50 protein-coding genes (1 of these 50 running past the window's edge) are annotated in these 57,671 nt (G+C 62.9%); 23 read left to right on the top strand and 27 right to left on the bottom strand.

Annotation, left to right across the window (positions count from 1 at the left end; genetic code table 11):
• Positions 1-356 carry the 5' portion of an LLM class flavin-dependent oxidoreductase gene (locus U5760_RS26080; protein ID WP_322015210.1) on the bottom strand. Its footprint begins 976 nt before the window's first position, so only the first 356 of its 1,332 coding nucleotides appear in the window; the start codon lies at positions 354-356; the stop codon falls past the left edge of the window.
• A gap of 268 nt (positions 357-624) precedes the next feature.
• On the opposite strand from U5760_RS26080, the gene U5760_RS26075 reads away from it, so the two are divergent.
• Positions 625-1,458, top strand: a complete 834-nt coding sequence (locus U5760_RS26075; RefSeq protein ID WP_322015209.1) for a MetQ/NlpA family ABC transporter substrate-binding protein — start codon at positions 625-627, stop codon at positions 1,456-1,458.
• 234 nt (positions 1,459-1,692) lie between these two features.
• Complete coding sequence (locus U5760_RS26070) at positions 1,693-2,028, top strand: DUF4148 domain-containing protein (protein ID WP_322015208.1); 336 nt, start codon at positions 1,693-1,695, stop codon at positions 2,026-2,028.
• 27 nt (positions 2,029-2,055) lie between these two features.
• On the opposite strand, the gene U5760_RS26065 is transcribed toward U5760_RS26070, so the two are convergent.
• Positions 2,056-2,943 carry a LysR family transcriptional regulator gene (locus U5760_RS26065; RefSeq protein ID WP_322015207.1) on the bottom strand — a complete coding sequence of 296 codons (888 nt, stop codon included), beginning with the start codon at positions 2,941-2,943 and terminating at the stop codon, positions 2,056-2,058.
• A 214-nt stretch (positions 2,944-3,157) separates the two neighbouring features.
• Here U5760_RS26065 and U5760_RS26060 point away from each other — a divergent pair, with 214 nt between their 5' ends.
• From U5760_RS26060 to U5760_RS26010, 11 genes are all read left to right on the top strand, one after another.
• The gene (locus tag U5760_RS26060; RefSeq protein ID WP_322015206.1) at positions 3,158-3,904 is read left to right on the top strand and encodes a glucose 1-dehydrogenase; all 747 of its coding nucleotides are present in this window, start codon (positions 3,158-3,160) and stop codon (positions 3,902-3,904) included.
• Between the two features lie 75 nt (positions 3,905-3,979).
• The gene (locus tag U5760_RS26055; RefSeq protein ID WP_322015205.1) at positions 3,980-5,080 is read left to right on the top strand and encodes an alkene reductase; all 1,101 of its coding nucleotides are present in this window, start codon (positions 3,980-3,982) and stop codon (positions 5,078-5,080) included.
• A 240-nt stretch (positions 5,081-5,320) separates the two neighbouring features.
• A complete protein-coding gene (locus U5760_RS26050; RefSeq protein ID WP_322015204.1) occupies positions 5,321-6,067 on the top strand; it encodes an SDR family NAD(P)-dependent oxidoreductase in 747 nt (248 codons plus the stop codon).
• A gap of 56 nt (positions 6,068-6,123) precedes the next feature.
• The gene (locus U5760_RS26045) at positions 6,124-7,251 is read left to right on the top strand and encodes an alkene reductase (protein ID WP_322015203.1); all 1,128 of its coding nucleotides are present in this window, start codon (positions 6,124-6,126) and stop codon (positions 7,249-7,251) included.
• A gap of 50 nt (positions 7,252-7,301) precedes the next feature.
• Entirely contained in the window at positions 7,302-7,691 is a 390-nt protein-coding gene (locus U5760_RS26040) for a DUF427 domain-containing protein (RefSeq protein WP_322015202.1), read from the top strand.
• 47 nt (positions 7,692-7,738) lie between these two features.
• Complete coding sequence (locus U5760_RS26035; RefSeq protein WP_322015201.1) at positions 7,739-8,488, top strand: glucose 1-dehydrogenase; 750 nt, start codon at positions 7,739-7,741, stop codon at positions 8,486-8,488.
• Positions 8,489-8,514: 26 nt separating this feature from the next.
• The gene (locus U5760_RS26030; RefSeq protein ID WP_322015200.1) at positions 8,515-8,835 is read left to right on the top strand and encodes an NIPSNAP family protein; all 321 of its coding nucleotides are present in this window, start codon (positions 8,515-8,517) and stop codon (positions 8,833-8,835) included.
• A 60-nt stretch (positions 8,836-8,895) separates the two neighbouring features.
• Positions 8,896-9,390, top strand: a complete 495-nt coding sequence (locus tag U5760_RS26025; RefSeq protein ID WP_322015199.1) for a DUF3237 domain-containing protein — start codon at positions 8,896-8,898, stop codon at positions 9,388-9,390.
• A 131-nt stretch (positions 9,391-9,521) separates the two neighbouring features.
• A complete protein-coding gene (locus U5760_RS26020; protein WP_322015198.1) occupies positions 9,522-9,971 on the top strand; it encodes a MarR family winged helix-turn-helix transcriptional regulator in 450 nt (149 codons plus the stop codon).
• Entirely contained in the window at positions 9,968-11,494 is a 1,527-nt protein-coding gene (locus tag U5760_RS26015; protein ID WP_322015197.1) for an MDR family MFS transporter, read from the top strand. The genes U5760_RS26020 and U5760_RS26015 overlap by 4 nt, the downstream gene beginning before the upstream one ends.
• A 183-nt stretch (positions 11,495-11,677) precedes the next feature.
• On the top strand, positions 11,678-13,153 hold the full coding sequence (locus U5760_RS26010; protein WP_415914183.1) for a diguanylate cyclase domain-containing protein: 1,476 nt from the start codon (positions 11,678-11,680) through the stop codon (positions 13,151-13,153).
• A 270-nt stretch (positions 13,154-13,423) separates the two neighbouring features.
• On the opposite strand, the gene U5760_RS26005 is transcribed toward U5760_RS26010, so the two are convergent.
• The 6 genes from U5760_RS26005 to U5760_RS25980 form a co-directional block, all read right to left on the bottom strand.
• Positions 13,424-13,699, bottom strand: a complete 276-nt coding sequence (locus tag U5760_RS26005) for an HU family DNA-binding protein (protein ID WP_322015196.1) — start codon at positions 13,697-13,699, stop codon at positions 13,424-13,426.
• A gap of 260 nt (positions 13,700-13,959) precedes the next feature.
• Positions 13,960-15,306 carry a glutamine synthetase family protein gene (locus tag U5760_RS26000; protein WP_322015195.1) on the bottom strand — a complete coding sequence of 449 codons (1,347 nt, stop codon included), beginning with the start codon at positions 15,304-15,306 and terminating at the stop codon, positions 13,960-13,962.
• A 121-nt stretch (positions 15,307-15,427) separates the two neighbouring features.
• Positions 15,428-15,985, bottom strand: coding sequence for an XRE family transcriptional regulator (locus tag U5760_RS25995; protein WP_322015194.1), 558 nt, complete (start codon positions 15,983-15,985; stop codon positions 15,428-15,430).
• A gap of 12 nt (positions 15,986-15,997) precedes the next feature.
• Entirely contained in the window at positions 15,998-17,287 is a 1,290-nt protein-coding gene (locus U5760_RS25990) for an FAD-binding oxidoreductase (RefSeq protein WP_322015271.1), read from the bottom strand.
• A gap of 154 nt (positions 17,288-17,441) precedes the next feature.
• Complete coding sequence (locus U5760_RS25985; RefSeq protein ID WP_415914182.1) at positions 17,442-18,164, bottom strand: pyridoxamine 5'-phosphate oxidase family protein; 723 nt, start codon at positions 18,162-18,164, stop codon at positions 17,442-17,444.
• Between the two features lie 111 nt (positions 18,165-18,275).
• The gene (locus tag U5760_RS25980) at positions 18,276-19,307 is read right to left on the bottom strand and encodes a DNA-binding protein (protein WP_322015192.1); all 1,032 of its coding nucleotides are present in this window, start codon (positions 19,305-19,307) and stop codon (positions 18,276-18,278) included.
• 248 nt (positions 19,308-19,555) lie between these two features.
• Between U5760_RS25980 and U5760_RS25975 the strand changes: the two genes are divergently transcribed.
• The gene (locus U5760_RS25975; RefSeq protein WP_322015191.1) at positions 19,556-19,837 is read left to right on the top strand and encodes a hypothetical protein; all 282 of its coding nucleotides are present in this window, start codon (positions 19,556-19,558) and stop codon (positions 19,835-19,837) included.
• 261 nt (positions 19,838-20,098) lie between these two features.
• Here the strand turns inward: U5760_RS25975 and tssH are convergent, their stop codons facing one another.
• Positions 20,099-22,801 carry a type VI secretion system ATPase TssH gene (gene tssH, locus U5760_RS25970; RefSeq protein ID WP_322015270.1) on the bottom strand — a complete coding sequence of 901 codons (2,703 nt, stop codon included), beginning with the start codon at positions 22,799-22,801 and terminating at the stop codon, positions 20,099-20,101.
• A 241-nt stretch (positions 22,802-23,042) separates the two neighbouring features.
• On the opposite strand from tssH, the gene U5760_RS25965 reads away from it, so the two are divergent.
• From U5760_RS25965 to U5760_RS25930, 8 genes are all read left to right on the top strand, one after another.
• A complete protein-coding gene (locus U5760_RS25965; protein WP_322015190.1) occupies positions 23,043-23,840 on the top strand; it encodes a TagK domain-containing protein in 798 nt (265 codons plus the stop codon).
• Positions 23,824-24,660, top strand: a complete 837-nt coding sequence (locus U5760_RS25960; RefSeq protein ID WP_415914181.1) for a type VI secretion system accessory protein TagJ — start codon at positions 23,824-23,826, stop codon at positions 24,658-24,660. Before U5760_RS25965 ends, U5760_RS25960 begins: the two co-directional genes overlap by 17 nt.
• On the top strand, positions 24,657-25,175 hold the full coding sequence (tssE, locus tag U5760_RS25955; protein ID WP_322015189.1) for a type VI secretion system baseplate subunit TssE: 519 nt from the start codon (positions 24,657-24,659) through the stop codon (positions 25,173-25,175). Before U5760_RS25960 ends, tssE begins: the two co-directional genes overlap by 4 nt.
• 1 nt (position 25,176) lies before the next feature.
• Complete coding sequence (gene tssF / locus U5760_RS25950; RefSeq protein ID WP_322015188.1) at positions 25,177-27,057, top strand: type VI secretion system baseplate subunit TssF; 1,881 nt, start codon at positions 25,177-25,179, stop codon at positions 27,055-27,057.
• Between the two features lie 2 nt (positions 27,058-27,059).
• Entirely contained in the window at positions 27,060-28,106 is a 1,047-nt protein-coding gene (gene tssG, locus U5760_RS25945) for a type VI secretion system baseplate subunit TssG (RefSeq protein ID WP_322015187.1), read from the top strand.
• A 17-nt stretch (positions 28,107-28,123) separates the two neighbouring features.
• Positions 28,124-29,209, top strand: a complete 1,086-nt coding sequence (locus U5760_RS25940; protein ID WP_322015186.1) for an ImpA family type VI secretion system protein — start codon at positions 28,124-28,126, stop codon at positions 29,207-29,209.
• A gap of 126 nt (positions 29,210-29,335) precedes the next feature.
• Complete coding sequence (locus tag U5760_RS25935) at positions 29,336-30,304, top strand: fimbrial protein (RefSeq protein ID WP_322015185.1); 969 nt, start codon at positions 29,336-29,338, stop codon at positions 30,302-30,304.
• Between the two features lie 53 nt (positions 30,305-30,357).
• Entirely contained in the window at positions 30,358-31,761 is a 1,404-nt protein-coding gene (locus tag U5760_RS25930) for a GlcNAc-transferase family protein (protein ID WP_322015184.1), read from the top strand.
• Here U5760_RS25930 and U5760_RS25925 read toward each other — a convergent pair.
• The 17 genes from U5760_RS25925 to U5760_RS25845 all read right to left on the bottom strand — a co-directional run bounded on the left by U5760_RS25925 (position 31,666) and on the right by U5760_RS25845 (position 56,028).
• Positions 31,666-35,091, bottom strand: coding sequence for an RHS repeat-associated core domain-containing protein (locus U5760_RS25925; protein WP_322015183.1), 3,426 nt, complete (start codon positions 35,089-35,091; stop codon positions 31,666-31,668). The genes U5760_RS25930 and U5760_RS25925 overlap by 96 nt on opposite strands.
• 16 nt (positions 35,092-35,107) lie before the next feature.
• On the bottom strand, positions 35,108-35,374 hold the full coding sequence (locus U5760_RS25920) for a PAAR domain-containing protein (protein ID WP_322015182.1): 267 nt from the start codon (positions 35,372-35,374) through the stop codon (positions 35,108-35,110).
• Between the two features lie 90 nt (positions 35,375-35,464).
• On the bottom strand, positions 35,465-37,876 hold the full coding sequence (locus U5760_RS25915) for a type VI secretion system Vgr family protein (protein ID WP_322015181.1): 2,412 nt from the start codon (positions 37,874-37,876) through the stop codon (positions 35,465-35,467).
• A 69-nt stretch (positions 37,877-37,945) separates the two neighbouring features.
• Positions 37,946-41,911 carry a type VI secretion system membrane subunit TssM gene (gene tssM / locus U5760_RS25910; RefSeq protein ID WP_322015180.1) on the bottom strand — a complete coding sequence of 1,322 codons (3,966 nt, stop codon included), beginning with the start codon at positions 41,909-41,911 and terminating at the stop codon, positions 37,946-37,948.
• Between the two features lie 13 nt (positions 41,912-41,924).
• Positions 41,925-43,259 carry a type VI secretion system protein TssL, long form gene (gene tssL / locus U5760_RS25905; RefSeq protein WP_322015179.1) on the bottom strand — a complete coding sequence of 445 codons (1,335 nt, stop codon included), beginning with the start codon at positions 43,257-43,259 and terminating at the stop codon, positions 41,925-41,927.
• Positions 43,256-44,605, bottom strand: coding sequence for a type VI secretion system baseplate subunit TssK (gene tssK, locus U5760_RS25900; RefSeq protein WP_322015178.1), 1,350 nt, complete (start codon positions 44,603-44,605; stop codon positions 43,256-43,258). The genes tssL and tssK overlap by 4 nt, the downstream gene beginning before the upstream one ends.
• Positions 44,606-44,609: 4 nt before the next feature.
• Positions 44,610-45,155 carry a type VI secretion system lipoprotein TssJ gene (tssJ, locus tag U5760_RS25895; protein ID WP_415914180.1) on the bottom strand — a complete coding sequence of 182 codons (546 nt, stop codon included), beginning with the start codon at positions 45,153-45,155 and terminating at the stop codon, positions 44,610-44,612.
• Positions 45,156-45,295: 140 nt separating this feature from the next.
• Positions 45,296-45,778: a type VI secretion system tube protein Hcp gene (locus U5760_RS25890; RefSeq protein ID WP_322015176.1), complete on the bottom strand. Its 483-nt coding sequence runs from the start codon at positions 45,776-45,778 to the stop codon at positions 45,296-45,298.
• A 110-nt stretch (positions 45,779-45,888) separates the two neighbouring features.
• Positions 45,889-47,391, bottom strand: coding sequence for a type VI secretion system contractile sheath large subunit (gene tssC / locus U5760_RS25885; protein ID WP_322015175.1), 1,503 nt, complete (start codon positions 47,389-47,391; stop codon positions 45,889-45,891).
• Positions 47,392-47,438: 47 nt separating this feature from the next.
• Positions 47,439-47,972 carry a type VI secretion system contractile sheath small subunit gene (gene tssB / locus U5760_RS25880; RefSeq protein ID WP_322015174.1) on the bottom strand — a complete coding sequence of 178 codons (534 nt, stop codon included), beginning with the start codon at positions 47,970-47,972 and terminating at the stop codon, positions 47,439-47,441.
• A 139-nt stretch (positions 47,973-48,111) separates the two neighbouring features.
• On the bottom strand, positions 48,112-49,824 hold the full coding sequence (locus tag U5760_RS25875; protein WP_322015173.1) for an OmpA family protein: 1,713 nt from the start codon (positions 49,822-49,824) through the stop codon (positions 48,112-48,114).
• The gene (locus tag U5760_RS25870; protein WP_322015172.1) at positions 49,821-50,282 is read right to left on the bottom strand and encodes a DotU family type IV/VI secretion system protein; all 462 of its coding nucleotides are present in this window, start codon (positions 50,280-50,282) and stop codon (positions 49,821-49,823) included. Before U5760_RS25870 ends, U5760_RS25875 begins: the two co-directional genes overlap by 4 nt.
• Positions 50,279-50,839, bottom strand: coding sequence for a fimbrial protein (locus U5760_RS25865; RefSeq protein WP_322015171.1), 561 nt, complete (start codon positions 50,837-50,839; stop codon positions 50,279-50,281). The genes U5760_RS25870 and U5760_RS25865 overlap by 4 nt, the downstream gene beginning before the upstream one ends.
• 26 nt (positions 50,840-50,865) lie before the next feature.
• Positions 50,866-53,658 carry a fimbria/pilus outer membrane usher protein gene (locus U5760_RS25860; protein ID WP_322015170.1) on the bottom strand — a complete coding sequence of 931 codons (2,793 nt, stop codon included), beginning with the start codon at positions 53,656-53,658 and terminating at the stop codon, positions 50,866-50,868.
• 25 nt (positions 53,659-53,683) lie between these two features.
• Positions 53,684-54,448, bottom strand: coding sequence for a molecular chaperone (locus U5760_RS25855; protein WP_322015169.1), 765 nt, complete (start codon positions 54,446-54,448; stop codon positions 53,684-53,686).
• A gap of 109 nt (positions 54,449-54,557) precedes the next feature.
• Positions 54,558-55,097: a fimbrial protein gene (locus U5760_RS25850; protein WP_322015168.1), complete on the bottom strand. Its 540-nt coding sequence runs from the start codon at positions 55,095-55,097 to the stop codon at positions 54,558-54,560.
• 280 nt (positions 55,098-55,377) lie between these two features.
• Positions 55,378-56,028, bottom strand: coding sequence for a response regulator transcription factor (locus U5760_RS25845; protein ID WP_322015167.1), 651 nt, complete (start codon positions 56,026-56,028; stop codon positions 55,378-55,380).
• An 817-nt stretch (positions 56,029-56,845) separates the two neighbouring features.
• Here U5760_RS25845 and U5760_RS25840 point away from each other — a divergent pair.
• Positions 56,846-57,328: a hypothetical protein gene (locus U5760_RS25840; RefSeq protein WP_322015166.1), complete on the top strand. Its 483-nt coding sequence runs from the start codon at positions 56,846-56,848 to the stop codon at positions 57,326-57,328.
• Positions 57,329-57,454: 126 nt separating this feature from the next.
• On the opposite strand, the gene U5760_RS25835 is transcribed toward U5760_RS25840, so the two are convergent.
• Positions 57,455-57,671 (bottom strand): DUF2827 family protein (locus U5760_RS25835; RefSeq protein ID WP_322015165.1); only part of this gene is annotated, 217 nt, incomplete at its 5' end.

Genomic DNA, 57,671 nt, shown 5'->3' with positions numbered 1-57,671 from the left:
TCGAGCGATGCGAAGCGGCGCGCGACGTGATACGGCGCGTCGAAGGTGGTCGAAGCGGTGGCGACGAGGCCGATCTTCTCCGTCACGGCCGCGAGCGCCGAAAGCAGCGTGAAGGGCTCGAACGACGTGGCCGTCTGACTGCGGCGCAGTGCCTGCACCGGCATGTTCAGCACCGCCAGATGGTCGGCCATGAAGAAGGCGTCGAAGCGGGCGGCTTCGAGCGTCTGCGCGAGACGCTTGATGTGCGCGAAGTTGAAGTTCGCGTCGGGCCACGCGCCGGGAAAGCGCCAGGCGCCGGTGTGAAGGCTGACGGGGCGCATGAACGCGCCAAGATGCAACTGACGGGTGCGGGTCATGATTCGGGCAGTGGAAAAACGAAGCCCTTACCATACGCCGGTTCTTCGATTGGCGCAGAATCCCCACTCGTCGTGTGCCTATGCACAGTTTCTGCGCTTTTCATCCCTGGGAATAAGCATTTCACCGGGAGAGGCTCGCGCTCTTTCATTCACAAAGGCAGTGCATATGAGCGTGCTGCGCATAACCATAGCGCGCGAAATTGGTTGTCGCGACGCGGGGGCACTCCCTAGCATCGGCACATCTTCAACCCGTGGAATGGTGTATCGAATGAATCACAACAAAAGAAAATGGCTCGCAACGCTGCTGGCTTCGGGGGTAGTCGCCGTGGGGTTCAGCGCTGCGCAACGCGCAGTGGCGGCGGAGCAGACGGTGCGCGTGGGCATCATGTCGGGCGAAGACGAGGACGTGTGGCGCGTGGTGGCCGCCAATGCCGCGAAGCACGGCCTCACCGTGAAGGTGACGACGTTCTCCGACTACACGCAGCCCAACGAAGCGCTCTCCGAACACGATCTCGACGCCAATTCGTTCCAGCACAAGCCGTATCTGGATGCCCAGGTCAAGGCGCGCAACTACGCGATCGTGCCGGTGGGCTACACCTATGTCCAGCCGATCGGGCTCTATTCGGTCAAGGTGAAATCGGTGGCCGACCTGCCGCATGGCGCGGTCATCGGCGTGCCTAACGATCCGAGCAACGAAGGCCGCGCGCTCCTGCTGCTGCAGGCACAGGGCCTCATCACCCTGCGCAGCGACGTGGGACTGCTGCCCACCGCGCGCGACATCGCGCAGAATCCGAAAGACATCAAGATCAAGGAACTCGATGCGGGCATCGTCGGGCGTGCGATCGGCGACCTCGACGCTGCCGTGGTCAACACCGACTGGGCTATCAAGGCAGGCATCCGCATTCCGGATCAGCGCATCGCGCAGGAGGCCGTGGGCGGCAATCCGTACCGCAATTTCATCGCGGTCAACACGAAGGACGAGAAGGCCCCGTGGGTGAAGGCGCTGGTGGAAAGCTATCAGCAGCCCAACGTAGCCGCGGAAATCCTCACTGTCTATCACGGCGCTACGCTGCCGGCCTGGCAAGGCGCGCGACAGCAATAGACAGCAATAAACACGACGGGGGCGTTTTCACTCGCCGCGAATTGATCTGCTTAATCAACAGATCAATTCGCGGCGATGGTGTGTCGATTGCACGTCGATGGCGCGTCGATTGTCAGTTTCATCCGAATACTGATGTCGAAGCGCCCATCTTTATCGAGCACACTCCACTTTCTAGACTTGGCTCACGTTGCGAACAAAACCGTTCGCTCCTTTACCGAAACACGTGAGTCCGTCATGAAATCGATCATCAAGCTTGCTCTGGCCACGGCCGCCGCCGTCACGCTGGCCGCGCCGCTCGCCGCCGGCGCGCAGGAAAACCAGCCGCTCACGCGCGCCCAGGTGCGCGCGCAGCTCATCGAACTCGAACAGGCCGGCTATCGGCCTTCGCTCGGCTTCGACCCTTACTACCCCGACGACATTCAAGCCGCCGAACGCAAGGTCGCGGCACAACACGCTGCGCAGGCCCAGCAAGCGGGTTTCGGCGGCGATGTGAACGGCACCTCGCAGGCCGGCGCGCGCGGCGAGACGGCGGTGAGCTCGTATTCGCCGCCCATCAGCGTGGCTCGATAAAGACGAGTGGACCAGGGCGTCTGCCACTCAGGCGGCGGGCTGGGTCACTTCTTCGAGCCGCGAAAGAAAGAGCTGCAACGTGGGCGAGGTGTTCGCGCGGTTATATCCGACCACGAGGTCGATCGTCGGTGCCTCGCCTTCCAGCGGGCGGCTCACGACCGACCACGGCAGCAGGTTGTTTGCATACTCCGGCATGAGGGCCAGGCCGCGCGTGGAAGCGACGAGCGACATGGCCATGGCGAGGTTGTCCACGCCATGCTCGGGCGTCACGGCCACGTCGTTGGCTTCCAGGTAGGCGGCGATCACGTCGTGCAGCACGCGCGCCTTGTTCGAGGCCATGACGAACGGCTCGCCGGCAAAGTCCCCGGGGCCGATGGCGGCACGTGCGGTGAGACGGTGGTCGCTCGGCATCAGGACCAGCAGCTTCTCGCGGTACACCACACGGTATTCGAGGTCGTAGCCGGGCTCCGCGCGCAGGAAACCCAGATCGAGCTTGCCGCGGGCAAGCGCGTCGGCCACGTCGGGCGAGTAGTAGCTCGACACCGTGACGTCGATCTTCGGCAGTTCATCGCGCAGAACCTGCATCGCACGCGGAAGCCATGTCATTTCCTGCCCCGTGAGAAAACCGAGCGCGAACACCTTGCGTTCGGGCAGCGCCGCGCGGCGCGCCGCCTCGGCGGCCGCGTCGACCTGCGCAAGCGCGAGGCGGGCGTGGTCGAGGAAGGCCTTGCCGGCGGCGGTCAGTTCGACCCCGCGCGCGCTGCGGCTGAAAAGCTCCACGCCCACCTGATCCTCCAGATCGCGAATCTGGCGGCTCAAGGAAGGCTGCGACGTATAGAGCCGCTGTTCCGCCGCGACGGTCAGGCTGCCCGTTTCCGCCACCGCCACGAAATACCGCAAATGCCGCAACTCCATCGCGCCCTCCTTGTAGCCCATGCCTCGCAGGTATGCCGGCAAGCCTACAAAGTCTTTTTCGTCTGCGCAAGCGGCAACTAGAGTACGGCACATGGCAGCACGCACGGCAGGACAGGCAGAAACGCCGTCCCGTGCGAGCGCACCCGGTCATGCCGCGCAGCGATGGCTCGCAGGCATGACCGGTCCCTCCCACCGGTTCATCAGGAGATTCGTCATGTCCCAGCTCACCGGCAAGACCGCACTCGTTACGGGCGCTTCGCGCGGCATCGGCCGCGCCATCGCGCTCTCGCTCGCCCGTGCCGGCGCCCAGGTGCTCGTGCACTACGGCAGTGCCGAAGACGCGGCCGACGCCGTCGTCGCCGAAATTCGCGCCGCCGGCGGCAAGGCCCAGAAGGTCGCCGCCAATCTGCGCGAGGCCGACGGCCCGCACCAGCTGGCGAAGCGCGTGCGGGCGATCGTCGGCGACCGGCTGGACATCCTCGTGGCCAACGCGGGCGTTTCGAAGTCGGCGCCGATCGAGGCGACGACCGTGGAGGACTTCGACCAGCTCTTCGCCGTGAACGTGCGGGCGCCGTATTTCCTCGTGCAACAACTCCTGCCCACCATGTGCAAGGGCAGCAGCATCGTGCTGCTTTCCTCGCTCGCCGTGCGCACGGCCGTGGGCGCGATTTCGGCGTATGCCGCCAGCAAGGGCGCCGTGGACACGCTCGTCAAGCATTTCGCCGCGGCGCTCGGCCCGCGCGGCATCCGCGTGAACGCCGTGGCCCCGGGCGTGGTGGCCACCGATATGTCGAGCTTCACGAAGACCGAAGCAGGCCGCGAAACGGCGCTCGGCATGCAGGCCTTCAAGCGCATCGCCCAGCCCGACGACATTGCCGAAGCGGTTGCGTTCCTCGCCTCCGATGCGGCCCGCTGGGTGACCGGCGACACGCTGCGCATCGACGGCGGTTCCCGTCTCTGATTCCTGACTTCACGCGTTTTTGCGCTGAATCTCTTCATTTATTTCGTATTGCGAATTGAATTAAGGAGCATTGCCATGACCACCCTCTTCACCCCCGTCAAGATCGGCGCCTATACGCTTTCGCACCGCGTCGCGCTCGCACCGCTCACCCGCATGCGCTCGGAAACGGGCGACATCCCCGGCGACCTGATGGTCGAGTACTACGCCCAGCGTGCGAGCGAAGGCGGCCTGCTCATTGCCGAAGCGACACCTGTTTCGGTGCGCGGCAACGGCTACCAGGGCGCCCCCGGCATCTATGCCGACGAACAGATCGCGGGCTGGAAGCGCGTCGTCGATGCCGTCCATGCAAAGGGCGCGCGCATCTTCCTGCAACTCTTCCATGCGGGCCGGCAGTCGCATCGCGACCTGCAGCCCGGCGGCGCGGCGCCGCTCGCGCCCTCCGCCATCCCGTTCGAAGGCATGGCCCACACGAAAGACGGCTGGCAAAGCGCCACGCCCCCGCGCGAGATGACGCTCGAAGACATCGCAACCGCGATCGGGGAATTCCGTGCAGGCGCAGTACGGGCGAAGGCCGCGGGCTTCGACGGTGTCGAGATCCACGGTGCCAACGGCTACCTCGTGGACCAGTTCCTCCAGGACGGCTCGAACCATCGCACCGATGCCTACGGCGGCCCGGTGGAGAACCGCGTGCGCTTTCTCGTGGACGTGACGTCCGCCGCCGTATCCGTCTTCGGAGCCGACCGCGTGGGCGTGCGTCTCGCGCCGAGCGGCACATTCGGCGGCATGTCGGACAGCGACCCGGCTCGCACCTTCGCCCATGCGGCGCGCGAGTTGAACGCATTCGGGCTTGCCTGGTTGCACGTGATCGAACCGCGCGTGGCGGGCAGTCAGGAAGTGACCGAAGGAGCCCATGCGGTCGCGGCCCGCGATCTGCGTGCGTACTTCCACGGCCCGATCGTCGCCGCCGGCGGCTTCTCGCCCGAATCGGCCGCGGCCATCGTCGAAGCGGGCGAAGCGGACCTCGTGGCATTCGGGCGCCATTTCATCGCCAACCCCGACCTGCCGCAGCGCATCCGCCAAGGCCTGCCGCTCAACGCGTATGACCGCAGCACGTTCTATGGCGGCGATCACCGCGGCTACACCGACTATCCGGCCGTGAGCGCCGTTGCCGCCTGAGCCCGGCCTCGTCCCGCGCGCCCAGCCAGGGCCGCCATGCCCACCGGGGATGGCGGCCCTGGCGCGTCTGGCGCACAAGGGCTGATGCAGCAGCAGGAATCCGGTTCAGGCCATGCCTTGCAAGCATGCCCACCCACCTACAAAGTCTTTTTCCTTCGCTCTCGCGGCCACTAAATTAGTTTCCAGCAGCAGACATTCACCGGCCCCTACGCCGGACCCCAACCCCTCAGGAGAAACATCATGTCGAAGCTCAACGGAAAGACTGCCCTCGTCACCGGCGCCTCGCGCGGCATCGGCCGTGCAAGCGCTCTCGCGCTCGCCCGTGCCGGCGCGCACGTGCTGGTTCACTACAACAGCGGCGCAGCGGCCGCGGATGAAGTCGTCGAAGCCATCCGCGCAGCCGGCGGCCGCGCCGACAAGGTGCAGGCCGACATGGGCGCCGCCGACGGCCCCCATATCCTCGCCGCCCGCGTGCGCGAAATCGTGGGCGAACGGCTCGACGTGGTCGTGGCCAACGCCGGCATCGCGAAGGAAATGAGCATTCAGGACACCACCATTGCCGACTTCGACGAGCTCTTCGCCGTCAACGTCCGCGCGCCTTACTTCCTCGTTCAGCAGTTGCTGCCGGTGCTGGGTGCGGGCAGCAGCGTCGTGCTGCTCTCGTCGCTGGCCTCGCATGCGTCGGTCGGACAACTGAGCGCCTACGCGGCGACCAAGGGCGCCATCGACACCCTCGTGCTCCACTTCGCCGCCGCGCTGGGCGAACGCGGCATTCGCGTGAACGCCGTAGCGCCGGGCGTGGTGGCCACCGACATGTCGGCCTTTGCGCGCACCGACGAAGGCCGCGACTTCACGCTCGGCCTCCAGGCGCTCAAGCGCGTGGCCAACGCGGACGACATTGCCGACGCGGTCGCCTTCCTCGCCTCCGACGACGCCCGCTGGATCACCGGCGACACGGTGCGCGTGGACGGCGGCTCGAAGCTCTAAAGCCATACTCGTCGAATTCGAAACCGGAAGCTCTCACAAACGATAAGGTATCCAAAATGACCGCCAACGAACTCAAGCTGTTTTCACCCGTGAACGTAGGCCCGCTGTCACTCTCGCACCGCGTGGTGCTCGCGCCGATGACGCGCCTGCGCTCCGAAGCCGACGACAGCCCGAGCGCGATGATGGTGGAGTACTACCGCCAGCGCGCTTCGGAAGGCGGTCTGCTGATCACGGAAAGCGCCCACCCGTCCTACGACAGCCGCGGCTACATCGGCGCGCCGGGCATCTATACCGACGCACACGTTAAAGCCTGGAAGAAGATTACCGACGCCGTGCACGCCCGGGGCGGCCGCATCTTCATGCAGATCGCTCACGACGGCCGCCAGTCGCACGTGGACCTGAGCTGGGGCAACGCGCCCGTCGCGCCCTCCGTGGTCCCCTACGAAACCACGGTGCTCACGCAGGACGGCTGGGTGCCGAACTCGCCGCACCGCGCGCTGGAACTGCACGAGATTCCCGCGATCATCGAGTCGTTCCGCCACGCCGCCGTGCGGGCGAAGGAAGCCGGTTTCGACGGCGTGGAACTGCACAACGCCAACGGCTACCTTGCCGACACCTTTCTCCAGGACGGCACCAACAAGCGCACCGACGCCTACGGCGGCACAGTCGAAAAGCGCACCCGCTTCTCGCTGGAAGTGGTCGATGCCTTCGCTTCGGTGTGGGGCGCGGACCGCGTGGGCGTGCGCGTCTCGCCGAGCGGCCGCTGGGGCGCCATCTCCGACAGCAATCCGCAAGCGACTTTTGGCTACTTTGCCGACCGTCTCGACACTTATGGGCTAGCTTATCTGCATGTGATCGAGCCGCGCGTGATGGGCACCGAAACGCTGGAGGAAAGCGCCGAGCCCGTGGCCTCGTCGTTCCTGCGCCAGCACTTCTCCGGCCCGATCATCGCCGCAGGCGGCTTCACGCGCGAAGGCGCCGAGGGCATCCTGCAGCGCGGCGACGCCGACCTGGTGGCATTCGGCCGGTGGTTCTCCTCGAACCCCGACCTGCCCGAGCGCCTGCGCCACGGCCATCCGCTCACGCCGTACCGGCGCGATGCGTTCTGGGGCGGCAACGAAAGCGATTACATCGACTTCAAGACGTACGACGAAGAACTGCAGACGCAAGCCATTGCTGAGTAATGCACGAGTCATAAACGCATCACCTCAACCTTTCGACAAGGAGCACTGCCATGACCACCCCGAGCGCAAAGACCGTGAAGATCCCCGGCCCCGACCATACGATCACGATCGAGCCCACCGGCTCGCGCGTGGTGGTCAAGGCAGGCGGCCGCGTGATCGCCGATACGCACCGCGCGCTGACGCTGCGCGAAGCGAGCTACCCCGCCGTGATTTACGTGCCGCGTGAAGACGCCGACATGACACTGCTCGCCCGCACCGATCACGCAACGTACTGCCCCTACAAGGGCGACTGCGCGTACTACTCGATCGTGCCCGCCGGCGAGCGCGCCGTGAACGCGGTATGGACCTACGAAGCGCCGCACGCCGCGGTAGCCGAAATCAAGGACCATCTCGCGTTTTATCCCGACCGCGTCGATTCGATCGAAGTCCTGAACACCTGATTGACCTGAATCGCCCCGAACGAATCCAATCTTACTGGAGCAGAACCATGAGCACCGCACCCGTTGTTTTGATCACCGGCGCACTCACCGGCATCGGCCGCGCCACCGCCCTCGCGTACGCTCGCGACAAGGCCAGCGTCGTCGTCTCGGGTCGCCGCGACGAAGCCGGCCGCGCGCTGGCCGAGGAAATCCGCGCCTTCGGCGCGCAAGCCGAATACATTCGCGCCGACGTCAGCAAGGAAGACGACGTGCGCGCACTCGTCGAGCGCACGGTCGAGCGTTTCGGCCGTCTCGACATCGCCGTCAATGCGGCCGGTGCCGAGGGCGAACCCGGTCCCGTCACGGAGCAGACGCCAGAACGCTACACCGCCGTGTTCGACGCGAACGTGCTGGGCACGCTGCTCGCCATGAAGCACGAATTGCGTGCGATGACGGCGCAGGGCAACGGCAGCATCGTCAATGTTTCCTCGACGATGGGCTCGCGCGGCGCCCCGAACGTCTCGTTGTATGTGGCCAGCAAACACGCCGTGGAAGGTCTCACGAGGTCGGCCGCGCTCGAAGCGGCGCCCTTCGGCGTGCGGGTGAACGCCGTGGCGCCGGGCCCCGTGGAAACCGCAATGCTCGACCGCTTCACGCTGAATCCCGATCGCAAGGCAGCCCTGCTCGCGAACGTACCGCTCAAGCGCGCGGGTACTCCCGAGGAAATCGCAGATGCGATTCGCTTCGTCGGCTCCGATGCAGCCAGCTTCATGACGGGAGAAGTCCTGCGCGTGAACGGCGGCCGCACCGCGGCCTGATTGACGAGCCCCGGCTGGAGCCCACCGTGATCTACGAAATCCGCACCTATACGTTCAAGCCGCTGCGCGCGGCGGACTGGCTCGCGCTCTATCGCGAGGAAGGCCTGCCGCTGCAGCAGGAATTGCTGGGCAAGCTGGTGGGCTTCTTCACGACCGAGATTGGCGATCTGAGCCAGATCGTGCATATCTGGGCCTACGAGAGCCTCGACGACCGCCTTGCACGCCGCGACCGCATGGCTGCCGACCGCCGCTGGCAGGCTTTCGGCGCCAAGGTGAAAGCGCTCGATGCCCTCGTCGCGATGGAATCGCGCCTCATGCGTCCCACCGACTTTTCGCCGCTGCAGTAGCAGCCTCTGCAATCGACCGCGCGGTGCGTTGTGCCGCGCCCTTACGAAAAGGCCATCATCATGTCCGCCCTACCATTCGACGAACTGCCCAGCGCTCTCAAAGGCGTCCAGGTCCGCCCCCTCTTCGTCCTGCACCTGGACGTCAAGCCGATCGAGATCGTCGGCCAGACGCCGGGCGTGTTCCGGCGTGTCGGCATCGTGCCGTCCGGCACGTTTGCAGGCGAGCGTCTGGCCGGTGTCGTGCTCGACGGCAGCAGTGACTGGCAGACCGTGCGCAGCGACGGCAGCACCCTGCTCGACGTCCGGCTCCTCCTGCGCACCGACGACGGCACGAACATCCTCATGTCGTACCGCGGCATCCGCTACGGCGAGGCCGACGTGCTACGGCGCCTCGACAAGGGCGAACCGGTCGATCCCGCCAGCTACTACTTCCGCATCAACCCGGTGTTCGAGGCGCCCTCGGGCAAGTACGAGTGGCTCAACCGCGTGATCGCCGTGGGAACCGGCCACCGCTTTCCGGACGGCCCGATCTACAGCGTTTTTGAAGTGCTCTGAGCTGCTTTCGTTGTTGTTTCTTTCTGCCGCCTGAACAAGCGCTGCCCTGCCGCAAGCGGCGACAAACCCTGGGTGACGTCCCCAGGTCGATCGATTAACATAGGTAGCCTATCGATCCAGTTTGCTGCCTCATGAACCAGCCCAACCCGCCTGGCGATCTCGCCGCCGCGCTCGAAATTGCCGAGGCGCTGCGCCCCGTGCTGCACCGCCTGCTGCGCGAGTTGCGCCGCGAAAGCCAGCACCCCGAGGTCTCGCCCTTGCAGGCACTGCTGCTGGCTTCGATCATCAAGCACCCTGGTATCGGCGTGACCGAACTCGCCGCGCTGGAGAACGTGCGCGGGCCGACCATCAGCGGCCATATCCGGTCGATGGAGCAACTGGGGCTGGTCGAGCGCGAGGCGAACGATCCCGAGGACCGCCGGCGCATCGGCCTCGTCGCCACGAAAAAAGCGCGCGACGTGATCAAGGCGATCAAGCGCAACCGCACCGACTGGCTCGCGCGCCGGCTCGCCGCGCTCTCGCCAGCCGAGCGGCACGCCATCCGGGAGGCCGTCGAGCCGCTCAGCCGGATCGTGGCATGAGCACCGAAATCGACCTTGCGCCGGGCACCGGGGCCGCCCCGGACACATCGATCAATGCCGCGCCCACGCGGCGCGAAATCCGTTCGGTGTTGACCGGGCTGATGATCGTGATGGGGCTCGCCGCGATCGACCAGAGCATCGTCGCCACCGCGCTGCCGCGCATCATCGCCGAGTTCGGCGGCGTCGCGCATCTGTCCTGGGTCGTGACCGCCTATGTGCTGGCCTCGACGGCCACCATGCCGCTCTATGGCAAGCTCAGCGATCAATATGGGCGCAAGCCCGCGCTCTACGCGGCCATTCTGCTTTTCCTGCTGGGGTCGATATTGAGCGGCCTTTCGCAAAGTCTCATGCAGCTCATCGCATTTCGCGCCGTGCAGGGGCTCGGCGCGGGCGGGTTGCTGCCGCTCACGCAGATCATCATGGGCGATCTCGTGCCGCCGGCGCAGCGCGGACGCCGCCAGGGCTCGATCGCAGCGGTCTATGCAGTCTGTAGCGTCGTGGGACCGCTCGCGGGCGGCATCATCACCGACCTGCTCTCGTGGCACTGGATCTTCTACGCGAACCTGCCGATCGGTGCCGTCGCGCTCTACGCGATCGGACGCGCGCTGCACCATACGCCGCCCCTGCGCGCACGGCGTATCGACTACGTTGGCGCCGTGCTGCTCACCTCGTCAACGACGGCATGCCTGCTCGTGCTCGCGCTGGGCGGTTCGGAATGGGCGTGGAACTCGGCCCGGATCGCGGCATGCGGCGCTCTCGCAGCGGCACTCGGCGTCGCCTTCGTGCTGCACGCGCGGCGCACACCCGAACCCGTCCTGCCGCTCGCGCTCTTTCACGACCGCCTCTTCGTCATTGCCTGCGTCGTCCTCGCGTTCACCTTCATGGGACTGCTCGGATCGAGCCTCTTCTTTCCACTCTACTTTCAGACCGTCGAAGGCATCAGCCCCGCGCATTCGGGCTTTCTCACCGGGCCGCTGATGGTGGGCGTAGTCGTCTCGTCGATATTCAACGGCCGCGTGCTGCTGCGCGGCGGGCGCTACAAACCCGCCCAGATCGCCGGGCTCGCGCTCGCGACGCTGGCCTTCGCCGTGCTCGCCGCCTGTGTCGCGAGCGCGCAGCCGCTGGTGATGGTGGAGCCGGCCATCATCGCGGTCGGGCTAGGGCTCGGGCTCATCATGCCTAACATGACGATCGCCGTGCAGAATGCCCTGCCCGCCAGCCATCGCGGCGTGGGCACGGCAACCCTCGCCTTTTTCCGGTCGCTGGGCGGCCTCGTGGGCGTGACCGGCGCGGGTGCGATCCTCGCGTCGAAGCTGCGTCACTCTGCGGTGCCGCAACTCGCCTCCGTCTCCGCGCATTCCGCGGGGATTGCGCACGGTGTCGCCACGGCGATCTATCGCCATGCCATCGCCGGTGTTTTCGCAACGGGAGCCGGCATCATCGCCATCGCGCTCGGGTTCATCCTGTTTCTGCCCGAACTGCCGCTGCGCACGCACCCTCACCCGAACGACACCTCGGCCTGAGCGCGGGGGCGCCCACGCTCAAGTCTTGCAACGGGCCTGCCGTTATCCATTTTGAATCGTTGTCTGTCGCAACGACGGCACCGAAGCTTTCTTTTCGCTCTCACGGAGAGCTCAAGGTGTGCCAGGATGCGCATATCCGTGCGGCGCGCCGGCGCCGCTGTCCGCCCCTTACATCCAACCGACATGCAACAAGGCACTCAAGCCACCGCCGCCAGCTTCGCCACGATGGGCGTCGATCTGCTCGCGTTTTTCGATGTAACGCCAACGTCTCTCTGGCTCGAGGACTATAGCCAGTTGCACGCGCTGTTCGAGCGCTGGCGCGCCGCCGGCGTCACGGATATCCGCCACTATCTGGAAGAGGAACCGCGCCGCGTGGCCGAATGCTCGGCCTGCATCCGTGTGCTCAAGGTCAATCGCCACACGCTGCAGCTGTACGGCGCGCGCGACTACGAAGAACTTGCCCAGCATCTGGGCTCGGTGCTGCGCGACGACATGTTCCAGGCCCACGTGGGCGAACTCGAACAGATGTGGGCCGGCAACGCCACGTTCCAGAGCCAGAGCGTGAACTACACGCTCGATGGCCGCCGCATGGACATCCTGCTGCGCGGTGTGATCCTGCCGGGCCACGAGCACGACTGGAGCCGCGTGCTGGTGGCGATCGAGGACGTCTCCGCGCTTGAAGACGCCCGCCATCGCGCCACGGCGAACCAGCAGTACGCGCTCGGCATCTTCGAGCACGCACCGGTTTCGCTCTGGGTCGAGAATTTTTCGGCCATTCGCCAGTTGCTCGAGGACGTGCGCATGCAGGGCATCGTCGATTTCCGCACGTTCACCGACGTCCACCCCGAATTCGTGGAACGCTGCATGAGCGAAATCCAGGTGCTGGACATCAACCACTACACGCTCGGCATGTTCCGCGCACCCGACAAAGCCACGCTGCTCGCCCGCCTGCCCGAAGTGTTCCGCGACGAAATGCGCCCGCATTTTCGCGAGCAGTTGCTCGACCTGTGGGAGGGGCGGCTCTTCCATCAGCGCGAGGTGGTCAACTACGCGCTCGACGGCAGCGAAGTGAACGTGCATCTGCAGTTTTCGGTGTTTCCAGGCCACGAAGAGCAATGGGATCTCGTGCTGCTCGCGCTCACCGACATCACCGCGCGCAAAAAGGCGGAGGCGTACCTCGAATTCCTCGGCAAGCACGACGTGCTGACGAAGCTGAAGAACCGCTCGTTCTATGTCGACGAATTGAATCGTCTTCAGCGCAAGGGGCCGTTCCCGGTGAGCGCCATCGTGCTCGACATGGACAACCTGAAGCTGGTCAACGACCAGTTGGGACATGCCGCGGGCGACGCGCTGCTGCGCCGCGCGGGCGAAGTGCTCGCCAAGGCGATCCAGAAACCGTATCAGGCCGCGCGCATCGGTGGCGACGAATTCGCGGTGCTGATGCCGGGCGCCGATGAACGCGACGTGGAAATCGTGGCCGAAAGCATCGGCAAGCTCGTCGATCTGAACAACCAGTTCTACGGCGGTCCGCCACTCAGCTTTTCGCTGGGCTGCTCGACCTGCGAGGAAGGCGAAAGTATCGAGGCAATGCTGCGCGAAGCGGATGTCGCGATGTACGAGGCCAAACGGAGCCGCAACGAACTCAAACCCGCCGGTTAGAAGGGAGAGCACGGCGCTGCCACACATGCGGACGATGTGTGAATCTTGCGGGGCTCGGGGGGAAGACTGCGGGACAGGAAGACGGCCTGCGGGTGTCTTCAATTGCTTCGGACGCCGATCTAATCCGGTTGACGCGCCGATACACCGGGATGCCATGCCCGCCTGTGATGAACGGTTCGCGTTCGGCAATGCCCGGCGCTCAGCCGCCCGGCGCCGCGCGCGAGGCTGCCAGCGGCACACCTGGTGGCAGGCGTGCCGGGGCCAAAGGCATCAGGCGTTGACAGCGTCCTTGAAGGCCTTGCCAGCCGTGAACTTCACCGTCTTGGCCGCAGCGATCTGGATTTCCGCACCCGTGGCCGGGTTGCGGCCCACGCGCGCGGCACGCTGGCCGGTCGAGAACGAGCCGAAGCCGACGAGCTGCACGGAATCGCCAGCAGTGACCGTGCGCGTCACGACGTCGAGAATCGCGTCGATAGCGGCGCTGGTGGCTGCCTTGGTCTCGCCCGTGCTTGCGGCGACTGCGTCAATGAGTTCCTGTTTGTTCATCTGCTACCTGTGTTGAGTTGAGAAAACCTGCATACCCTACCTCACGCGGGCGAAACAGGCAAATCGCGTTGCATATCGATACGCGCCTTTCGCCCGTCCGGCACGCGTTTTGCGCGCTGCTAACGGCGCATTTCCCGCGCGCCCCAGAGGAATAACACAAGATCGTGTCAGCGTGTCGGCGAAGTGTCCGATTGCGCTAACCCTCTGGCCAGGAACGATTTATGCGTTAACCGTTATGTCAAGAAGCCGCGATTGCGAACTCACAGGAACCAGCGATATTCCCGGCTGCCGATTTCGTTCATGAAATCCAGATGGTCCTGACGCTTGTTTTCGCAATACACCATCACGAAATCCTCGCCCAGGCCCTCGCGCACCGCCGGATACTCGCGCATGGCGGCGACGGCCCCCAGCATGTCGCCCGGAAACGCAATGCCGCTCGAACGGTCTTCGTTGAGCGGCGCGATCGGTTCGCGGCCCGCGTCCAGCCCGTGTTCGATGCCGGTCAGGATCGCCGCAAGCACGAGGTAAGGATTGGCGTCCGCGCCCGCGAGGCGATGCTCGATACGCAGGTTCGCGTCATCCGATTCGGGAATCCGGATGCACGCATCGCGATCTTCGAAGCCCCAGCTTGCCCGGCTCGCGGCGTTCACCATGGCCCCGTAGCGGCGAAACGCGTTGTGATTGGACGCGAAAATCGGCATGCAGTGCGGCAGCAGCGCAAGACATCCCGCCACCGCGTGACGCAGCGCGCGCTTGCCGTTCGCGGCCAAAACGTTGTTGCCGGCCTTGTCGTAGAGGCTCACATGCACGTGCATGCCGCTACCCGGGGCGTCGAGCCAGGGCTTCGACATGAAACTCGCGCGATAGCCGTGGCTCATCGCCACGCCGCGCGTGCTGCGGCAGAACAGCGCCGACCAGTCGGCTGCACGCAAGCCGTCGTCGCAATGACCGAAGTTGATCTCGAACTGGCCTGGCCCGAGCTCCGCCGTGATGACCGTGGCATCCACGCCCTGCTCGCGCGCCGTTTCGACCATGTCGTGCAGCACGCTCGAGAAACGCGAAAGGCGCTCGATGTGCATGTTCGCCTGGTCGTCCTCGTCGTCGCAGAACGGATCGCGCGCATGCGCCGGCAAACCGTTTTTGAGCTTCGCGTCGAACAGATAGAACTCCAGCTCGAAGGCGACCACGGGGCGCATGCCGCGTTTCGCGAAACGTTCCAGCACCCGCGCGAGCACCTCGCGCGGCTCGAAACCAATCGGCGCGGACGTGCCGTCGGAAGTGATCAGCATCTGGCCCAGCGGCTCCTTCTCCCAACGCACCCGCTTGAGCGTACCCGGCACGAGGCGGCGCGTGGCGTCCGGGTCGCCGTCGTGGAAGCAGTAACGCCCGATCGGATAGACGCCCCCCTGCGTACCGAGCAGCACGCAGTTCTGCGGCAGCTTCAGCAGCGAGCCGGCTGCGACCTTTTCGAGCATCGCGACGGGATAGCGTTTGCCGTAGAAATGCCCCGGAATATCGAGGCAAATCAGATCGACATAGCGTACCTCGGGATGCGCCTCGCGAAATGCACGCACTTCGCTGACGAGATCGACTGCGGAAGATGTCACGATAAAGTCCTCGGTTGCGCAACAGAATGCGATTGATGTTTTTATATATGGACTACTGATCGACTGGGCGATCCTCTCAGGTTTCGCGCTGCACCTCGCAGCGCTCACGGCCTCTACAGCATCAGGTGAATACCCAAAGCACGCGCGCGGGTTTGTCGCCCAGATTCGCGTAACTGAAGCGGCGCCGTGCAGGTAACTGGAAGCTGTCGTTGGGCCGCAGCGTAACGGGCTCGTCCTCGCCGTCCAGCCAGATCGTCAGCTCGCCCTCCAGCACGAAACCGCCCTGCTCGTCGCTATCGTCCACCGGACGGTCGCCGTTCGTCGCGCCCGGCTCCAGCAGGCTCTCCAGCATCGAAAAGCGCGACGACATGCCCGGCGACACCAGCACGTCGGTAATTCCGCCCGCATAGTAGAGAACGCGCCGCTCGCCCGGCCGCGTAACCCACGGCAGAGCGCGCGGCTTGCTCACGCTGTAGAAATAGGTGGTGGGCGTCTGCAGTGCCTCGCCGATGGCGGTCAGGTCCGTCACCGTGGGGCGCGAGAGTCCGCGCTCCACCTGCGAAAGAAAGCCCACCGAACGTCCGATGCGCTTCGCGAGTTCGGCAAGCGTCACCTTCTTGTGCTTGCGCAGATCGCGAATCAGGATCGCCAGGCCCTCTATCTCATCCTCTTTGTCCATTTCGATGCCCCGTCACACGACGTCGCGCAGCCGATACCACAGCTTGCCGAGCGCCTCGATCGGCGCGGCGAACCGTTCGCCGCCCGGAAAGCGCGGATTATGAATGCCCTGGTAAAGCGCGAGCAAGCGGTCGTCGCCGAGAATCGCGTCGGTGACGGCACGCGCAGCCGCCAGCGTCGGCAGCACGCCGTGACCGGAAAAGCCTTGCAGCCAGTAGCGCTGCCGCTGGCGGCCCACGTCGGGCGTGCGCCGGATGCTGATGTCGATGTGGCCGCCCCACGCGTACTCCAGCTCGACGCCGCGCAACTGCGGAAAAGCGCGCTCGAGGTTCGGGCGGATGGAAGCGGCGATGTCCTTCGGGATGCCGCCGAGATACGTGCAGGCCCCGCCGAACAGGAGACGATGGTCCGGGCTCAGGCGGAAGTAGTCGGGAACGAACTGGTTGTCGATCACGCAACTATTGCGCGGCAAGAGCGACTTCGCGAGCGCGGGATCGAGCGGACGCGTCGCGACCTGGTAAGTCCCGACGGGCAGCACGCGCCGGGCGAGATCGCGGTCGAGATGGTCGATATAAGCGTTGCACGCGAGCACGAGGATATCGGCCCGCACGGTGCCTCCGCTCGTGTTCACGACGAAACCGGAATCGGTCTCGCGCCATGCGAGCACGCGGCTCTGCTCGAAGATTCGGCCGCCGGCGCGTTCGATGGCATCGGCGAGACCGAGCGCCAGCTTCAGCGGATTCAGATGTCCCGCCTCGGGGTCGTAGAGCGCCGCGCGATAACGCGGGCTGCCCACCCATTCGGGCATTTCCGCTTCGGGAATGAAGCGCAGCTTGTCGTAACCCCACTTGTGGACGGCTTCGTCGCGCGCCTCCTGCAGCATGGCGACGCGACTGGATTTCACGGCCGTCCACAGGCTGCCGGGCCGGTAATCGACGTCGAAACCGTTCCGCGCCGGCAATTCACGCACTTCGGCGGCGGCCCAGCACATGCTGTCCCAGAGTTCGCGCGTGCGTTCGACGCCCAGCGAGCGTTCGAGCGGACCCATGTCGCACGACCAGCCGAGCAGCGCCTGGCCGCCGTTGCGCCCGGAAGCCGCCCAGGCCACGCGGCTCGCCTCCAGCAACGCGACGCGCTTGCCTGCGAGCGCAAGTCGCAGCGCCGAGTGCAAGCCGCTGAAACCACCGCCGACAATAGCGACATCGACGCTGCAATCGCCCGCAAGCGGCGCGCGCTCGGGCAGCGCGCCCGGCAGGGTGCGCGCGTAATAACTTTCTACGTGTTGGCTCGACTCGACGAACATGGCGACGTCCGTGAAAATTAATCTGGTAAATTTCATGAAAAATTACCATGACAATTTCACGGAAGCAAATCGCCGTGTTGTGCGATGCAGCAGAAAGCATTGCGCGAGCCACTGCGCGCAACGCAGGCGGGGGATGAGGGACGGTCCGGAAAGATCAGTCTGCCGAGGTTGCAGCCTCGTTTGCCGCGGCATCCAGCGACGGCGCCGCTGCGCCGCGCACCCATGCGTTCACATAGTCCGGCGCTGCGATACCGCTTTCGGAACGATCCTGCTCGGGCGGCAAGGGTCGCAGCGCCATCGGCAGAACACCGGCCCAGACCGCGCGGTCCAGATCTTCCTCGTCATCGTTCGGACCGCCCGTGCGCACTTTCGACGCCGCCTCCGCCAGCGCAATGCGCAGGACGGTCGTTGCCGCCAGCTCCTTGCTGTTACCGGGGCGAGCCTCACTACCGCGTCCGGGCGCGAGGCGCTCCATGAAGGCGTCGAGTGCCGCCGCCTTGTGCTCGGCAGGTACGGCCTCGAACGTGCCGTAGATCACGGCCGAACGATAGTTCATCGAATGATTGAACGCCGCACGCGCCAGCACGAGGCCATCGAGATGCGTGATCGTCACGCAGACCTGGGCGCCCGCTTCGGCCAACTTGAGCATGCGGCTGCCGTTCGAGCCATGAATGTAGAGATACTCGCCCTCGCGCCAGCACGCCGTGGGGATGCAGTGGACGCCATGATCGTCGGCGAAGGCGATGTGGCAAATCCAGGCCGCGTCGAGAATCGCGTGGAGCGTCGCTCTATCGTAGAGGCCGCGGTGCGCCTCGCGGCGCACACGGGTACGGGACGAAGGGGGCGTGTTGGCGTCGGCGGCGGTCATGGTCGGCATCCTCGTTAAGTCGTGTGGAAAAGCCGATTACGATAGAGAATTTGTGGCCCCACCGGTAGGTCCAGCATACGGCTTCACGATAGAGCCACCGGTGCGACGACGGACGCGCGGCTACGATCCGGTTTTTGCGGTGGTCTTGCGTGCGGGGCGCAACGGCTTGGCGACATCCGCCGCCGGCCGTGCCGCACGGCGCGGCGCGCGGCGGCCCGCTGTAGTTGCCGGGGTCTCGCCCCCCGGCACGCGACGCAAGGCCGCCAGTTCCTTGGCCTGCGCCGCATGGCTCGTGTGCATGGCCTCCAGACGCCCTTCCAGCATACCCGCCCGGTGACGCAGGTCCCCCAACTGCGCCTGCAACGACTGGATTTCCGCGCGGGCGCTCTCCTCCGCGCGAGCGGCGCGGCGTGCTGCCGTGTCGGTCTCGCGTTGCAAACGTGCGTTGGCCGTGCGCTCGCGCTCGATTTCGAGCAATGCCCGTTTTTCGGCCGCTTGCAGGCGGGTTTCGGCCAGTTCGGTGCTGGCCCGCTGCTTGTCGAGTTCGACGGAGAAATCGGTGCGCGCCTGCGCGAGCGCCGCGTCGCGTGCGCGGCCCTCCTGCTGCAGCCGCACGACTTCGCCTTCGAGCGCGCCGACTGTCGCCCCAGCAGCGGCCTCGGCCTGCTCGAGCTCGTGAATGCGGACCTGTGCGGCGAGCAGCGCGCTGGTGCGTTGCTCCAGCGCGGTTTCCGTGCGTTCGAGATCGACCTGCAAAGCGGCCGCCGCCGCCTGAGCCTCCTGGCGTGCCGCCTCCACCTCATCGCGCAGCGCGGCGAGAGACGCCTGGGCCGCAGCGCTCGCACGGTTCCAGAGTGCGCCGATCAGTTCGCCTGCGACGCCCTGAAGCTCTTCGGGCATATCCGCGTGTTCGATACGCACACGGCTCTTTTCACGCAGTTCGCTCCAGAATTCCGCGAGCACGGCGGTGGGAGTGCCCATGCTGCCCCGATGCACCAGCTGATACAGGCGATTCGCCGTCGGCGTGATGCCGTAGCGGAAGAACATGAGCGCGCAAACCTCGCGGTAGAGCTCGCGTGTCTTGGGGAACTCCCCCTTCAACCGGTCGATTTCGGCGGCAAGGCGGGTTTCGTCCGAAGGGGTGTCGGTCATGGGGGCGGTTGGGAGAGCGATTTCGTCAAATATTACAACGTAAACCGTCAAATATCTAACTATCTATCTCATTAATTCGACATTAACTCTAGAATGTCGAACTCAGTGCTCAGAGGTTCGTCGCAACGCAGGCGCAGGTATGCCACGCGACACGACAGATAGCCTATTGAGATGTCGAGTGCCACCCGACTAGCGACGGGGAGCCACCCTCGCCTCAACAAACATAACCCAGCCCTCGAAACCAGGTCATGTCCGGCATCAAAGTACTGCTGGGCCCTGACGGAAGCCCACAAGGTATTTCAATCGTCGTTGGCTACCGTCCCCCTGGAAGCCTCTTCCCTGAGTTCATCGACAATTTGCCGACGCTGTTTCGGGGAAGCGCGGAGCAGGAGGTTCAATGTAGTCATGAATCGCCGCTCTTCATGCTTGTGCAGATTGACAAACGCGAGGAGTACCTGCGCCGTCGTGTATCGCTCGTTCCTGGACAATTCGATTCCCCCTCTTTCGCCATACGACACGACAATCAGTAAAGTGTGAAGCAAGCTGAAAAATCCGGTGAAACAGATAAAACATAGGCATGGAACAATAATAGCCAATCAGGAGCGCCGGGAAATTGATCGATGTTAGTAATGACGTGACTTTAATCTCCATGCATGAAATTTTTCGTGCTCCGATCTTTCCGGACGACTGCGATAACGTTTAAAACAGGCATGATTCATGCTGAATAAATAATTCGCAGTATGAAATAAATCGATATCGCAGTCCTGGTGCTGCATCGTCGCAACCTGCCCCTAGTCCAACAGAAGCGTCGCTCCAGATTCGACAGTACACGGCCGAGCGGCGCAGGAAGGCCTGAACACGAGTGCAACCGCGGGCGCCGCGGCTCGATCGGCGACATCAATCTCGATATGAGTGAGCCCACTTTTCGACGCGAACGAAGCCAGCCAAAGCCGTGCCAGTTGCGGTAGCACGTACTGCTCGATGAACCCGATCAACAGGCGTGCACCGGTTTCCTGCACAAGGCAACGCCCGACAATGTAATCGACCACATCCGGCAAACAGGTCAGCTCGACCCGGTTGTTTTCCGACATGCGACGGACCACGCGATCCAGATGCAACTGCACGATCCGGGCGAGCGAATCCTGGCCAAGAGGGCGATACGGTACGACCGTCACCCGGCCGAGGAATGCTGCGGGAAAGGACTTCAGCAATTCCGGCGTCAGGGCTGAACGCAAATCATCGGCCTCCGGCACCAGCGCCTCATCGGCGCACAGACTCGCGATGAGTCCGGAGCCCACGTTACTCGTCATCAGAATGGTCGTGTTGCGGAAGTCGATATAGCGCCCGTCGCCGTCTTCCATGTAACCCTTGTCGAGCACCTGATAGAACATTTCGAGAACGTCGCCGTGCGCTTTCTCGATCTCGTCGAGCAGCACGACGGAATACGGACGGCGACGCACCGCCTCGGTCAACACCCCACCCTCGCCGTAACCCACGTATCCCGGCGGCGCACCTTTGAGTCCCGAAACGGTGTGCGCCTCCTGGTACTCGCTCATGTTGATCGTGATGAGGTTTTGCTCGCCGCCATAAAGCGCCTCGGCGAGCGCGAGCGCGGTCTCGGTTTTTCCGACACCGGACGGCCCCGCAATCAGAAACACGCCACGCGGTTTGCGCGGATCCGCGAGCCCCGCGCGCGCGGCCTGCACACGCTCGGCGATCAGTTGTAGCGCGTCGTGCTGGCCGATCACGCGGGCAGCAAGCGTTGCCGGCAGCACCTGAACGGCAGTCACCTCGTCGGTTACCATGCGTCCAACTGGAATGCCCGTCCAGTCCGATACGATTTCCGCGACGATCGCTTCGTTGACCTCCGGGAATACGAACGGGCTACCCGCCTGCAGCTTCGATAAGGTGCGCTCCAGATCGCGCAACGTTCCGATCGACGTCTCCGCTTTGCCGGGCTGGTTCAGGGCGTCCCGTGCGTTCGCGAGCGCGCTCGCCGCCTCGGCCTGCGCCTGCCAGGCGGCTTCGACGGTGCGCTCTTCGGCTTCCAGCCGCACGATGTTCCCATGAGTGTCTGCAAGCGCGGCGTCGCTGCCCAGACCCATGCGCACTTCGTTGCCGAGCAGATCAGCTTCGATGCGCGCGGCCCGCAGTCGCTCGCGGATGCGCTGCAGTTCCCGCGGCGGCGCATGCTGCGACAGGGCGACACGCGCGCACGCCGTGTCGAGCAGGCTGATCGCCTTGTCCGGCAACTGGCGTGACGGTATGTAGCGATGCGATAGCGTAACAGCGGCGCGAATTGCTTCGTCGAGCACCACGACGCCATGATGGCTCGCCAGCATCCGCGCCAGGCCGCGCACCATGTCGATGGCGGACGGCTCCTCAGGCTCCCTTACCTGCAGCACCTGAAAACGGCGCGTGAGCGCCGGATCTTTCTCGATGTGCCGCTTGTACTCCGCCCACGTGGTGGCGCCGATCGCGCGCAAGGCACCGCGTGCGAGAGCCGGCTTGAGCAGGTTCGCCGCGTCACCCGTGCCGGTCTGACCGCCCGCGCCAATCAGCGTATGGATTTCGTCGACGAACAGGACGACCGGAGCCGGCGACTTCATCGCCTCTTCGACCACGGACTTCAGACGCGACTCGAACTCGCCCTTCATGCTGGCGCCCGCCAGCAGTGCGCCGATATCGAGGCTCAGCAAGCGGACGTCGGCGAGTGTCGGCGGCACGTCGCCCGCTGCGATCGCGAGCGCCAGTCCTTCAACGATCGCGGTCTTGCCCACTCCGGCGTCGCCGGTCAGGAGAGGATTGTTCTGGCGGCGGCGCATCAACACATCGATCATCGTTCGAATCTCGAGTTCGCGCCCCACCACGGGATCGATCTCGCCGGCTCTCGCACATGCGGTCAAGTCCGTGCAGAACTGCACGAGCGCCCCACCCGTTGCGGGCGCCGCCATTGCTCCGGACGCAACGCCCGGCAACGCGGCAGAAAAATCGCTCTGATCATACGGTGCGTCGTCCGCTTCCGGCGATCCGTCGATCCACACAGGCAGGCTGTCGTGAAGACCGTCGAGCGCAATCTTGCCGAAAGCAGGAGAGATCGACAGCAACACGCGCCGCAACTCCGGCGTCTCGACGAGTGCAGCGATCAGCCAGGCGCCCCGAATGCGCCGGTCGCCAAACGCGAGCGTCGCCACCACCCATGCGCGCTCGATCGCCAGTTCGACGTGATGCGAAAAATCGTTTAGAGAACTGGCACCGGCCGGTAACGCGGCCAGAGCGGCCTGCATGTCCCTGTCGAGCAGTTCACGGCTGATACCGCTGTGCCTGACGATGCGATGCAGATCGCTGTCGGGTTGCGCCATCAGCTGATGCAGCCAGTGCACCAGTTCGATATACGGATTACCGCGCAGCTTTGTGAACGCGGTTGCGGATTCGATACTCCTGAAGAGCGTCGCGCCGAGTTTGCCGAACAGCGCGTGACGTGAAATGGCCATGAGCGAACTAATGTCGTATACGTGGTGATTGCGTGCTCCGACATTCCGTATGAGAGATAGTCGGATTTGGACGAAACGCCAGGTGAGACACCTGGCTATCGGAGGGATAGAGGAGCGCAGGATAGCCCATCGCCCATTGCTTGTATTTGGGCCGCCGCCCATATTCCCCCTGTGGCTCGCGCCGTACCATCTGCCGCTTCACTCACCGTCCGCACGCCTGCCAAGCCTGGCAGGCCCAATCATGACCGGATACCAGGCCCGCTGGGATAACACGCCCCTCGCTCCAGCCTCGAAAGCCAGCAATCTGCTTGCCGACCGTTCGCCCGTCCAGGCTCCGGATCAGGCACGCGCGCCTTTTGCGAATGCGGACTTTCATGTTATATCCGACCTTTCATTCGAAGACAGGCTTTCCAGCAAGCCTGTCCCTTCCGACTCCACCGCCCCGGCAAGTCCGGCTGACTTCAGCGACCTGATCGCGATGTCTGGGGCACTTGCCGACCGTGACGGCGACCCGCTGCTCTCCTTGCTCGATCGCTCTGCGCCGGCAATGGAGGATCCGGACGACGGGAAGGTTCTGTTTCTGCCTGTCGATACGGACGGACAGGATCCGCTCGCCACGCTCACGCTCGAATACCAACAGGCGCTATTAAGTCAGAAAAGCGGTCACGAGCACGATCTGAAAAGCGCCCACGCAGACGGCAGCGGCCCGATCATCGTCGCGCCGCAAGATCCGTTCGCCGACCTCGCGAATCATCCAGACTCCGAAGCATCGGTTTTCGATCTGCTCACGAAGGGCCGCAATATCGATACGCTACTCGGCAGTCTCGACGCATTCGACGCCGGGCAGATCTTCGAAGCAGAAAAGCATCACGACATCCTCACATTGCTCGCGCCGCGCGGTATCGCCGCACGACGTGGGGCTCACGCTGCCCCGCTCTCGCGCGAAGAGCATCACATGATCAGCATGGACAGCCACATGGCCATGCCTGATGTCATCGAAGAAGACACACCTGGATCTCCCCATGAAAATCACCGCTGACCTGCCGGCAGCGCACGCCTCGACGCTCCATGGCGTGCTGAACACGCAAACCCTCGACGAACTGAAAGAGCAAACGATGGAACATGTGCGCAGACACCCATCGAATGTCCGCGAACGGTGGCTGCTGTTCGAGCTGTTATGCCTCGGCGGTGAATGGGAGCGCGCGTTGCGCCAGTTGCAGACGTGGGCCACGCTGGAACCCGAAGGTACCGCGCGTGCCCAGCTGTATCGTGGGCTGATACAGAGCGAGGTTTTCCGCACCGAAGTATTCGCGGGCCGGCGCATGCCGGACTCGATCGATCCGCTACCAACGTGGGCGAACTCGCTGGTTCGGGCCAACATGAAGCTCGGCGAAGGCGATATCGCCGTCGCCGATGAACTGCGCAACGTCTCCTTCAACGACGCGCCGGCAACACGAGGCGAAAGCACACAAATGGGCGCGTTCGAATGGCTGACCGACAGCGACAGCCGGCTCGGGCCGGTGTGCGAACTGGCTGTGGCGGGCGGCTATCGCTGGGTGCCGTTCGAAGCAATCCGGTCGCTCACGCTTGGCCCCGTTACGGCTCTGACCGACCTCCTCTGGCGCTCAACTGTCGTGGGCCTGCGCAATGCCACCGTTCTGCGCGGCTATATGCCCGTGCGCTATCCGGGCTCGGAAAGCGGCCCGCATGCCATCAAGCTCGCGCGCAAAACCACGTGGCAGGACGTCGGGGAAACGAACGTAATCGCGCTGGGCCAGAAAACCTGGACAACCGACCAGGGCGACTTCGGCCTGCTCGAGATCGGCGAATGCCACTTCAACTACGACGGGCAGACATGAACGCGCCCGATCTCCAGCACCGGCAGGCTTTCATGCCATCGCTCATCGACCGCCTTCTCGATAACGCACCGCAACGCGCGGCCGAGCATCCCGACGCCTATGCACCCGACGGCGAAGGCATGCGCCGCGTCATCCAGCGCGACCTGAGCCTGTTGCTCAACACGACGAGTTTCGAGGACGAACTGGACATGACGCGACACGCAGTGGCCGCCGGATCGGTGATCAACTACGGAATTCCCGCGCTGTCCGGCCACTACCTCAACAACCGCAACTGGGAAACCGTCGAGAAGATGGTGCGCACGGCAATCACCCGTTTCGAGCCGCGCCTGATGTCCGAGTCGTTGCACATCCGTCCGCTCAACCGCGAGGACCCGATCCGCTACAACCGCCTGATACTGGAAATCAGCGGGCTCATGCACTGGTCGCCTTACCCCCTCGAATTCCGCATGCAGAGCGCGTTCGACATCGAAATGAACCAGGTCACCTGCGATACGGACTGCCGCTGGGAGCGCTGACATGGATCCGCAATTTCTCGACTACTACACGCGCGAGCTAACCTACATGCGGGAGATGGCCGGCGAGTTCGCTGCACAGCACCCGAAGATCGCGCGCCGTCTCGGCATGGAAGGGATCGAAGTCGCCGATCCGTACGTGGAGCGCCTCATCGAGGCCTTCTGTTTCATGTCGGCGCGCACGCAGATCAAGCTCGACGCCGAGTTTCCGCGCTTTACGCAGCGTCTGCTCGAAGTCACCTATCCGAATTATGTCGCGCCCACGCCATCGATCGCTGTCGCGCGGTTACTGCCTAATCTGCGCGAGGGCGATTTCACCCAGGGCGTGAAGGTACCGCGCCACAGCCCGTTGCGCTCGGAGATCCCGTCGGGCGAGCAGACGGCCTGCGAATTCCGCAGCAGCCAGGATGTGACGCTGTGGCCAATCGAGATCGCCGAGGCTCGGCTCACGGCCGTGCCGCCGGATATTCCCAACACCGATCGCCATCTGCTGCCTCACCAGCAGTTGCGCGGCGCATTGCGACTGCGACTGCGCACGACGGGCGCGGTGAAGTTCAGTCAGATGGCGCATTTCGACCGCTTGCCGATCTACCTCGGCGGCGACGAACGCATTGCGTCACATCTGTTCGAGCTGATCCACGCGGGCAGCGTCGCTGCCGTCGTGCGCACGCATGGCGCGCCGCGCGGCGAAGGGCATGTGATAGCCAGAGCCCCGGTCGAGTTCGAAGGGTTTCAGCCGGATCAGGGTGTGCTGCCGCTCACATGGAATACATTCCACGGCCACAATCTGCTGCAAGAGTATTTCGCGTGCCGCCAGCGCTTTTATTTCTTTGCGCTGACCCAGCTTGCCCCCGGTCTTGCCTGCGTCGACAGCAAGGAGGCCGAGGTGGTGCTGTTGCTCGATCGACTGCCGGAAGAACTCGCCACGCACGTCGACGCGTCCCGCTTCCTGCTGTTCTGCACGCCGGTCGTCAACCTGTTTCGCAAGAGCACCGATCGCGTCGAAATCAACCGGGCGCACACCGATTTTCATCTGCTCGTCGACCGAACCCGGCCGCTCGACTACGAGATCTTCTCGGTATCGCGCGTTTCCGGCAAGAAGGCCGAAACATCGGTTGCAGTGGACTTCAACCCGCTCTACCGGACGCTGCATAGCGACGTAGGCAATCACGGTCGCTATTTTTCGGTGCGCCGCGAGCAGCGCGCGCTGTCCACCAACGCGCGCAAATACGGTACACGTACGCCGTATGTCGGCACGGAAGTCTACGTGTCGCTCGTCGACCAGACCGACGCGCCGTATGCGGACGACATGCGCTACCTGTCGGTCGACGCGTGGGTTACGAATCGCGATCTGCCGCGCCTCATCCCGCGCAACGGCAAAACCGATCTCACGATGCCCGACTCGGTGCCGGTCGAGGGCGTCGCTCTCGTGCATCCGCCAAGCGCACCACGTGCGCCATATGCGAGCGGAGAAACCGCGTGGCGCCTGATTCGCCAGTTGAGCTTCAACTACATGCCGCTCGCCGACCTCGATCACGGCGACGGCGGTCAGGCGTTGCGCAACATGCTGAGCCTCTTCATCACGCCTCGCGAGCGCGAGCAAGCCCGCCAGATCGAGGCGCTGGTGGGCGCGCGCACCGAACCCGTCGTCCGGCGCCTGCCGGGCCAGGGACTGCTCGTTTATGGACGCGGCGTGCGCTGCGAGCTGACCGTCGATGAGACCGGATTCTCTGGCCTTAGCCCTTACCTGTTCGGTCTCGTGCTCGAACATTATCTTGCGCGTCATGTGTCGATCAACGTGTTCACGGAGACCGAACTCCGCTCGATGCAGCGCGGTCTCGTCACGCGCTGGCAGCCGCGCATGGGCGGCCGCGGAGCCGTGTAAGCATGGACAGTCGCGATACGACCACCGCCGCGTCGGCGCCAGCATCACTCGATCCACGGTCGCTCGACGCCTGGTTCGATCCGGCCACGCCCTGGCAGTCCGGTTTCATGAGCCTGCTGCGCGCGATCGCCGCCCGCGACCCGCACAGCCCGTTGCCCGGCACCGCGAGCCTGCCGCGCGAGGAGCCGTTCCGGATTGGCCAGCAGCCGACGATGATGTTCGCGCCGCGCGAGATCGCGGCGCTCGGCATGCGCGGCGGCCGCCTCGACGTGCGCCTGTTCGGGCTCGGCTTGTGGGGACCACAGGGGCCGCTGCCGCTGCACATGACCGAGCTGGCCTACAGCCGGGTCGAAAGTCATCAGGATCACACGCTCGTTCATCTAGCTGACCTGTTCCATCACCGCGCGCTCTCGCAGTTCTATCGCGCGTGGGCGGCAGCCCAGTCCACCGCGTCGCTCGACCGTCCCGACAACGAAACCTTTTCGTTCTACGTCGCGAGTCTGATCGGCATCGACCCGGCCGAGGCCAGACGCTCGTGTCTCCCGTCGCACGCGCGCTACAGCGCGGCAGCGCATCTGATGCGAGAAGCGCGCAATCCGGACGGGCTCGCATCGATGCTCTCGAACTATTTCGCTTTACCCATGACCGTGGAGGAATTCGTTTCGCACTGGATCCGGCTGCCGGATTCGGAGCATACGAAGCTCGGCACTCCGGGACCGGCAGCCATCATGGGGGAATGCGCTCAGCTCGGCGAGACCCTTCCGGACCGGCAGCACAAGTTTCGCCTGGTGGTAGGTCCGCTGGATCTCGACCAGTACCTGCGCCTCACACCGCACGGCGAGGATCTCGCGACGCTCGTCGAATGGGTGCGGGCCTTCGTCGGCCACGAATACGCATGGGAGGTGAAGCTGCTCGTCAAGCCGCGCGCCGCACCGCCCGCCCGCGCCGACACCTCGCAAAGACTCGGCTATTCCACCTGGCTTGGCGAAGCGATGAACGAACAGCCGGTTGTCGGCATGGTGTTCGACCCCGAGCAATACACCGACTGATTCTGGAGTCTCTCCGCATGAATGCCCATTCTCCCGCCGCTGCGCTACGGTACGCGGACCTGCTCGAACCGGTCTGCGCCGACGCGCCCTGCGGCGCCGAACTCGACTACGACCAGGACTTCGTCATGCTGCTGGCCGCCGCGGCTCCGCGTGTCGAAGCGCAATACGGCAATTTCGTCGGCGTCCCGCAGGCCGCCAACTGGGCCGAGATCGAACGCGATTGCCGGACGCTGCTCCTGCGCGCGAAGGATATCCGCCTTGCGGTCATCCTGCTGCGCTGCCGGATCCGGCTCGACGGCGCGGCCGGGCTGCGCGACGGACTGGCGTTTCTCAAGGCCCTGCTCGACTGCTATGGCGAAGCGCTGCATCCGCAGCCCATCTTCGAGGGTGAGCGCGATCCCGTTATTTACGCGAACGCGCTCGCCGCGCTCGCCGATCCGGATGGCCCACTGGGCGACATGCGCGACATCGTCATGCCGAAAGCCACGGGCGTGCCCATGCAGTTTCGCGACATCGAAAAATCGTTCTCCACGCCGCGCCTGAAGGACGCGCTCGCGCCGGAATCCGTCAGCCGCCTGCTCAAGGAATTGTGGGGACGGCGCGACGCGGTGATAGTGGCGTGCAGGGAAGCCCAGCATCTGACGGCCGACATCGTCGCGTGGTGCGACGCGACTCTCGGCACCGATGCCCCCGATCTCAGTGCGCTGTCGAAAATGCTGCAGCCGTTTTCACAGGCGCAACTGGATGGCGGCGCGCCGTCGGCGATGCCGGCAACGGTGCCGATGGCGGCATCGCCAACGGCCACCACACCGCCCATCGCCGACACGATACCCACCACAGCGCCGGCGGCAACGACCTCCCTGTCGATCACGCAACCCGACCTGCCGCCCGGTTTACCAACGGCCGTCCCGGTGCCGCGGGATCGCTGGAGCGCACTCGCGGCTATTCAGGAAACGCGTATCTGGTTCGAACAGAACGAGCCGAGCAGCCCCGTCATCGTCCTGTTGCGACAGTCGGAACGGATGGTCGGCAAGCGGTTTTCGGAACTCGCGCGGCTCATTCCGGCCGACCTGCTGGCCGCGTGGGACCCGATCGAGGACTGATACGCCTGCGTACGATTGCCCAGCCTCATTTCCCGTCAACCCATACGGTACACCGGTCAACGAGAACCCTTGCCAATGAAAAGACTCGTCCAGTTTCTCATCCTGCTTACCCTCGGGATCTCACGTATGGCATCAGCCACGTGTCTTCAACTGACTGCCAGCGAGATCAGCTACGCCCAGCAGACTTTGGGCTATGCCGCTTATCAGCAGTTGCAGGCCACTGTCCTGTTCCAGGATGCCTCGATGTCGATCGATCCCGGCCTTGCCGTCGGCTCGGTGATAGCGACAGGAACGTCGAGCGCACTGCCCACCGCGACGGCCGTCATGACCTGCACGAACGGCGGCACCACGACTCTGAGCCTCGCCGGGGCCACCCCTTCCAGCCTGTCGGGCGTCTATAACACCAATGTGCCGGGTATCGGCTTCACGCTCAGTTATGTTCGCGCAAACGGCACTCTGCTGACCTTCCCGGCCTCGCAGTCCATTCAATCGGGCACGGGGGGGCCCACGCAGGTGGTCTACGAGACGCTCGGCGCGGGTTCGCGGTTCCAGATCCAGCTGATCAAGACCGGGGACATCGCAAGCAACGTGAACGTCCAGTTCGGCACGGTCGGCACGGAAACGACCGACGGAGACGGCAAGGCAGTCGTGCTGGTCGGCGCCAACGGCCTCAACATCAAGGTGCTGCCGAGTTGCTCGGTCGACAGCAGCAAGCTGAACATCGACTTCGGCACGTTCGGCCCCACCGACGTTTCAACCACCTCGGGGCCCACCCAGCCCATCAACTTCAACGTGCTCTGCACGGGCCCGACGCCACCGGCATCGATCACTGCAGCGCTCTCCGGAACGCCCGATACCAACGCCCCCAGCATGCTGAAGAATACCGGGGCCTCGAATCTGGCTATTCAGCTCAAGGAAGTCTCTACCGGCACGATCCTCCAGCCCAACAATCCGAACAGCACGCTCGTCCACACGCCCAGCGGCGGCATGCAATCGCCTTTCGCACTCCAGGCAACTGTGCTGCGCGTGGTAAGCACAACGCCGACCGCGGGCAAGATCCAGGCTACCGCGACGATCACCATGACCATTCTCTAACCTGCCCATCGACCACGCACGCGATTGCCCTACCTGGACCGGAAGCCATCCGCATGACCGCACTACCCGCCGCGCAACCTGACTCGATCTTCGTGCAGATCGCGAGCTATCGCGATTCGCAACTCATTCCCACTTTGTGCGATCTGATCAACAAGGCAAAGAAGCCGAATCGGCTGCGCATTGTCGTCTGCTGGCAGCACGGCCCCGATGAAACGCTGGCCGGATTCTGGCAGCGGGGCTTCGGCAAATGGCACATGAAGAAAGCCGAAGACTGGACCATTCAGCACCTCAGCTACCGCGGCGCGTTGGTCGAGCTGATCGACGTGCCGCACATGATGTCGCAAGGCGCATGCTGGGCCCGCAATCGCCTTCAGCAGGAATACGGCGGCGAGCGGTACACGCTTCAGCTCGACTCGCATCACCGCTTCGTCGACGGTTGGGACGCACTCTCGATCGACATGCTGGAATCGCTGCGCGACGAAAGTCCGAAGCCCGTGCTCACCGCGTATCTCCCGGGATTCGACCCGCAGAACGATACGGCCCTGCACGGGTCGCCTCAGTTCATGAGCTTCTTCCGATTCGGTGCAGAGGGCGTCGTGATGTTTCAGGGCAAGCCCCTTCCCGCCGAGCCGGTACGCAATCGCCCCGTTCGTGCGCGCTTCTATAGCGGGCATTTCACGTTCGCCGATGGTCATTTTGCGACAGTAGTCCAGCACGATCCCGACTACTTCTTTCTCGGCGAGGAAATTTCGATCACCGTGCGTGCATTCACGCATGGCTACGACCTCTACCATCCGCACTGCCTGATTGCATGGCACGAGTACACGCGTCAGCACCGCGTCAAGATGTGGGACGACCACAACGGCGAGGCCAAAGAGAAGGGTGTCATCAAGGAGCATTGGGCGGAGCGCAATGAACGGGCGTATCTGCGCAATCAGGCGTTGCTCGGTGTCGACGGCAAACCGTCTTCAACGCACGAGTTCGGCAAGTACGGCCTTGGCACCGAGCGCACGCTCGCGGAATACGAGACCTATGCCGGTATCAGCTTCGCCTCTCGCGGCGTGCACGAGACCGTTCTGGGTCACGAGCTGCCGGAGCCTCCCGGCACGCCACGTCCAGACGCGGCAATCTGGCAAGCCTCACTGCGGCGCGCGAACGACGTCCGTGTCTGTGTGCATCAGAACACGTTCGATGAGCACGCGGCGACCCCGGGCGCGCAACCAACGCTCTCAGGCGCGGCCTCCGCTGTCGTCGCTGTTTACGGCCACGACGAAACCGAGCTGCACCGCGAGGCAATCGAAGCCCGCGATCTGCACCAATATCGGCAGAACGACTGGCTCGACTACCACGCTATCTTCTTCTCAGCGCTCGAGCGGATCCCAGCCCGATACGTCGTCGAGCTGCGCGACGACGCCGGCGATCTGCTGAGCCGGGTCGGGCACACCGTCGTTGTCTGATACCTCCATACCGGCGAGGTACGGAAACCGCTCCGGCTTTGCCCGGCCAAGCGGATTGCACCATGTCAGCGGATTCGGCGCGTATCGGTACGGACTGATACCACCGTCGCCAGTGCGGTCAGGACTGATGTAACGCCCGGCCTCCGGGTCATAGAAACGCGTACCGTTGTAGTGCAGCATCGTTTCTTCGTCCACGTATTGTCCGGCGTAGCGCAGCGGCTGCGGGACCGTATCGCTGCGCCCCCACTCCTGGGTGACGGGATCGCCCCACGCGCGATAACGCCCCCGCCACACCAGCTTGCCGGTTTCGTCGGTCAGTGCGAGCGCCGTGCCGACGGCATCGATATGGTAGTGATAGAGTTGCGTGTCGGTGATCTTGCCGTCGTGGTCGAGCACCTGGTCCACACAGGCGAGCGGTGCAAAGGCCATCGACCGGCTCGACTCCGGTTGATAAAGGTAGGTGCGCAATGCGCCGCTGCGCTGCTCCTGGAGGAGCCGGCGTCCCTGCCACAGATAGCGTGTAAGTTCGTCTTGCGCCAGCGTGTACGGTTGCTGCGTCGAACCGGATTCGACGCGTTTCGCGATCCGCCGGCCGAGCGCGTCATACTGGAAGCGCACGGTGCGGCCCTTGCGATGCACGGCAATCACCCGCCCTTCCGCGTCCCAGTCGAGCGACAGCGTATGATCGCGGCCGCTCCTGCGCGCCAGTTGCCCCCAGGCGTCGTACTCGTAGCGATAGCCACGGCATTCCACGATCCGGTGATCGGGATAGACAGCCGGGAACCAGTTTCCACTGGGCGTATCGAGCAGATTGCCCGCGGCATCCCACGTGAAATACTCGATGCCCAGGTGCTCCGACACGCGCCGCAGCAGGCAGCCGCGCCGATCGTAGTCATACCAGGTCTGACCTTCGGCGGGCCCGTCGGTCCTGACCGGCATGCCCGCCGCGCTGTAGTCCACTTCGCGCCACAACTGCCTGTCGCTTTCGGACGGCGCCGCTGGCGCGCCCAGATCATCGCTCGATACCGTGCGCCACCACACCGGCAAACCAAGCGGCGAATAGCCGGTGTGCGTACGCAGACGACCTTGCGTATGCGCGATCACGCGCCGCATCGCGTCGTACCAGAAGCGCGCGACCGGGCGCTCGTCCAGTTCGACGAACGCGATATGGCCGGTCTCAAAGCGGCGAGTACGCACTTCCTGTCCCTGCGGCAGCTGTGTCGCAACGAGACGGCCCACGGCGTTGCAGGTGTAGTGCAATGCGCCGTTCGCACCGCGTTCCGCGACCAGGCGGCCGCTCGCGTCATATTCGAAACGGATTTCATCGGCGCCGATGCCGAGCAACTCTCCTTCTTTCGTCGGTGTGCGGCTAACCAACTCGAGACCGCCTCCGGCAGCATAGCGGTACAGGTAGAGGTTATGCGGCGTCTCGCGCTGGATGAGCCGCCCGCCCTCGTCATAGGCGAACGTCTCGCGGCGCTCCTGCGCGCCCGCTTTCGAGGTGACGCCGCAGATCTCGCCCGCATCCGTATAGTCGAAGCGGCGCGCCACGCCGTCGGCATCGGTGATCGACAGGCAATGACTCGCGCCCCATTCGAGCGTCTGGATCGCACCGTTCGCGCTCTCGATTCGCACGGGTCGGCCATGCGCATCGTACTGCCGCACGATCGCGTGCCCCTCCTCGTCGATCGCGCGCACGACGTTGCCGCGCGGGTCGCGGTGCCAATGCCGGTTCTGGCCGTTCGACCCGACGAACGAAGTCCGTCGGCCGGCTGCATTCCAGACATGGCGCTCCACCTGCCCGTCCGGACGCGTGACGCTCAGTGCGTGACCGAGGCCATCGCGCTCGAAGTGCGTTACCCCGCCAAGCGCGTCGGTCACGCCGGTCAAATAACCGTCGACGTTGTACTCGTAGTGCGTTGCGCTGCCATCGACCTCGGTGCGCCGCGTGACTTGCCCCCATGCGTTGTACTCGTAAGCAGTCGCAACACCCAGGGCGTCGATGGCGCGGACGGCGAAGCCATTCGCATCGTACTCGAAGCGCATGACTTCGCCGGATGGCATCTGGCATTGCAAGGGCTGCAAATGCTCGTTGCGCGACCAGGCCCATCTACGGCCATCGCTCATGGTCACGGAGACAGGCTCGCGCGACGCAAACGCGTATTTCGTCGTGCGGATCCTGCCGAGCGGATCCGTTTCCTCGCCGACGCGCCCGAGCGAATCATATTCGAGGCGAACCTCGCGCTCACCCGGTAGCCAGATCGATGCCGGCGCGCCGGTATCGCGATAGCCGAAGCGATAGCGCCGCCCGTCGAAATCCCTGTGTGACAGCACATAGCCGTGCTCGTCGTATTGCCAGCTCGCATCGTGGCCGAACACATCGCTCACCTGGCTGCCCCGGCTATCGACGTCGTAAGCGAACCGTTCGCGCGCCCCCTCCGAGGTGGCGCGCTCAACCACGCGCGCGACGCCGCCGGTCGTCTGCCACGTGTACCGCGTAATCATGCCGAGGAGGCCAGCCTCCTCGACGATCCTTCCGTTTTGCCAGCTAAAGCGGCGAACGACGGTGCCGGTCCGGTTGCGTACCTCCGTCAGCTCGCCGTTCGAACTGTAAGCGTACTGGACGAGCACACCGGTCGGGCCGCCGTCCACGCATTCGACGGCCGCGAGGCGTGCGCCCTGTCTCGTTTCGTAGTGCATCCGCAGTTCGTGACCGCACGTGCCGCGCATGCGCAACAGACGTCCCTCGCCATCCCAGATGCATCCGATCCGCTGCCGGTGCAGATCCTCGACGTACTTCAGCCGGGCGATTCCGCGGGCGTCGAAGTCGCCGAAGACCCAGTAGCGCGGTGTCAGGTCGGCGACGACCATGCGGCCGTCGGGCAGATGAGCGAAGTGCAATTGGGCCGACGGCGCGATTACCTGTGTTCCACGCTCGGGAAACGGCACCGTAAGCGTGCCGCCGTACTCATCGACGTAGATGAGCTTGTCGCCCGACTTGTGCAGCGTGATTTCCCAGCGGGTACGCCAGCCAACGCCGAGCAGCCCGATCGCGGCGCGTGCGCTCGAATAGTAGCGAGACCATCCAAGCGGCAGACGGCCGCGAAGCGAGAAATCGGTTTCGTCTGCGGGCAGACAGACCTTGCTGCCGGACACCACGTCCACCGAGCGCAACAGGATGCCCGAGAGCGCGCGGCGTATTCGATACCGGTCGACCACCTCGCCAAGCTGCCGGCAGCGGTCTGCCGTCTGCCCTGCACGCGTCAAAGGCAACACAACGCCGGGCAGCCTGATCAGGTCCGCGCCCGGCCCTGCAATTCCAGTCTCCAATGCCTCTTCCCTGTCGTCATGAACCGATGAGTACGTCCGGCGAACCGGATGTGACCACCGAACCACACGAAGTCTTGCCGCCGGCCATCGCGGCCGGGACGTCGTTGATGAATACAGTGGCCGAGCCCGAAACCAGAACTTGCGCGGACGGATGCAGTGGGCAGACGGCCGAACTGATGCCGGCTAGCGCCGCCGGGATTCCATCGATCAGGACGTCTGGCGACCCGGTAATGATCGAGCCACCATGGTCGATCAAGTCTCCTACGCGAGATAGGGGAAACATGGGGGAAATTCTCCTTCTGAACGGACGGCGAGGCATTGAGGGCCGCGCGCGCATGCGCGCCGCGGCCGAACGCAATAGTGGAATGTCGTGTCAGGACGGATCGATAATCAACAGCTCGGAAACCGATGGTGTCGGGGTTAGTGTTGGCGTCGGGGTTGGAGTTGGTGTTGGCGTCGGCGGTGGAAACAACTCGGAAACTGACGGAGTCGGTGTTGGAGTCGGTGTTGGAGTCGGTGTTGGAGTCGGTGTTGGCGTCGGCGTCGGCGTCGGCGTCGGCGTCGGCGTCGGCGTCGGCGTCGGCGTCGGCGTCGGCGTCGGCTGACAGGGAATGATCGGGAGAACTGGCAGCGGGCAGTCCGGAATGCCGGGAGCGAAGCCCAAAACACCGGCCACCACGGGAACAGGCACCACGGCCCCCCCCTTGCCGTCTTCGCAGCCGCATTCGTCATCGCACGGATTGAGTTCGAGCGGCATGCCCTTCACCACGACATTATCCTTACCGCTAATCAGGATTTCCTTGCCGACGAGCTTGATCTTGCCGTCGCTCGTCATCGTCAACGACGACTTGCCGCATACGATGGAAAGCGCGCCGCCAGCAAACAGCGAATACGCACCGCCTACCGTATGCGAAGAGGCCCCGCCGATCGTCACGGCGCGCGCGCCGCCCACAGTCAGCGCCGAAGCGCCGCCAATCGCCGTCGCCTCCGCGCCACCAATCAGCACCGATTGCGCGAGAGCGACCTCATAGCTCGCAATGCCGCCCACGACGCTCGAAAACGCCCCGCCTACGACAACGCTGTGCGCCGCGCCCACGCCGACCGAATAATCGAGGCCCACGACGTGTGACTCGTCCGCTTTCGTCAAACGGGTCATTTGCCGCTCGGCCTGAATCGTGACCTCTTCGGCACCCACCGCGTCGTCAAAGCTCACCGCGTTGAAGTTCTCCACGCCGCCTTCTATCGAGCGGGTCATCATCCCACTCTGCGTCGCGTTGGCGGGCAATGCCCACGGCGTAGGCGTCACGGTGTTGTAGAGCGCGCCCGTAATCAGCGGACGGTCCGGGTCGCCGTTCCAAAAGTCGACAATCACTTCCTGGCCGATACGCGGAATATAGAGTCCGCCAAAACTCTTGCCAGCCCATGCCTGACTCACGCGCACCCAGCAGGAATCCGTTTCGACGTTGCGGCCATAACGATCCCAGAGGAAGCGAATCTTCACGCGACCGAATTCATCGGTCCATAGCTCGTTGCCCGGCGGCCCGACAACAATGGCCGATTGCGGACCGCTCACGGTCGGCTTTGCCGTTTTCTGCGGCAGCCTGAACATTTCGCTCGTCGGCTGCACGTCGAAGCGGTTGCTGAATGTGTATTCGTAGTCGCTGCCCGTTTCTTCGGGGTTGCCCGTTACGTCAAGGGTCGTTCCAATGACGAGGTATTCGCAGTTCGCCGCCAGGTAGTCGTAGTCGGTCAGCTCGAAAGTCTGGCCGCATGCGAGCCCGCGAACGTTGCCCTCGCCGCGCGCGCGCGCGCCTGGCGCGCGCAGCGTTTCCATGCGCGTGCGGGCCAGCAGTTCGCCGTGGCCGCCATCGGTATAGTCGCCGGGCCAGTCGTAGCGCTCAAGCGTATTCCAGCTCGTATCGCGCGGCTGCTGATTGATTTCGCGCATGTCGGCCCGCGAGCGGGTGAAGTCGAAATCGCTCGTGACATAGTGGCCGGTGCACAGTACTTCGGCCGTCGAGAACGTATGGATATAGTCGCCTTCGGTCGTGCCACCCTGAGGCTGGAACGCGAGCGTCTGGTACGCCGGGTTCGGCGACTTGCGGTGTGCGCCAACGTGATCGCACAACACAAGCCGATGCTTGCCATCGACATGCTCGAAGAACCAGTAAATGCCCCATTCCTCCATGAGGCGCTGGATGAAATCGAAGTCTGTCTCACCGTACTGCACCTGGAAAGCCCGCGGCTCGTTGCGCGGACTCTCTCCGCTCACCGTATAGCGGCTCACGTCGAGGCGCTTTTCGACGGGATAGGGATAGTCCTTCAGGACCTCGTCGATGATCTCGATGACGGTCTTGTCCTGAAAGATCTTGAAGTCGGTCGTGAGCGTCGCCAGCCATAGCCACGGCTTCAAGATCACACGATAGACGTTGTAACGGCCTTCGCGGTGCAGGTATTCCGCCTTGACGACAAGCCCGGTGATCTGACGCTGGGCAATGTCCGGGGCCGGCAGCAGATCGCCTGGCGCATCGAGCTCCATCGCAACGGTCATCTCGTTGCCGAGCAGCGCTTTCAGGTCGACGTTGGCGCTGACGGCGAGCGGGATCGCGTAGTCGTCGGGTGTACGGAGCAGCAACTCATACTTGAACAGTTCGCCCAGATACTCGCTGCCGCTCAACGACTTGAACCCGAGCGCAGGTTGCCCCAGCAGTTGCGGCATCGCCGCGCTGGAGACCGTTACCGCGCGCGGTGCGAGATCCAGATTGCCAGAAGAATTATTTGGCATGCAATCCTCTAAATTCCATTCATCGAAAACATTCCGATGCACCAATCCCGATGGGGATTGTCGAAGACACTACCGGGCATCGCCGGCGATGGCACTCGCCGTTGTTTCCAGCCGGCTCCCGCCCATGCCCGTACTACCGGGACAATGAAAACCTCGCAGCAGACCGGTCAACTGCGGTCCCGACTGCCCAGCGGTCGTCAGTTCGAGCACCGCATGACGGTCGTCGAAGTTGAAATCCAGCGCATAGCGGCTCGACGACACGGTCGAAGTCAGGTGACCGTGGTCAATCAGGCGCAATAGCGCCCAGGGCCCGTCGAACAGGAGGGTCGACGTATCGGGCCGGACGCGCGGATTGGCGCTCAGGCCCGCCGTCGAGCCGCCGCGCGGCCCCGGCCACGTCACCGGCCACGTCGTCACCGGGCCATGCACGTAACGCATGCTCTGCCCATCGATATCGATCAGCAGCTCGGTAATCTCCGGATCGAGCGACGCGACCTTGATACCGATGTTCCACGACATCCTGTTCGCGCCCGGATCGCGGAAGAACACCCGGCGAATCTCGGCAGCACGCTCGAACGGTTCGAGACCCGGACCCGATATCGGCGGCATGCCGGGGCTCACCGGCTTGTAGCGCCAGGGCCGCATGCTGGTGTCCACCTCGCTCGCAAGCGTTTTCTGGAAGAAGTCGTCGAGCAGTCCGCCTGCCGCGAACACGCGGTTGAAGTCGTCTATGTCGACCTCCTGTGCGCTTGCCGCAAACGGATATTTGCCTTCGATCGCGCGACGACACTGCGCGCCAACGCCCGATTCCACCTGCAGCGCCAGCAGGGATGCAACGCTGCGATCCACTTTCTGCAGCGACTGCGCGGCAAGGCCAGCCAGCACGGCACGAAACGGTGCCGGCTGTTTCTCCGCTTCGAGCTGCATCGCGGAGCCGAGGTCGTCGACGGTCGGCATATTGTGAGTGGCGAGCACGTTGCCGGCCATCATGAGATGCGTGTACTGCTCGTTGACGAGACCGATGATTCCGTCGAGTTGCAGCGCGCCGCCGCTGCCCGCCGCAGTCTTGTCCATTGCCGGGCCACTGCCCATGTCGGAGCGTCCCGTCACGACTTCGCGCAGCGCGGCGAACCGGTTGTCCACTAGTTCCTTTTCCATCTTCTGCTGTGCGAGCTGGCCGATCGTCGCCGTCGCGGCCACGGCGCTCGCCGCGCTCGAACGACGCTTGACAGCGTTCATCGCCGCATCGCCCAATGATGGATCGTCCGTATCGTCAACCGCGGAGAGCAACGTTTCATGGACCGCCGTGTGCGCGAGCCGTGCAAGCGGCGAGTCGGGTGCGGCCAACGTCCGCAGCACCTGCAGATCCAGCGCCAGCGAGCCGTCGTCGCCCTGCACGGGCCTCACATCGTCGAGAAACTGCTGCCAGTAGTTGCCGTAGTCCATGAGGTACTGCCGACGGATGTCATCCGCCAGCTTGTTCCGTCCGACGCTAAACACCCCACTCCCCGTTTCCGCCAACGACCGGGCCGACGGACTGGAGAGGCCCATGACCCATGCGTCCTGTTTTTGCGCCTGCCCGAGAAATTCGGGCAGGCGCTTATTAAAAACCTCGTGATAGCCCTCATAGGTATACAAGCCGGGTATGCCCCGATCGAGCGTCGATCCTTTGACCAGTGAAAAAACCGAAGTCGCCTGCGGGCCAGCGGCGCGGATCAGCGTGACGTTCTCCGGTGCTTCCGCCGCCATCGAATTCATCGCCCGTTCGTAAAGCCGCCCCGACGCCGGATTCTGGCCGAGAAAATCACGCGCGTGTTTGACGAGCGCCGTGTTCAGCGGGCCGGCTGGCTCCGTGGGCACGCCATTGTCGAACAGTGCGTCGAGATGGCCTGCCATCACGTCGCGCTCGCCCAGCGCCGCAACACTGCCCGCGTGTTCCCAGTCGCCGAGCACCCACGCCTTGATCGCCTTTGCATCGTAGTGCGCGGGGTCGAACAGCATCAGGTAGACCGATAGCGTGCGGTAGACACCGTCCGCGTCCTGCGCATCGATCTGCGCATCGAGCACGGATTCGAGCCGCCCCGTGATCTGCGGCAGCAACATCTGGTTCAGCAAATTGCCGTAGGTATTGCCGGATGCAGCGCGAACGGCAGGCGCCGTATAAAGACCGTAGCGCCAGGCAATCCCCGGGCTGTCCAGGTCCAGGTCACCGAACTGCGGCAGATCGCGCGACGCGCTCAGCAGCAGCCCCGTCGCGCCCGGCTGCGGTGCCTTGCGCTGCGATGTCACGCGTGCGGCGAGCGCGTCGGTATTTTTGCCGATCGCCGCCAGATAAGCACGGTTGCTGCCGAAGCTCACCATCAGCGCGCCGATCAGCCACACTGCCACCGCGATCGACAACAGATGCCCGACGACGCGCATCGCGCGAAAGCGGATTTCCCAGTACGGGTTCGGCCGCACGAGGTGCCCTTCAGCGAGGATGACACGCTGGAACAGGTTGCGCAGGAAATAACCACGATAGGCAGTGGGTGCACCGCTGCCGGAAGACAAGGCCCCCGCCTTCCCATCGCCGCCGAACATGCCCGCGAGTCCGCGGCGCAGCCGCTGTAGCAGCGTCGTTCCGTCGGCCAGCACGACTTCGTGAGTTTGTGCCGCGCTCGTGAAATAGACGCCACGTAGCGTGGTGCTCAGTTGGGCATCGTCGTATTTCGAATCGAGGAACACTTGCGCGATCAACCCGGTCAGATCCGCGCACAGACTACGGAACTCGGTTGGCAGTGCGTACAGTTTCCTGCGCCGGTCGACTTCGTACACCTCCTGCAGCTTCGTGTTGATCCTGTCCTCGAGACTTTGCTCGAGTTCGCGCAATTCCGCTGCACAATTCTCGCGCAACGCGTCGCGACGTTCCTCCGCGCTCCCGTCCCGATACGGCAAGGTGAAGCCGAAAATCTGCGCGCGGCCTTCCGCCGTCAGCGAGTAAAAATACTCGGTGAAGCCCGGCAGCAAATCGATCTTGGAAACGATCACATAGACCGGAAAACGAATACCGAGGTCCTGACGAAGTTCTTCAAGCCGCGCGCGCATCGATGCGGCGAGCACCTTGCGCCCGGACGGCGGGCACGTCAGCAATTCCTCGACGGAAACGACCAGCAACGCACCGTTAATCGGCGCCCGCGGCCGACGTTTGCGCAGCAGCCCAAGGAAGCCACGCCACTCCGCCGCGTTCTTGCTCTTCGGGTTTTCCTGGTCCCCGTCGTCCGTCGCCGTGTCCTGGACCGTGTAGCGACCGGCCGTATCGATCAGGACAGCTTCATTGGCAAACCACCAGTCGCAATTTACCGTCTCGACGCGGCTTTTGATCGACGCTGCGACCATCTGGTCGGCGTCGGGAAAATCGAGGCCGGAATTGAGGATAAGTGTGGTTTTTCCAGCGCCGCCCGAGCCGATCACCATATACCACGGCAGCTCATACAGATAGCGCTGGCTTTCCAGCAGGCGGCGCAGCCCGGCGGGACCGCCCCGCAGACGCCTGAGCTTGCCGATAGCCTTCGTGAGCACCGAGTTGACCGCGCGGATTTCGTCGCGTGCAAGCGGATCCGCACCGGCCTTCTTCGCAAACGGATGCAGAATGCGCTGCAGCAACTCGTCGTTGTTGCGCACCGCCTTCCACAAGCCATAGAGGCCGTAGATCGCATAGCAGGCAAGCAGTACTGCGATCAGCAGCACGCGCGACCACGGCGGCGCGAAAGGATGAGCCTCGCCGAATGCGAGCAGCGGTCCGAAGTACCAGAGCGCAAGGCAAACCAGCACCACCCAGATGGGGCCATGCGACCAGTCGGCCAGCCAGAACAACAGTAGCGCGAGCAGTACGATAATCGTCAGCACGCGTGACAGCACGGTCTCGAGCGGACGATCGTCGCCGAAAGCGACGAGGGGTCCGACAAACCAGACCGCCGCGATGGCCAGAAAAATCGCCACGACCATCAACGTCTGGCGCGAAAAGACAAGCTTCAAGAAGCGATTCAAATAAGACATTCAGGCTTTCCCGTTATTGCGCGACGAAGACTTCCACGCGTCGATTGCGGGACCGCCCTTCCGCCGTGGTGTTGTCCGCGACAGGCTCCGTGTCGCCCTTGCCGGTCGCCTCGATACGGCCGGCCGGGACGCCGTGAGTCATCAGAACGTCGGCGACGGACGCCGCACGCTTTTCCGACAACATCTGGTTGTTTCGGAACTCCGGGGTGTCGATCGGCAGGTTGTCGGTGTAGCCCATCACGGTTACCTTGCCGTTGACGCGCGCCACCTCCTCTGCAACCCGGGTCAATACCGGGTCCAGTTCCGGGCGAATGCCGGCGCGGCCCGGAAGGAACATGGAGTCGCCGCTGAAGACGACTTTGCTGCTGTGATCGTCCTCGTCGACTGTGAGGAGGCCGCGCGAGATCTGGTCCTTCAGCAGGATCGACAGACGTAGCCGCTCGTGAACGACGGTCGGGCCGGCCTTCACTGGCACGCCGATCGCGCGGATCTTCGCCTCGAGCCCATTGCTCTCGACCAGCAACTGGTACTTGTACCAACCAAAAAGCCCAAACACGGATAGTGCAGCGACACCCGCCGTCGCCCAGACCGGCACGCTCTTCAGAAGGCGCATTTCGCCCGGCGCCTCGCCGCGCCAGTGCGGCGACAGTTCGACGCGCATCGTGTCGCGTGCGCCGCTGATGAGCGTCAAGAGCCGCTGCCTGATCTGTTCGAGATGACGGAGACCCTCGACGACAACGCTGTAGCGGCCTTCGAATCCAAGACCGAGAATGCGGTACATCACTTCGAGCACGTCGATGTACTCCTGCGGATCGGTCGCCATACGGCCAATCAGCAGGAAGAACTTCTCGCCCCCGTCCACTTCGCCTTCGAACGTGATCAGCAGTCCGCGCGCGGCCCAGATGCCGCCGCCGCCCCATCGCGTGCGGTTGGCGGCTTCGTCGAGCGCCGTGCACAACGCATAGCGTGCAGCGGCCACGTGCTTCCAGGGCAGATTCGCCTTGTCGCAGACTTTCTGGAATGCGCTGACCTCCCGCACCAGCAGCGAGCGCAGACTCGCGACCGCAGCAAGCGAATCGAGCGAGGACGGCATATCGGCCAGCATGCGCAACAGCGGTTGCGCCGCTTCACCGAGCGGATTCCTCGAAGCCTTGACCCGATCGAGTCGGGCCTGTGAATCTTCCGGCGGATCGAACGCGGCTGGATCGACGGGTGGCTCCGGGTCCCGGGCGCCACCCGTGACAGGCCGTCCCGCCGGAAATGCCGGCGGCAATTCCGTGGCCGATGCGGCCTTGTCGGGCTCCGCCAGGAAGTCGAATGCGTCGTCGCCGTATGCCTCTGTACTCATTTCTGACGCACGCCCCACAGTTCAAGCTTGAGTTCGGGGAAATGCCCGGCGATATGCATGGCGAGACCGCCGTGGCGTCCGATCTGCTCCCAAAACGGGCCCGAGCGCGAGAGCTCGAAGTAGATGAACCCTGAATTGAAAGGAATCTGGCGTGGCGGGACCGGCAACGGCACCATCGTCAACCCGGGCAGATGCGAGCGGATCAGTTCCGGCAGCCGCTGCGGATGGCTGATCTTGGTCTGCGCGAGGAACTGCTGTTGCAGCACTTCCGGCGACATTTGCGCACCGACCGCGAGCACGAGCGTCGAATAGCCCGCCAGTTCGCTGGGCAGTACCGTCGCCGTGCGGACACCGTGGGCCTGCTCGGTAAGCGCAATCGGCTGCGCACCGCGTATGAGCACCTGGTTCAGCAGATAGTGCACCTCGTCGACGAGCGGCCTGATGCTCTGGTACAACTGCGCATGGTCATACCCCGGCGCCGCCGCCGGGCGCCGCGTTTGCGGGCGCACGAACGTCGACAGCTCACCGGCAAAGAGGGCAAGTTCGCGGTACAGGTCCACAGGAGCGGTCTCTTCGAGCTGGCAGAGGTGATCGAGCAACGGCTCATAGCGGTTGAGCACCTGCAGCAGCAAGTAGTCGGCCACCTCCGCGGCGGCGCCCGCGCGACCATCCGTGCCGGATAGACGCGCCGCCAGTGCGTCGGCGCGCAGTTTCGCGAGACCGTGCAGTTGCATCGTCCATTCCCGCAGCAAGGGATTCGCGCCATAGCCGGTGACAGGCGGAATATGGTCGGCACTATGCAGCGACACTGCGCCATCGGCATGCAACGTCTTCACGCGCGTCAGCGCAATGCCGATCCACGACTGGGTGAGCTCTTTCTCGGGCAACAACCGAAGACGCAGATTCGCGAGCTGGACAGGCTTCGGTCCTTGACCGATCGCATTGCTGTCGCGCAGCTCCATGTCGTACGCGAGATAGCGCGCGAGCGACCCGTTCTGCTCTTCGAACGCGGTTTCTTCCGTATTGGGAAGACGCAGCGGAACCGCCAGATAAATCACCTCATCCTGATGCTCCGGCCCGATCGTCAGCGGCGGTGGCGGCGGCGTCAGACCTGGGACATCGAATGGCGTCCCGTCCGGGAACACGCCGGATCCGCTCCTGAACACCAGCTTGCCAAACGATAAGGATTCTTTATCAATTTCATATTGACTAAAACCCCAGAAAAAAGGGCTCAGCGGAGCGCTCCGGCGGTGGGCGAGAGATTCCAGATACCGCTCCTGCTGCTGAAACAACTGCGGGCGCAGGAAGAGTCCTTCGCTCCAAACAACCTTGTTATACCAACTCATGGCCTTAGTCTGACTTTGAAATCGAAACGGTGCGCTGGTCAAGCCGTAGTATCAGCTTTTGCTCCTTGTCGGGTATGACCGCCCTGTACCATGCGGCATCGGGTGCCGCCGGCAACCGGTAGACCGCACGCCAGACGGATTTTCCGAGGTCCCGATAGCCCGCCAACACCCCAATCGCCGTGGTGGCCGTATTCGACTTGCGGGCGATTTCCCGTATGTCGCCAGGACGCAGAATCATTTCGTCGACGGCCAGCACGTCGTCGCCCAGGATTTTCTTGTCGTCGTTTTGCAGCGTGAAAAAATCAGCATTCTCAAATGCTGTCGCGGACTTCAACTCGTAGACCCGCACCAGAATCGGCGCCGCGGTTCCCCACTCGTTTGGGTTGACGTTGTCGGCTGCCACGAGCCGCAGCCGTAGAATCGTCGGCTCCTTGACAACAGGCGCGGGCGTGCTGCTGCATGAAGCCAGCAACAAACTGGCTCCGCCCAGGGTCAGCCAGCCCACGATGCGCGCCCACAAGGCTAAGCAGGAAAATAAGTTCGGAACCATCTGTTGGAATCAAGGACATCGTGCCCGCGGCCCGGAACGAATTGACCAGGATGCCGGCATCGATTCCGGCATCCTGGCCAACCATCGCGGAATCGCTCACCGGAAAATCCGGCGGGGTCACGATTCAGGAAGACTGCAACTTAGGCGCTGTTCTTCTTGACGTCGAACGTTGCCGTTACCGCGCCGCCGCTGCCGCCTTGCGCGTTCTGCACCACATATTCCTGCTTCATCTTGGCGAACGACAGCGTCACCACCTCGCGCGGACGCGACTCGCTGTCGCTCACGCCCGACGGACTCACCGAGGTCACCAGCACATCGCTCATCGTGAACTTGATGTATTCGAGCGGGTTGCCACCGGCCTTGCGCACGACGAGCTTCGCTTCATCGATGTGCTTGCCGGTCAGGCAGTACTGCGTGAGGTTCGGCGTCGCGCGGTCGACATAGTGTTCGAACGTGAGATCGCTAACCGTCGCACGACCTGCGCCTCCGCCGGAGCCAAGATGCATGTTGGACTGCTGCGAAACGGCCCACGACCAGCTCAGGACGTCGACCTCGTCCTTGTGGGTTGAATCGGCCGACTCACCATCGATCCCGTTGATCTTGAGAAAGATGTCTTGCGCCATGAAACGACTCCTTGATACAGGGTTGGTTAGAAAGAAGCTCTATCGAAATTCAGGCATATTTAATGAGCGCCTGTCTGCCGCTCAGTGACCGGAAAGCAGCCGAAGCCAGATCAGGCTGCTTCCTTCACGAGCGGCAGTTTCGCGACGAGACGCAGCGAAACCGTCAGGCCTTCGAGCTGGAAATGCGGGCGCAGGAAGAACTTCGCCTGGTAGTAGCCGGGATTGCCCTCGACGTCTTCGACCACCACCTCGGCAGCGGCCAGCGGCCGGCGCGCCTTGGTTTCCTGGGAAGAATTCGCGGGATCCGCGTCGACGTAGTTCATGACCCATTCGTTGAGCCACTGCTGCATCTCGTCGCGCTCCTTGAACGAGCCGATCTTGTCGCGCACGATGCACTTCAGATAGTGAGCGAAGCGCGAGCAGGCAAACAGATATGGCAGACGCGCCGACAGGTTCGCGTTCGCGGTCGCATCCGGATCGTGGTACTCGACCGGTTTCTGCAGCGATTGCGCGCCGATGAACGCCGCGTAGTCGGTGTTCTTGCGATGAATCAGCGGCATGAAGCCGTTCTTCGACAGTTCCGCCTCGCGGCGATCCGAGATCGCAATTTCCGTGGGGCACTTCATGTCGATGCCGCCGTCATCGGTCGGGAACGTGTGGCACGGCAGGTTTTCGACCACGCCGCCGCTCTCCACGCCGCGAATCAACGTGCACCAGCCATAGTGCTTGAACGAACGGTTGATGTTCACGGCCATCGCGTAAGCAGCATTCGACCACACGTATTTGCGATGATCGGAGCCGTCGGTGGACTCCTCGAAGTCGAATTCGTCGACCGGATTCGTCTTGACGCCATACGGCAGGCGCGCGAGGAAGCGCGGCATGGCGAGGCCGATGTAGCGCGAGTCCTCCGAGTTGCGCAACGAATTCCAGGGCGCGTATTCGAGGTTCTGCGTAAATATCTTCGTCAGGTCACGCGGGTTTGCGAGTTCCTGCCACGAATCCATTTGCAGCACCGAGGGTGCCGCGCCCGTGATGAACGGGGCATGCGATGCGGCGGCCACCTTGGCGATCGACGCGAGCAGATCGACGTCCGGCGGCGTGTGGTCGAAGTAGTAGTCGGCAACGAGGCAGCCATACGGCTCCCCCCCGAGCTGGCCATATTCTTCTTCGTAGATCTGCTTGAAGAACGGGCTCTGGTCCCACGCCATGCCCTTGTAACGCTTCATCGTGCGGCGCAGGTCGTCCTTCGAAACGTCCATGAAGCGGATCTTCAGCTTTTCGTCCGTTTCGGTGTTCGTCACAAGATGATGCAGACCGCACCACGCGCTTTCCAGTTTCTGGAAATCCTCGTGATGCAGGATCAGATTGATTTGCTCCGATAGCTTGCGATCGATTTCACCGATGATCGCCTCGATGTTTTTGTAAGCATCGTCGGAAACGGTCACGGAAGCGAGCAGCGCCTGTTGTGCGAGCGTCTGCACCGCGCTTTCAACGGCTTCGCGCGCGCGCTCGGTTTTCGGCTTGAATTCGCGCGCGAGGAGCGCGTTGAAATTCGGTTCACTGGTCACGCCCGACGCTGCTGCGGCGTGGATATTCGGTTGACGTTCAGCCATCATTTCACCATTTTTCAGGATCTGTCTTCGCTTTGAAAAAGCAAGATTCATTCGTTGACTGCCGACTCGTCGGCCGACGTCACTTCGCGCTTCGGCGCCTTCGCCAGCGCCTCGAGCAAGGCCGGATCCCTCAACACCTTGCTGACGAGACCTTCGGCACCGCTCTTGCCGTCCATGTAGGTTTGCAGGTTGGCGAGCTGCGTGCGCGCTTCGAGCAGTTGCGACAACGCATCGACTTTTCTCGCCACAGCGGCCGGCGAAAAATCACCCATGCTTTCGAATGTGATGTCGACCATCAACTGGCCTTCGTTCGTCAGCGTGTTGGGCACCGCGAATGCGACGCGCGGCTTCATGGCCTTCATCCTCTCGTCGAAGTTGTCGATGTCGATATTGAAGAACTTGCGATCCCCGACTGCGGGCAGCGGCTCGATCGGCTTACCCGACAAATCGGCCAGCACGCCCATCACGAACGGCAACTCGACCTTCTTTTCCGATCCGTAGATTTCCACGTCGTATTCGATCTGAACGCGGGGAGCCCGATTGCGGGCAATGAATTTCTGAGAATTGTTAGGAACCGACATAATGGCCTGACGTTATTCGCCCAAAGAATAGGAAAAGCGGCAGTACAACGCCGCTACAAGCAGAAAACTGGAATCCGGTGATATTAGAGGCCGGCGCGGGTCGCCAACATGGGCGATTGCCCAATCTCGATCGTATCGGTCAACGCGTGCCCGGATCGAGGATGAGGCTGATCTCGACGCGCCGGTTCATCTCGCGTCCCTGCGCATTCGAATTGCTGGCCAACGGGCGCGTGTCGCCATAGCCCTGAATGGCAAAGCGCGTAACCGGTAGCGACCCTCTGCCGACAAACCAGTCGCGAATCGCACGCGCGCGTGCTTCGGAAAGCTTCAGATTGGCCGCGCGCGAACCGACGTCATCCGTGTGGCCCGCGATGACAACCCGCTTGTCGGGATGCGCGCGGATCAGATCGAGAGCCGCCTGAAGCTTGTGCTCGGCGTCTGGCTTGAGCGTGGTCTTTCCGCTATCGAAGAGCGACAAATTGTCGATTGTCATGCCGTCGACCGCCGTGCCGAGCGTAGGCGGACGCCAGGTTGCGATGGTTTGCTTCAATGCAGCCTGCAACGCTTCGCCACGATAAAGTCCCCAGCCCAGTTCGGCTGGCACGCCGCTATGTGCGTAGCGGGTCAGCTCTGCGTATCGTCTTTGCAACACGTCGAGCCGCTCGCGCTTCGCGTCTATCTGATCCTCGGAGGTGTGGCGAAAGGCGTTAATTTCGTCGGCAACATTCACGATCATCCGACTGTTCGCCCATGCCGATACAGCGATCGATATGATAAGTACTACTGATGATGCCATCGCGACGTGTGCCATCGTCCCTTGTGCTCGCCGTCGCCTGGCATCCGGGGCAACGATGGTGGGCCTGGCCGTGGTCGGAGCATGCGAAGAAGTGATCTGCCGGGCGATAACTTCCGGCAGCGGTAACGATTGTACTCGTGGCTTCCCGGGCGGCATCAGCAGGCCTGTTTTAGCGGTAAGCCATCGCATCCACGCACCGGGCCGCATCGGCCAATATCCTATGTCGGCCAGCCACAACCCATGTAACGAAAACGGCGCCGTGTTCGCCACCGACGAGAGGATCGACAGCAGCGCGGAATCTTCGAGCCAGTCGAACACCGCATGTCCAAGTCCCATGCGTGTCATACCGTCCGAATTCGAACTCCCAATCGACGCCTGATCCAGCTGACTTCGAATCGAGCGCACAAGCTGCCACGCATTCTCGATGCCAGGCCGTGTCGCGGATGGATCCATGGCATCGCCAAACCAGACCGGCGTCGCGTCAGGGTCATCGTTCGTGCAAAGACATGCGTAAATCGCGATATGGCAGGGCAATACGCATGCCCAACCCTGTGCACTTTCGCCGAGTGCGCGCCGCCACCCCGAAAATTCACGGCGAATGGCTGCCTCGTCGTCGTTACCATCGGATACCACGGGCATCAGCACGGCATCCGGCAAACGCTGATGCGCCTCACGGATCGCAGCAATCGATCCCGCCAGTTCAGCCCGCGTCCTCACGAGGATCCACATTGCATCGCCACGATGCTGCTGTGTGGACACGCGACCGCCATGCTCAAACAACGCAGTCGCATAGGGGCCAACTACGAGAATAATCGGCAAGTCGCACGATGAATCCCGTTGAGCCGTCTGGATCGGTCTGGTCTTGTCCGTGTTGCGCGTAGACGATATGCCGTATCGAGACAGCACCATCACTCCCATCGCTGTCATCAGAACTACGGCGGGCAAGACGGGCCACCAGGGCTGCCAATCCAACGGCAAGCACAACCAGATCAGGCCAGCCACGAGCAACGCAAGCCAGATCAGCGGAGCGCGATAGTGAGCTGCAAGGGTCTTCATGAATCTGCTTCCGGAATGATGGCAACCTGCTCGGGATGCCTTTCCAGCAGGGCACCATAGAGTTCCAATGCTGCACGGTTGTGGCGTTCGCCCCGCAGGACCTCGTCGATACGCGCCCGGACGTTGACCACACTGTCATGCAGACCGTGAAATCTCGCCTGCAGCGTTTCGCGTAACCACTCGCCCTGCTGCTGGGGTCGCAACGCACGCAACGTCAGTTCGTCGAGCAACACGCATTGCACGAGACTGACTTCGTCGATGTCCGTTGCCGGATACCCCCCGTCTTCCATGTCCTGCCGAAGTGTTTCGACCAGTGTTGCGCAGCGTGCCCGCCATAGGTGGATGGCGGGCAGCTCCGCACCACCACGCAGCAACGCCGCGTGCAGCACGGTCGGGCGTAAGAATGTAACTGTCGAATCGGACATCATTGAAAAGCGCGGTTCGCCGGCGGCGATCAAGGCATCTGGATCACGTAGGTAACGTACGTATTCACCATGCCGGGAGTCGTCCGTCCAGTCGCGTAGTACTTCGCGATGAAGTTGGCTGGTGTCGGACCGGTCGAGGTGACGGGAATGACTTTCATCGTATTCCGGTCACCGACTTTGATTGGTGAACCGTCTCCATTCTCCAGCATGACTTCCACATTGGTGGCCGACGTCGTGCCGCCCACGGCCTGCGGCACCAGATAGCCGGTAGCCGGATCGGTCGTCGAACCGCTTTCGAAATACACGAGCGCACCCGTTACGTCACTGTCACATTGCATGGAGACGGTGAAAACCGTGGCACCCGCCGTCATCCCGGCCGTCGTGAGACTTTGAGTCGATATTGTCGGCAACGTCACCGTCATGTCCGGTGAACTGACCACCGTACAGGTGTCCGCGATATAGGTACCTGTGAAATGGATCGTGACCGTAGGAGACGATTGAGCACTCGCGCCGACCGGCGCAAATAACGCGGCAGCGGCGAAGCAAAACATGACGCACGCAATCCATAAGCATTCCACTTTACTGTTCATTTCCCGACCTCCCCTGTCGGTGCAACTCAGTGAGGCAAACCAGGGGCTTCCGCGTCCGCGGAAGCGTTCGTTGTATCCGTCCTCACCGGCGGAGACCAGATCAGCGACGGGTCGCAGCTTACCTGGATGCGGGCAACGGTACTCACGTCGCCGGCCTTGTCTTCATCCGGGATGACGTAGGCCGCCACGCACTCTTCCGACGGGTCGCTCCCCCACCGCGCAAGCAGCTTCCCTTTGCCTTCGAGGCCGCGCAGGTAAGCGAGGCCGCCCTGACCGACCACACCCACCGATTTCCCTGTTTCGTCCAGCACGTCCGAGCCCATCGGCAAAGCGTTGCCGTTCTGGTCGTCGATCTCGGCGAAAATCGGCCTGCCCTGTATGGTCGCAATCTTTACCTTTACGAGCGCATTGGCGCGCGGCACCACTTCCGCGCTCGTGTTGCCCAGTTCAACATCGAGCGGGACATCGCTCGGGTCGAGCGCAACGGTGTTGACACGGTAAGGTGTGAGCGACGGCACGACCGCATAGCCATTGCTGTCGATACGCGCGCCCTGGCCGTTGACGATCCGCCCCCCCTTCGCACCCTGCGCCTCGACGAGCGCGAACGCCTGACCCAGTGCCGGACTCATTGTCACGCCACCGCTGTGGATGACCAGCGCGCCGTCGGCGTTGAGTCCAAGCTGACGCGTCTGATTGCTGATCGACGCGTTACCGTTGTAAGTACCGAACGGCGCACGGTACTGGGCATAGGCGCCCGTGGCATAGATCGGATCGCCGCCGGACACGTTCCGCGATGCGTTGACGCCATAGTCGACCGGTGTCGGACCTGTGGTATTGCCGGTGGCCGACGTTTGTAGCGTGCTATCGCCGCCCGAACTGCTCGTCAGGTTAGTGGTCAGGTAGTCGAACATATGGTGTTCGTTCGAATCGACCCGGCCCAGCGGAATGGTGAGATTCAGGCCAACCTGCGTGCTGATCTGTTCGTTCTGCAAGCGTGTGCGCTGCGCATACAACGAGTACAGGATCCGCTTGTACGCGCTGTTAAAACCAACCTGATATTGCAGGTCGTACCCTTTCCCCGCGCCCCAGTAGTTCTGCGAGCTGCCCGCGATAAAGAACGAACTCGAACTACCGATCGGCTGATTGATATTCAACTGCAGACGGCTGCGCGCACGATAGTCGGCGAGGCTCGCGGTGTTTCCCGTGTAGTTGCGTGCGTAGATCGCGTCGTGCAGGCTATAGAACCGCGAAGTCGAATACCGGTAGGCCGCAACCGAAAAATTCGTATTGGGCCCAGGAAGCAGCTTGCTGTAGCTGAGCCGGGTACTGTATCCAGGGGCGCCCCCAGAACCGCCCGGCACGTCCGTCTTCGCCGCCGTGACATCCAGCGCAAACGCGCCAAGCTGTGTATTGAGCGCGACACCAAGAATTGCAGACCAATAGCCTTCCGACATCTGGCTGCCGGTATACCCGGTAAGCAGATTCGTGAGGCCCCGCTGATAGATGGCCTGCGCAACCCACGGATGAACGTCGAGAATCGGGTCGCGATAGACGCCAGACGTCAGGTTAAAACGCGAAACGCCTGGCCGAAGCAACTGCGGCACTGAAGCGAAAGGCACGACAAAACTCCGTTGACTACCATCGGATTCCGTGATGGTCACGTGCAGATCGCCGCCGTACCCCGTCGCCGGCAGGTCGCGGAGTTCGAACGGGCCGGGCGGCACGCTCGTCTCGGCCACGACGATATTGTTCTGGCGCACCGTAATGCGCGCATTGCTATTGGCGACGCCACGGATGACCGGTGCATACGCACGCATCGAATCGGGCAGCATCCGGTCGTCGCTGGAAAGCTGCACGCCCCGCACGTTGAAGGAGTCAAATACGTCACCGCTCGTCGAACTATCGCCGATCGTCAGTTGACTCTTGAGCGCCGTAACGTCGTGCTGCGCGAACAAAGCGACGCTTTGCCAGTGCGCGCCCGATGCCTGGTTCTGCCAGCTTAGGGTGCCCCACTGGCGCAAACTCCAGCCGCCGACGTTGATGCCGCTCTGGAGGCCGAGATAGGCACTGTTCAGATCCGTGCCGGTACCGTTCTGGTGACTCGTATAGGTGGCGAGACTGTACTGGAGAAAACCCGCATTGATGCCATTGTCCCAGCGTGAAGGATCGACATACCCGGCAGGTTCATTGCGCAATTCCACCTGCGCGATCGACAGATCGAGTTTCAGATCGGCGGTGTCGAACGACGCCACCGACCCCGGCACAGTCTGCGACAGCGGAAGGCATTCCGACACCTTCTCTTCGCCAGGTGCCCATTTTCCCGCTTCCTTGAGCCTCTGGATCACCTGGTTGGTATCCACGCCCATCCGGTCCAGACTGGACAACGTGAAACATGGAGCGGCAACGTCGGACCCCGGCACGGCCAGAAACTGGACCTCGTAACGTCCGCGCCCCTCACCATTGATCGACAGATCGAGAGGGTAAATGCCGGGAGCCACCGGATTGCCGCGGGAATAGCGCGACAGGTCGGCGACATTGCCAGAGAAGAACGCCGGGTTGAACTCGATCTCCTGCGGGGGAGCGCTCGGCACAGCGCGCGGAGACAGACCAGGGGCAGGCGCCGTGGCGGGTTGAGCCGCGGAGGCCTCGCAATTGCCGGCCACCTCCGATTCCAGGCCACCAGGCGCGCAGGCCGCAAACGCGGGGTCCAGTGAAAATGCCCAGCATCCGGATGCCACGATTGCCGCCCAGGCGAGTGGATGACGTCGAACCGGGACGTCGTCACGCATCGCCCCAACTGCTTTCTTGTAGTCTTGCATACCCGACATCACGGAGCTAACTGAGTTATTGACCCTGTGGCATCTTTTCTTCGTGCCCATCGTCAACTTGTGCTGAATCCTTGACCTCCGTGCCGAAATCATTGAGCACCGTATAGGAGACCGTTCCCGGAGCCTTGAAGTCGAGTGCACCGAATTGCGGAACCAGATCGACATGCCCGAATGGCGGCGCCATGTCAGGCTTCAGGAAAATCCTTTTGCTCCCGGCATCCAGTTCCGCCATTCCGATGGAAATGTAGTAAGCCGAAGGATTCTCCAGGCGAACAACATGCTCACCCTTGTCGTCCACCGCAAGATGCCATTTGAGCTTCGAACGCTCCGCTGTCGGATCGTCGAGCAATGACGCAGGGCGATAGAACAACTTGATTCGCGTACGGAACGCGAGCTGAATCATGTTGCGCTGATCGGCATCCGAGGGTTTGGGCGGAATTTCGAGCACATTCAGCCAGTAAACCGACTCACGGTCCTTTGGCATATCGCCGCCGGTGAACATGATGCGTAACGCCTGTCCTTTATGCGGCTCGACCCGAAATACCGATGGCAGCAGCGCAAAAGGCACCTTGATTTCATTCGGCGCCGCCGCGGCATTGCCGTCGTCCAGCCACGCCTGAACCAGCACTGGCTGGTCTTCGACATTCTTCAACCGGACATTGACTTCGCGATTTTGGGCGGGGTAAACGACGCGCGTACCGGTAATTGTGATAGCAGCATGCGCGGTAAAAGCGGTCAGGCCGCAGACGGCTGCGGCAACCGCAAGAATTCGGGACTTCATTGAATGGACTCAGCCCCCTCTGACTGACCGAACTGGTCGAGATATTTCTCGGGTTGCTCCCGGGGTGGAGAAGCAACCCGACGTCATTCAGCCGTAGTTGACTTGACGCTTACTGATATGCCAGCGTGTAGCTCGTGACAGCCGTCACATTACCGGCGCCGGTCTTACCGGTCGCGTAGTACTGACCGTAGTAGCTCATCGTGGCGGACTGGGTGGCCGCGTTAATCGGATAGAACGAACCCGTGCTGCCGAGCAGAATCGGCGTCTTGCCGTCCTTATCCACCAATTGCACTTCCACGTTGGTCGCGGGGGATACGGTTGCCTGGTTGATAATGTTTCGGGTGGCCGGATCCATGTTCGTCGTTTCAAAGTGTGCAGCGACACTGCTCAGGGTCGCCGGGCACTGCGAAACCGAAATGGTGAAATTCGTGGCATCGCCAGTCGCTCCCGCCACCGGCAGCGATTGAGCAGAGACGGTGTCCAGCGTGACGGTCTTGTTGATGTCGCCGGCGTTGATTACGCAAGTATCGGCAGTCAGCTGGCCATTAAACGTCACCGTTCCCGTACCCGGAGCGGTTTGTGCAAAAACCATCGGCGCAACGGAGAGACCTGCCAGAGCCATCGTCAGCTGCGTGAGTTGCTTTTTCATCGGTGTTCCTTTTCCCTTGGGTAGATTTCGCTAGATTAAAACGACAAACATTCTTGAACGCCTGAGATTTCCCGCAATCCTCAGGGAGCTAAGATGATGCCGTTGGCACCAGGGACTGTTAATAGGCCAATACCCAAAAGTGAGTCGAACCCCAGAGATTGAATTAACGAAAATGTGGGGAACGTCAGATTTCCCGAGTCTTAACAAGGAACCGTTTGATGCGAGCGAGAAGACCAGCAGGCGTCCCACCTACAGAATAATCGAGCGCGTTTGACAAGAACTAGCTCACATTCCACTCGCGCATGATCAAGGCGAGTTCAACGTCGTTTTTTGCGCCAAGCTTCTTCATGCCAGCGTTCTTTTGATTGCTCACTGTCTTCGGACTACGGCTCAGGCGCTTGGCCACCTCGGCAATCGACATACCCTCGCAGATCATTCGCACGACAGTTGACTCCCGTTCCGACAGCACGCCGGGGTGAGTGCCGCTTGCCTTCGGACGCCCCGTCGTAGCCAGCACTTTGCTGGCGAGGGAATCGGACAGGTAAATGCCCTCGCTATTCACAACACGAATCGCACCCGCCAGATTCAGAAAATCCGGCCCCCTCTTGCTAATGAAGCCCGCCGCCCCGGCCCCGAGCGCCGCGGAAACGATATACACGGAAGAATGTGAACTCAGGAAGATGACCCGGGTGAGTGGCACCATGCGCCGAATCCGCTCGAGCAGAACCAGCCCGTCTGCATAAGAATTGTCCTTGAACTCGTAATCGCAGAGAAGGACGTCAATGGGAACCTCGACCAACTGGGTAAGCAAATGACCGATGCTTTCACTTTTAAAGCAGATCTCGATGTCGGGAATAGCCCGAAGATAGTGCTCAAGCCCCCGGAGAGTGAGTGGATGATCGTCCGCGATACCTATTCTGATTTTTCTCATACGTGCATGCAAACAGAGTCAGATAAATATGCGCGCCATGAAACGCGCTGCAGGATACCACTGAACAACATTTTTAGGTCTTTCAGGTGACAAACAAGCACCTCGATCTCTACACCATCTAATACAAAACCCTAAATCTGTAGTCCTTAATCATGAACGTCGATACACGGATATTGTCTTCTAATAGTGAGGTATCTTCTAAAGCTTATCTGGCTGAAAAATAGATCCATGTCGATGCTAGGGGCGATTTTTACTACAGTTCTTTCGCGCCGTGTACCCTGTGGACCGATATTCACGCATTTTCTGACTGGTCAAATTCGCAGGCGCGTTGAAGGACCCTGTCGGATTGGCGAGGAGATAGCGCCACTCGCAGCGGGAGGTCGATGATTTCGTGGCCCGGGAAATTCTGTCAGAACTACCAAGGCAATCGTTGATGGGGTGCTGGACTTCTCTGGCGCGGCGTCATCGAATACCGGCTTTTCTGTCATCCGGGCGGGCGGTGATTGGGAACCGCTCACGGTGTAGCGGCGCTTTTCTGTCGCCCTGCCGGTAAGGCTTCCCGGTTCACTGGACGGTTGATCGATATATTAGGAATCCCATCCATTCTTATTTGAAGAGCATGTTGTTTAAAAAATCGTGCATTCTGACAGCGTGCCGCCCGCGTGCTCCCGCAACTGCCGATTTTTCTCGAATACCTCACGTCTTTGAAGGTGGAATGACCTATAACTATCTAAAGATTTCCAGAACGGTGCCGCAATACCACTCATGGTAGCCGGACTTATCAGAAGCCGGCATTGTCGTTCATCCGGAGGTCGTCATGAAAACGCAAATACGGAAAAGACTTCATCTCGCTGGCACAACAGGACTGATCGCTCTGACAGGCGGACTTGCAGTCCCTGGGTTGGCCCAAAGCAGTGGGACTATCACCTTTATCGGTGCAGTCGTCGCTCCCCCGTTCGAGATCGCGGTAACACCGGCTCGCACTGCCGCCACAACGACGAACGTGGTGTATGACTCGAGCGGAGAAGCGGGTACCAGTATCCGGCTGACTGCCCTGCCCGGCAGTTCACCCGTCGCCGATATCGCACTGATACCTGCTGGCCCCATGCGGCAGGGTAGCGAGGCGGTCTCCCGGGAAGTTGAAGTCAAACTCTCGAACCAGGCGGGCAGGCAGATCGCAGCGGATGCGACCGGGCACTACAGGCTCGATGCGCAGGGCGCGTTGATGATGCTGAAACCGGCGTACGGAGCCGGCGCACCTCAAGATGCCTCGCTTGTCGTCCTGGTGAGCTATAACTGACGATGTTGTCGGATCACTCGACGTTGCGCTCTCGCAGTGTTGGCCGTCTGACGAGAGCGCGAGCGTGATCGAGATGCGGACGCGCGAGATAGAGCGTCGCGATAAAGACAGGAGTTTGCCGATTCGTTAGCGAATAGGCTTGCGCATCAGGTCATCCAGCAAGGCAGCATAAGTCGCGACCACCTGCGGGTTGTCGGGCAAGTGACGTCCGATCAGCGTGCGCTGCCGCTCGCGATACCAGCCGGCCTGATTGTCGTGCGTGGTGATAGCCTCAACCAGTCGGCGTGCACCGGCCTCCACGTCACTGCTTTCGTAGTAGTACCCCAGATCCGGGCAGAGAGAT

This window comes from Paraburkholderia sp. J12 (assembly GCF_905220215.1).
Lineage (GTDB): Bacteria > Pseudomonadota > Gammaproteobacteria > Burkholderiales > Burkholderiaceae > Paraburkholderia.
The sequence above is the reverse complement of the archived record's forward strand: the minus strand, read 5'-3'. Positions and strand labels throughout refer to the sequence as shown.

Coding starts and splice junctions, on each gene's coding strand:
- U5760_RS26075 (WP_322015209.1), top strand. CDS start 625: ATGAATCACAACAAAAGAAAATGGCTCGCAACGCTGCTGGCTTCGGGG.
- U5760_RS26070 (WP_322015208.1), top strand. CDS start 1,693: ATGAAATCGATCATCAAGCTTGCTCTGGCCACGGCCGCCGCCGTCACG.
- U5760_RS26065 (WP_322015207.1), bottom strand. CDS start 2,943: ATGGAGTTGCGGCATTTGCGGTATTTCGTGGCGGTGGCGGAAACGGGC.
- U5760_RS26060 (WP_322015206.1), top strand. CDS start 3,158: ATGTCCCAGCTCACCGGCAAGACCGCACTCGTTACGGGCGCTTCGCGC.
- U5760_RS26055 (WP_322015205.1), top strand. CDS start 3,980: ATGACCACCCTCTTCACCCCCGTCAAGATCGGCGCCTATACGCTTTCG.
- U5760_RS26050 (WP_322015204.1), top strand. CDS start 5,321: ATGTCGAAGCTCAACGGAAAGACTGCCCTCGTCACCGGCGCCTCGCGC.
- U5760_RS26045 (WP_322015203.1), top strand. CDS start 6,124: ATGACCGCCAACGAACTCAAGCTGTTTTCACCCGTGAACGTAGGCCCG.
- U5760_RS26040 (WP_322015202.1), top strand. CDS start 7,302: ATGACCACCCCGAGCGCAAAGACCGTGAAGATCCCCGGCCCCGACCAT.
- U5760_RS26035 (WP_322015201.1), top strand. CDS start 7,739: ATGAGCACCGCACCCGTTGTTTTGATCACCGGCGCACTCACCGGCATC.
- U5760_RS26025 (WP_322015199.1), top strand. CDS start 8,896: ATGTCCGCCCTACCATTCGACGAACTGCCCAGCGCTCTCAAAGGCGTC.
- U5760_RS26020 (WP_322015198.1), top strand. CDS start 9,522: ATGAACCAGCCCAACCCGCCTGGCGATCTCGCCGCCGCGCTCGAAATT.
- U5760_RS26015 (WP_322015197.1), top strand. CDS start 9,968: ATGAGCACCGAAATCGACCTTGCGCCGGGCACCGGGGCCGCCCCGGAC.
- U5760_RS26010 (WP_415914183.1), top strand. CDS start 11,678: ATGCAACAAGGCACTCAAGCCACCGCCGCCAGCTTCGCCACGATGGGC.
- U5760_RS26005 (WP_322015196.1), bottom strand. CDS start 13,699: ATGAACAAACAGGAACTCATTGACGCAGTCGCCGCAAGCACGGGCGAG.
- U5760_RS25995 (WP_322015194.1), bottom strand. CDS start 15,985: ATGGACAAAGAGGATGAGATAGAGGGCCTGGCGATCCTGATTCGCGAT.
- U5760_RS25990 (WP_322015271.1), bottom strand. CDS start 17,287: ATGTTCGTCGAGTCGAGCCAACACGTAGAAAGTTATTACGCGCGCACC.
- U5760_RS25985 (WP_415914182.1), bottom strand. CDS start 18,164: ATGCCGACCATGACCGCCGCCGACGCCAACACGCCCCCTTCGTCCCGT.
- U5760_RS25980 (WP_322015192.1), bottom strand. CDS start 19,307: ATGACCGACACCCCTTCGGACGAAACCCGCCTTGCCGCCGAAATCGAC.
- U5760_RS25975 (WP_322015191.1), top strand. CDS start 19,556: ATGTCCGGCATCAAAGTACTGCTGGGCCCTGACGGAAGCCCACAAGGT.
- tssH (WP_322015270.1), bottom strand. CDS start 22,801: ATGGCCATTTCACGTCACGCGCTGTTCGGCAAACTCGGCGCGACGCTC.
- U5760_RS25965 (WP_322015190.1), top strand. CDS start 23,043: ATGACCGGATACCAGGCCCGCTGGGATAACACGCCCCTCGCTCCAGCC.
- U5760_RS25960 (WP_415914181.1), top strand. CDS start 23,824: ATGAAAATCACCGCTGACCTGCCGGCAGCGCACGCCTCGACGCTCCAT.
- tssE (WP_322015189.1), top strand. CDS start 24,657: ATGAACGCGCCCGATCTCCAGCACCGGCAGGCTTTCATGCCATCGCTC.
- tssF (WP_322015188.1), top strand. CDS start 25,177: ATGGATCCGCAATTTCTCGACTACTACACGCGCGAGCTAACCTACATG.
- tssG (WP_322015187.1), top strand. CDS start 27,060: ATGGACAGTCGCGATACGACCACCGCCGCGTCGGCGCCAGCATCACTC.
- U5760_RS25940 (WP_322015186.1), top strand. CDS start 28,124: ATGAATGCCCATTCTCCCGCCGCTGCGCTACGGTACGCGGACCTGCTC.
- U5760_RS25935 (WP_322015185.1), top strand. CDS start 29,336: ATGGCATCAGCCACGTGTCTTCAACTGACTGCCAGCGAGATCAGCTAC.
- U5760_RS25930 (WP_322015184.1), top strand. CDS start 30,358: ATGACCGCACTACCCGCCGCGCAACCTGACTCGATCTTCGTGCAGATC.
- U5760_RS25920 (WP_322015182.1), bottom strand. CDS start 35,374: ATGTTTCCCCTATCTCGCGTAGGAGACTTGATCGACCATGGTGGCTCG.
- U5760_RS25915 (WP_322015181.1), bottom strand. CDS start 37,876: ATGCCAAATAATTCTTCTGGCAATCTGGATCTCGCACCGCGCGCGGTA.
- tssM (WP_322015180.1), bottom strand. CDS start 41,911: ATGTCTTATTTGAATCGCTTCTTGAAGCTTGTCTTTTCGCGCCAGACG.
- tssL (WP_322015179.1), bottom strand. CDS start 43,259: ATGAGTACAGAGGCATACGGCGACGACGCATTCGACTTCCTGGCGGAG.
- tssK (WP_322015178.1), bottom strand. CDS start 44,605: ATGAGTTGGTATAACAAGGTTGTTTGGAGCGAAGGACTCTTCCTGCGC.
- tssJ (WP_415914180.1), bottom strand. CDS start 45,155: ATGGTTCCGAACTTATTTTCCTGCTTAGCCTTGTGGGCGCGCATCGTG.
- U5760_RS25890 (WP_322015176.1), bottom strand. CDS start 45,778: ATGGCGCAAGACATCTTTCTCAAGATCAACGGGATCGATGGTGAGTCG.
- tssC (WP_322015175.1), bottom strand. CDS start 47,391: ATGGCTGAACGTCAACCGAATATCCACGCCGCAGCAGCGTCGGGCGTG.
- tssB (WP_322015174.1), bottom strand. CDS start 47,972: ATGTCGGTTCCTAACAATTCTCAGAAATTCATTGCCCGCAATCGGGCT.
- U5760_RS25875 (WP_322015173.1), bottom strand. CDS start 49,824: ATGAAGACCCTTGCAGCTCACTATCGCGCTCCGCTGATCTGGCTTGCG.
- U5760_RS25865 (WP_322015171.1), bottom strand. CDS start 50,839: ATGAACAGTAAAGTGGAATGCTTATGGATTGCGTGCGTCATGTTTTGC.
- U5760_RS25860 (WP_322015170.1), bottom strand. CDS start 53,658: ATGCAAGACTACAAGAAAGCAGTTGGGGCGATGCGTGACGACGTCCCG.
- U5760_RS25855 (WP_322015169.1), bottom strand. CDS start 54,448: ATGAAGTCCCGAATTCTTGCGGTTGCCGCAGCCGTCTGCGGCCTGACC.
- U5760_RS25850 (WP_322015168.1), bottom strand. CDS start 55,097: ATGAAAAAGCAACTCACGCAGCTGACGATGGCTCTGGCAGGTCTCTCC.
- U5760_RS25845 (WP_322015167.1), bottom strand. CDS start 56,028: ATGAGAAAAATCAGAATAGGTATCGCGGACGATCATCCACTCACTCTC.
- U5760_RS25840 (WP_322015166.1), top strand. CDS start 56,846: ATGAAAACGCAAATACGGAAAAGACTTCATCTCGCTGGCACAACAGGA.